The organism is Ensifer sp., assembly GCF_035999185.1.
GTDB lineage: Bacteria > Pseudomonadota > Alphaproteobacteria > Rhizobiales > Rhizobiaceae > Ensifer.
This window is the reverse complement of sequence record NZ_DASYHB010000207.1, coordinates 56,945-114,615: the sequence shown is the minus strand read 5'-3', so window position 1 is coordinate 114,615 and position 57,671 is coordinate 56,945. Positions and strand designations below refer to the sequence as shown.

Sequence of the window (57,671 nt, the reverse complement as noted above, 5' to 3'; positions counted from 1 at the left end):
GATATTCCGCCTCTTCGAAGAACCGCGCCGCGGCGATCGGGAAAACAGGGCCGCCGGAATTGGCGTCGAGGAAGCCGGTCCAGCCTGTGCCATTGAGGCCGGCGATGGTTTCGCGCGGCCAGATCGAGAGCGCTGTGCGCTTGAGAAGGACCGGCAGGGCAACGAGCGCGTGACCACGGGTCGTCGGCGTGGACAGTCCGGCCTCGATTTTCACGAGGTCGGCCAGCGCTTCGCGGCGGTAGCGGTTGGCGAGCCAGCGCCGATACCAGCGCCAGCACGCAAAGGCGATTGCCAGGAGCACGAGAGCGGCGAGCGCCCCCCAGGCCCAGGTATGCGGCATCATCGAGACGGGCTGCGGCATGGCGATGTCGGCGAGATCGCGAAGGGCGGCGTCGAGCAGTGGGTCTCTTTGGGGCGCGGCCGTTGCCATCGCTATCGCCTCCGTTGCCGGCTGGCGAGTTGGCCGAGCATTGCGCGCAGCTGTGGCGCTACTTCTTCGGCGGCCGAAATCGGCAGCATCGGCAGCCCGAGCTCTTCCTGCCAGGCCCGCAAAGCTCGGCCGCGCTTTCGCGCGAAATTGTCGATCGCCTCGCGGACATTGCCGTGGCCGAACTGCACCTCGGCCTGAAGCAGGCCGCCGCTCAAGACCATTTCGCCCTTGCGCGGCAGTTCGAGCAGGAACGGGTCGTAGATGAGGATGGCGATCACGTCGTTGTGCGCCGAGAGCTTCAAGAGCATGTCGCGGGTCTCGAGGCTGTACCCGTCGAAATCGCTGATGACGATGACGAGGTGATCGTGGCGGGCAATGTTGGCGACGGTGGAAAGCACCACATCCAGCTGTTCGGCACCATGCGGCGCCTGGGATCCCGCTTCGAGTGCGGTGTTGTAGCGCACGATGCTGTCGGCAAGCCGGATCACCGCTTCGCGGCTGCGGTAGGGGCGCACCTCCGCGACGGTCTCGTCGCCGAAAACGAAGCCGCCCACCCGGTCGCCGAGGGAGAGCACACGCCAGGCCGAAAGTGCGGCCACTTCTGCAGCGGCAACCGACTTCATCGATCGGCGGCTGCCGAAGAACATGTTGATACGCTGGTCGACGACGATCAGCGCCGGGCGGTCCTTCTCTTCGTCATAGACGCGAACCACCGGCTTGCCCGTTCGTGCGGTCACCCGCCAGTCGATCGCGCGGATGTCGTCGCCGGGCAGATAGTTGCGCAGCTCTTCGAAAGACAGGCCGCGGCCGCGCATGCGCGATTCATGGCGGCCGGCCAGCAGACGGCGCACCGGCGCCTTGCGCAGGAAGGTGAGATCCCGGGCCATGGCCTCGAGACCGACCAGCGCGTCGACCGAGGTGTAGGCGCCGGTGGTATCGGCGGTGCGGCTCCTTAAGATGCCACTGGAACGGCCAAGAGCAGAAAGAGATATGGCCATCGGCAGACCTCCATCCTCAGGCGACCGCGACGAGCTCGACGATGCGGTCGATCACCTGGTTGGCTGTAGTGCCGCCGGCATGCGCCTCATAGGAAAGCACAAGGCGGTGGCGGAAGACGTCGTGGACGCTCGCTTGCACGTCGTCGGGCGTGACGAAGTCGCGGCCGTTCAGCCACGCATGGGCGCGTGAAACCTTGTCGAGGCCGATGACGCCGCGTGGGCTGACGCCGACCTGAAGCCACTTGGCAAGATCCTTGTCGACCTTGTCGGGGTAGCGCGTCGCCATCACCAGCGCGACGATATAGTTCTCGATGGCCTCGGAAACGGTGATCGCGGATATCTCCTGGCGAGCCGTAAAGACAGAATCCTGAGCGAGTTTTTCCGTCGCGTGGTTGTTGGATTTGGTGTGGATCTCTTCCGACCGGACGAGCCGCATGATGTCTGCCTCCGACGCCGCGTCGGGATAGTCCACCTGGATGTGCATCAGGAAGCGATCAAGCTGCGCCTCCGGCAGGGGATAGGTTCCTTCCTGCTCGATGGGGTTCTGCGTCGCCATGACGAGAAACAGGTCCGGCAGCGGGTGGCTCTTGCCGGCGATCGTGACCTGACGCTCCTCCATCGCTTCGAGGAGCGCCGCCTGCACCTTTGCCGGGGCGCGGTTCACCTCGTCGGCGAGGATGAGGTTTGCGAAGATCGGGCCCTCCTGAAACTGAAACGCGCCCTTGCCGGCCTCGGAAAAATAGACCTCGGAGCCGGTGATATCGGCGGGCAGCAGGTCCGGCGTGAACTGGATGCGCGAAAGCTCCGCGTCGAGGTTTTTGGCCATGCTCTTGATCGCACGCGTCTTGGCAAGCCCGGGCAGACCCTCCACCAGCACATGGCCGTTGCTGAGCAGTCCCAGCAGCAGCCGCTCGATCATGCCTTCCTGGCCGATGATCGCCTCGCCGATACGTTTGCCAAGCTGCTGGATATCGTCGCGTGCACCCATGAGTTTTCTGCTCCCTTGCCCTGCCGGCAACATCAGTCATCATGAACCTTGGCGGAGCTTATTGTTAAATCGGCGCAAATGGAAAGAACGTAACAGTAACGAAAACCTGATCGGCTTTCCTTGGACGGAGGAGCGCTCGCGCCGATCGCGTTCGTCAGGTTCTCCGATCGCCGTAACGGTTACGTACTTTGGCTTCAGGAGGAACCGCGCTAGTTTGGATCGGCTGCACGTTCGAGCCCTTCGCCGAATATGCCAGGGAGATGAAGACCTCATGCAATTGTCGCCAAAGATGTCGCCTCTCAACGAAACGCCGGCCGCAGTCAGTGCGCGAGAGCCGATCTGGATCGAAGGCGGCACCTTTCTCATGGGATCCGACGCGCACTATCCGGAGGAGGCGCCGGCGCATCCGGTGAAGGTCGACGGTTTCTGGATCGACGTGACGCCTGTTACCAACCGGCAGTTCGCGGCCTTCGTCGAGGCAACGGGTTATGTGACGGAAGCGGAAAAGACGCCGGATCCGAAGGACTACCCCCAGGGTCTGCCGGAGATGATGCGCGCCGGCTCGGTGATCTTCGATCCGCCGAAGCGGGTCACCAGCAACAATCCATCGCAATGGTGGAACTACAAGTTCGGTGCCGATTGGCGGCGACCCTATGGGCGGCAGAGCAACATCCGCGGCAAGCTCGACCATCCGGTCATCCAGGTCTCCTATCTCGATGCCAGGGCCTATGCCGATTGGGCGGGCAAGGACCTGCCGACCGAGGCCGAGTGGGAGTTCGCGGCCAAGGGCGGCCTTGAAGGTGCGGAATTTGCCTGGGGCGATGAACTCGTGCCCGACGGCCGCTTCATGGCGAACACCTGGCACGGCATGTTTCCGACCGAAAACCTGAAGCCTGACGGCTTCGAGCGCACGTCGCCGGTCGCGAGCTTTCCGCCCAACGGCTACGGGCTCTTCGACATGATCGGCAACGTCTGGGAGTGGACGAGCGACTACTGGTCGACCCACCATCCGGCGCCAGCGCAAAAGAGCTGCTGCATTCCGTCCAATCCCAGGGGTGGCGGCAGAGAGGCGAGCCTCGACCCGCGGCAGCCGACCATCCAGATCGCGAGGCGCGTGGTCAAGGGCGGATCGCATCTCTGCGCGCCCAACTATTGCCGCCGCTACCGGCCGGCGGCGCGCCATGCCCATGAGGAAAACGCGGCGACGACCCATATCGGTTTCCGCTGCATCCGGCGAACCTGAGGCCACCCGCAGTTCTTTGTTTCCCGCAAGGAGGATCCGTGATGACGGCAAATGCGATGCATTCCAGATCGATACCGGACGAGGAGAAGCGGCGCGAGCGCAGCCGCTCGCGGCTGGCCGGGTTTCTGCTTCTGCTTGCAACCGCATTCGTTTCGTCAACGGTGCTCCTCGCTGCCGATGCGCCTGCCGACCAGCTGCCGTCGTGGAACGATGGCGAGGCGAAGTCGGCAATCGTTGATTTCGTCACGCGGGTGACCAGCGAGGGTGGAGCGGACTTCGTCGCTGAAGTGGATCGGATCGCCGTGTTTGACAATGACGGCACGCTCTGGACCGAGCAGCCGGCCTATTTCCAGGCGATGTTTGCGGCGGACCGGGTGAAGGCCATGGCGCCGGAGCACCCGGAATGGAAGGACAAGGAGCCATTCGCCTCGCTGTTGAAAGGTGACATGGCGGGCGTCGCTGCCTCGGGCGAAAAAGGCATCGTCGATATGGTCATGGCGACCCATGCCGGCATGACGACGGACGCTTTTACCAAGATCGTCACGGACTGGTTTGCCACGGCCAAGCACCCGCGCTTCAACCGGCCCTACAACGAGATAACCTTTTTGCCGATGCGCGAGCTGCTCGACTATCTGCGTGAAAATGGCTTCAAGACCTATATCGTCTCCGGTGGCGGTATCGAGTTCATGCGCCCGATGACCGAGCAGATGTATGGGATCCCGCCGGAACAGGTGGTGGGCAGCAGCATCGTGACGAAATATGCGCTCGAAGGCGATACGCCGGTGCTGACGCGCGAACCCAAGATCGACTTCATCGATGACGGCCCCGGCAAACCTGTTGGTATCAACACCTTCATTGGCCGGAGGCCGATCTTCGCTGCCGGCAATTCCGATGGCGACTACGAGATGCTGCGCTGGGTGACAGCGGGTTCCGGCCCGCACTTCGGCCTGATCGTGCACCATACGGACGCGGACCGCGAATGGGCCTATGACCGGCAATCGCATGTCGGGAAACTGGACAAGGCGATGAACGAGGCCGAACAGCGCAACTGGCTGCTGGTCGACATGAAAAACGACTGGCGCAAGATCTACGCCTTCGACAAGTAAGGCGGCTATCTCCCCGTCGGGGCCGGTCGGCCGATACCAATATTGAGCAACGGGTAAGGGCCGGCACGAAAGTGCCGGCTCCTTCTTGACGAGGGGCGTCAGGGGGTCGGCGGCGCGGCGCTTTGGCGTGGAGTTGTTCAAAAGGCCATTCCAAGGCGACGAGCGCCGAGTGGAAGCCACGAATCCAGCGGTCCATCCCGGCGTAATCCTTTGGGCGTCAATCACTCCAAGGCCAATGTTACTGTTACGTACTTCCGAAAATCAGTGTTCGTGCCACCTTGTTGGCGCAAGGGACAGGTGGGCGACGGCCAATTCGGCCGCAACGCGCCGATCGGCGGAACCGATGTCATGCCCGGTAAGGTGCCTGGTCGTCACTGGCATCTTGGATAGGTGGGCGAGGGTGTCGGGCCGATACATGCATGCATCGATTGTCGTTCAGACGGATGGGAAAACGATGCCCAACGCGGCCTTTCAGCGGGGACTTCTGAAGCTTATGCTCAAGCTTCCGGCGTTGCGCGGGCAACTGCAACTGCTCAGCGCCAAGAACCTGTCGTTGGCAAGCCTTTGCGAGGCTTACGAAGAGGCGAGTTCCATGCTCGACCGTCAACGGCGTCTCGACCCTCTGGATCATTCGATGATCCAGGAGTATGAATTAATCTGTCGCGAGATCGAAGAAGAGGTCATTTCCGTCTGTATCGCGGACAGCGGGCACGAACCTAATCCATTGTGATTAACAAAAATCACGCCTAAGCTTGTGGCGTGGATGGAAATCCCACGAAAATTCTATGGGATTTTGCTGGGTTCCTGTGCCAGATTGAAATGATTCCATTCTTTGACAAAAATATTTTGTGACGGTGCAATATTCTTCTTTGCGCAACAAAGCCTCTCGTCTAGAGTTCGTCTCGCGTTGCACTCTCTTTGGGGTTGTGGGCAGTTGGGAGCGCATCATGGAAGCCAGCAGAAATGCCGGTCAGGTGGTTTGCAGTACCGTTGCTGAATCCGAGGCGCGTATCGCTCTTGAGCGTATTCTCGCCGACGGTCAGTTTCACGCAACCGAACGGCATCGCAAACTCCTGCGATACCTGGTTGATGAGTTCTTCGCCGGCCGTTCGAGCCAGGTAAAAGCCTATACCATCGCGATCGACGTCTTCGGACGACCAACCTCCTTCGATCCTGCGACCGATCCGATCGTGCGGGTCGAGGCCTCGCGGCTGCGCGCTGCGCTCGCGCAATATTACGAGACGCTGGGTGAAAAAGCAGAACTTCGCATCGAGCTTCCGAAGGGCAACTACGTCCCGCAGTTCGTTCTCGGCGGTGGGCCCCCGAGCGGTGGGCTCCTGAGCAATGTGATCGAGACCGCAGCGCCTCCCGTAGAAGCGGCAAGCGAACCGGTCCCGGAGTTGCCGGTGGAACCGGCAGTCCCGCCAGCAACGCGGGCCGCGCTCGGAAGTTTCCTTGCCCTCGGAGCGGGTGTCGTGGTGATGGCTGCCGCCTTCTATGCGTCCGTTGTCGACCGTCTGCCCTGGCAGCCCTTGCTTTCGGCCAAGCCGACCATTGTCGTCGATGTGCCGACAGTGGGCGGCATCGACGACGATGCACAAAGAAAAGCCGGCGACTATCTGGTTCATGCGCTTTCACAGTTTTCCGCCGTTCGAACGCTTGCGCAGCCCCCGGCGGGTGTGGACGTGGCATCGGTCACCGGCTGGGTTTCGTCTTCGTCGCCGGTCAAGCTGCAAGGCAGCAAGGAGTACAGACTTTCGATTGCCTACAGCACCGACAACCGCGGCCAAGAGGTCTCGTGGCAGGTCATTGACGCAGAAAGCAACGAAGCGCTGAGGGCCGGCACATCGAAGGCGGCCACCGAAAGAGGCGATGCGCGCGAACTGCAGGAAAAACTGCTTTCGCGTCTCGCGCTTTCGCTGGCCGGCGAAGAAGGTGTCATCGTGAGCCTGGAAGCGGCCCGACAACTGACCTCGCCGTCAATCGGCTTCGGCTGCGTGCTCCTGGCCGATGTTGCCCTGGCGCGGTTCGAACCGGAGGCGTTGGCGACGGCCCGTGCCTGCCTCGAACAGTCGTTGAGCTATCAGGCCGCCGACCCTGATGTGCTGGCGAGCCTGGCCATGGTGCTGGTCGCAACCGGTGAAGCGCGCGCGACCGAACGTGCCATGAAGCTCGCCGACAAGGCTGTCGCGTTGGCGCCGCAGTCGAGCCAGAGCTACGTTTCGCAGATGCAGGCGCGCTTCGCCGCGGGCGACACGGACGCCGCGTTCATGTCCGGCCGCCGCGCCGCCGCGCTCAATCCGCTCGACGATGCCATTCCGGCCCGGCTCGGTTTGCTGCTGTTCGTCAGCGGCCAGTATTCAGACGGGCTCGGCCTGGCGCAGGCGGCGGAGGCGGGTGGCGAATACCTGCACCACGACGCGGCGCTCACCCTGGCGCTCGACGACTACAGAAATGGCCGATATCGCGACGCGCTGAGGCGGGCGCGGCAACTTGCCAACCCGGCCGATATCGCGGTCAACCTGCTGCGCATGGCGGCTGCGGGCCAGCTCGGCCTGACGCGGGAGGCGACAAGCGCATTTGACGGATTGCGCTGGAGCAAGGTGGGCGCGACGCGACCGGTTGAAAAGGAACTCGCAGCGCGCGGTTATGCGCCGGACCTCATTGCGCTTCTGAGTGACGGTCTGGGCAAGGCCGGGATAAATATGGCCGCCTTGCCCTAACCATCAGCCCTGGCGCCGGTTCAGCTTTCTGCTGCGACCCGGATCACCAGCTTGCCGAAATTGCGGCCGTCGAGCAGCCCGATGAAGGCCTCCGGTGCGTTCTCGATGCCATCGACGATGTCTTCCCGGTAGCGAACCTCACCGCCTTTGATCCAGCCGGCCATCTCCTGGTAGAACGCCGGTCGCTGATCTGCGAATTCACGCTGGATGAAGCCGCGGATCAGCAGGCTCCGGCTCAAGACCTCGCGCATGACGCCCGGCAGCCTGTCGCCGCCCTCCTGCGCGCCGGCCGCCTGATTGTAGTGCGCAATCAGACCACAGACGGGCACGCGGGCAAAGTCGTTCAACAGCGGGAAGACCGCATCCCAGACGTGCCCGCCGACATTCTCGAAATAGACGTCGATGCCGCCCGGGCAGGCCGCGGCAAGCTGATCTGCGAAATCCGGTGCCCTATGGTCGATCACCGCGTCGAAGCCGAGCACGTCGCGAACGAAGGCGCATTTGTCGGCGCCGCCCGCGATGCCGATGGCGCGCGCGCCCTTGATCCGGGCGATCTGGCCGACCGCCGAACCGACGGCGCCGCTGGCGGCGGCCACGACGACCGTCTCCCCCGGCTTCGGCCTGCCGATTGTCAGCAAGCCCGCATAGGCGGTGAAGCCGGGCATGCCGAGAATGCCGAGCGCCGTTGAGAGAGGTGCAGCCGCCGGATCGAGCTTGCGCAGGTCCTGACCGCGCGACAAGGCATAGCTTTGCCAGCCGGAGTGGGAGAGCACGAAATCGCCGTCACTGTAGTCCGGATGGCGCGAACGCAGGACACGGGCGACTGTGCCGCCCTCCATGACCGTGCCGATCTCCACCGGCTTGGCATAGGATCGGCCGGCATTCATGCGGCCGCGCATATAGGGATCGAGCGAGAGATAGAGGATCTTCAGCAGAACCTCGCCTTCGGACGGCTCGGGGATCGCGGTCTCGACGATGCGGAAATCGCTCGGCGCCGGCCGACCCGATGGCCGGGCGGCCAAGAGGACCTGGGTGTTCTGGCTCATTGTCTTTACCTCCCTGTGCGTGCCGCAACCTGTGTCGGTTTTCGGCATGGACGCGCATTGAAAACACGTTTTGGCACGAAACCGGGCAGGAGCCCACAAATCAGTTCCCGGTTTGAGGGCGGAAATAGTACGGGCTCGCCCATGACGGACGAGCCCTCGGTCTGTGCCGAACGGACTTGGTTCAGGCCGCGTCGATCGCCTGCTTGATATCGGCGATAATGTCTTCGGCATGTTCGATGCCGATCGACAGGCGCACATAGCCCGGCGTTACACCGGTCTTCAGCTGGTCGTCCTCCGACAGCTGAGAATGCGTCGTCGTTGCCGGGTGGATGGCGAGCGAGCGTGCATCACCGATATTGGCCACATGATAGAGCAGTTTCAGCCCGTCGATGAAGCGCCGGCCGGCGTCACGCCCGTCCTTGAGCTCGAAGCCGACAAGTGCGCCGTAATGTCCATTCAGCAGATACTTGTCGGCGCGGGCCTTCGCCTCGCCCTCCTGGAACTTCGGGAAGATCACCCGCGCCACCTTGGGGTGGGTGCGGAGATATTCCGCCACCTTGATGGCATTCTCGTTGTGCTGCCTGATCCGGAGCGGCAAGGTTTCCAGCCCCTGGATGAACTGGAAGGCGTTGAGCGGGCTGATGGCGGCGCCGAGATCGCGCAGGATAACCGCGCGTGCCCGCAGGATATACGGGTGGAAGGCGATCGTTGCGGCCTTCTCGAGCCAGGTCTTGCCCTGGTAGCTCGGGTCCGGTTCATGCAGGTTCGGATGGCGCGCTTCGTGCTCGTGCCAGGGGAAGCGGCCGCTGTCGATGATCGCGCCCCCTATCGAGGTGCCGTGGCCGCCGATGTATTTCGTTGTCGAATAGACGACCACTGCGGCCCCGTGGTCGAAGGGACGGATCGTCAGCGGCGCGGCCGTGTTGTCGATGATCAACGGAACGCCGAAACGCTTCCCGACATCCGCAACCTCGCCAATCGGGAAGACGTCGAGCTTCGGGTTGGGCAGGGATTCGGCATAGTAGGCACGGGTCCTGTCGTCCGTCGCGCGGGCAAAGGCTTCCGGATCGGCGGCATCGACGAAGCGAACTTCGATGCCGAAGCTTTTGAGCGTTGCGGCAAACAGCGCCCAGGTGCCGCCGTAAAGACCGGCGGCGCTGACGACGTTGTCGCCGGCGCGCGCCAGGTTCAGAAGTGCGAAGGCCGATGCCGCCTGGCCGGAACCGAGCGCGAGCGCCGCCGCTCCGCCTTCGATTTCCGCCAGCCGTTGCTCGAACGCGTCCTGGGTCGGATTGGAGACGCGGGTGTAGAGATGCCCCGGAGCCTCGAGCGCAAAGAGCTTGTCGGCGCCATCCGTACCAGGAAGCTGGTAGGAGGTGGTCTGGTAGATCGGCACAGCCACGGCGCCGCTTGCCGGGTCGAAGCGGTAGCTGCCGCCGTGGAGCGCCAGTGTCTCGGGATGCAGCCGAGGGCCGGCTTCGCGCAGCCCGGCTGGCGCCTTGACTTCGACTGCGGCGTCCTCAGGCTTTTGATGGATCGTCATCGCATTTCTCCTTGGCTCTAAGGGTTGATTGCTCAGGCGGGTACGGCTGCTTTTTGCTGCTCCAGAAGATCGGCGTGGTGGGCGGCGGCAACGTCAGGATGCGAACGCAACCGGGACTTCAGGACATTGCGGCCGACTTCGTGGAAGAGCGGGTTCAGCGGATCCTGGGTGACGCCGCGCACTTCGGCCGCAAGCGCCTGCGGCAGGTCGAGCACCGGAATGGTCGATGCGAGATTCGCGCCGAGGAAGAAGGCAACGGACAGCCGGTCGCCGCCCGCCGGCGGCGTGACAACCCGATGGATGTTGGCAAGCAGGTAGCCGTTCGAGGCGAGCTCCAGCAGTTCGCCGACATTGATGACGAAGGTGCCGCGCTTCGGCGGGGCGGCGATCCAGCCGCCCTTGCCGTCATCAACCTGCAGGCCACCGACCACGTCCTGCAGCAGGATGGTGACGAAGCCGCCATCCTTGTGTGCGCCGACGCCCTGGTCGCTCTCGGTCTTGTCGCGGCCGGGATAACGAATGATCTTCAGAAGCTGGTTCGGGCCATCGCGATAAATCGGCCCGAAGACGTCGGGCTTCTGGCCGAGCGCTTCGGCAAAGATTTCGATGAGCCGAATGCCGAGGCCGGTCACCGCCTCGATATAGGCAAGGATCGCCGGCTTGAGCTCCGGCAGGGCATCGGGAAACTGGTTGGGGCCGATGAGCCGCTTCCACGGCGCATCGTTGGCGGCGACATCGAGGCTCTTTCGTTCCGGGCCGAAGTCGACCTGTTCGCGCCAGTCCTGGGTGCCGCGGGTGTATTCAAGGCCGGCGCGGTTGTAGCCGCGAAAGTGCGGCGACTTGCGCATTTCGATCGCCAGCTTGTCGTCTTCCGGCAGTGCAAAGAAGCGGCGCGAAAGCGCAAGGATGCTGTCGATCTCTTCCTGCGGGATGCCATGGCCCTCGAGGTAGAAGAAGCCGACCGAGCGAGCGGTCGAGCGCAATTCGTCAAGTGCCGCGGTCCGCTCGGGATGGTCGGGCGCAAAGCGCGAGAGATCAAGCACGGGCAGGGTTGCGTTTGTCTGGCTCAAGATAGTCTCCTTTCATGTGTCACCGCCGATCGAAGTCGATGCCTGATCTCAAGGGTGAGACCGAGGACAAGCAGCGGTGCGGACGTCCAAAAAATTTCGGTCGAATAGCGGGTGATGCCGAGCACGTGGTCGGACTGGCAGAGCGCCTGCGCCAAGGTGCAGATGTCGGTCGTGCCGACGAGGCAACGTGCAGCCTGCGGCAGCGTCAGGTAGTCCGCGGCAATGACCTGCCGGAAGACGAGCCACCACCAGCCGATGCCGAGCAGGAACAAGATCGCCCCTATGGCGGTGACGATGTGGGGAAAGCGCAGCTCAGACCGCATCGGCGATCCCCAGCGTTGCAAGCAGGTGGCTGCGCAAGGCCACCAGGTCGGCATTGTCGCGCCGGCGTGGATGCGGCTGGCTGACCGGGACCTCGGCGACGATCCGGGCTGGACGATCGCTCAGAACAATCACCCGCTCGGCGAGCAGCAGCGCCTCTTCGACGTCGTGGGTGACGAGAAGGGCTGTGAAACCACGGTCTTTCCAGAGCGACAGCAGCTCGGTCTGCATCTTCAGTCGCGTCAGGGAATCGAGCTTGCCGAAGGGTTCGTCAAGAAGGAGAAGGCGCGGATCGTTGACGAGCGCCCGTGCAATCGCAACCCGCTGCGCCATGCCGCCGGACAGTTGATGCGGGTAGGCGCCGGCGAACTCTTCGAGCCGGACAAGTCGCAGCAATTGGTCGACCCGGTGCTTTTCGTGCGCGAGTACGCCACGGGCGTCGAGGCCTGCGGCGACGTTTTTCCAGACCGTCAGCCATGGGAACAGCGTCGCATCCTGGAAGACAAGCAGACGCGTCGGGTCTGGCTGGGCAATCGTAACGCCATCTTCCAGCAATGCGCCGGCCGACGGCTTTTCGAGGCCGGCCGCCAGGCGCAACAGCGTTGACTTGCCGCAACCGGATGGACCCAGCAGAGCAACGAACTCTCCAGGCGCAATGTTGAGATTGATATCGTCGAGCACCGGGTAGGTTTCACCACCGATTTCGAAGGAGTGTGAGACATGCTCGATTGCGAGCCCTATGGCGTTCAGGCCGCGCGCGGTGGATTGTTTCAGCGCGACCATCACAGAATGCCCTTCTGCCAGCCGAGCAGACGGTCGCGCACGATGAAGAGCAACCGGACGAGGCCGGCGCAGATCAGTGCCATGACGATCAGCGCGGCGTATACATTGGCGTAAGCCGAGTAGGCCGTATTGAACTGGAGGTACCAGCCAAGGCCAAACTTCGCGCCGAGCATTTCAGCAACCACGAGCACGGCGAAGGAGTAGTAGAGCCCCATGAAAAGGCCGACGAAGACGTTGGGCAGGGCGGCCGGGATCGCGACCTTGAGCACCAGATAGCGGGTGCCGGCACCGAGCGTGCGGGCGACATCATAGAAAGCGCGATTGACCTGGCCGACGCCGGAGGCGGTGAGGATGGCGACCGGCACACCGGAGGCCAGCGCCACCAGGAAGATGCTGGCGTGGAAGGTCGTCGGGAAGATGAAGAAGGTGCAGGGGATCCAGGCGCTGGCCGGCACGGGACCGATCAGTTTGAGGACCGGCATTCCCCAGTAGGCAAAACGTTTCGACCAGCCGAGCGCGACACCCACGGCAAAGCCGACAAGGATACCGGAGAAAAAACCGAGACCCCACAGGCGTGCCGTGTATGCGACACAGATCAGCAGCCGGTCCCAATCGGTGACGTAGACATGCAGCAAGCCCTGCGGCGGCGAAAAGAACGGCTTGGGCAACCAGCCAAATTTCGCTGTGGTCAGCTCCCACACGGCAAGCCAGAGGCCGATGACGATGAGCCAGGGACCGTAGTGCGCGAGCGCCTTGCCCGGCCGGCCGGCGAAGGCGATCAGCAAAAACGCGAGCCCGCCGGCGGCAAGCAGAAGGGCCAGCAGCGCCGTCTTGTCGCCCCACACGATGGTATCGGGCAGAAGGTAGGTGATGCCCGCGGCTGCAAACCAGCTCGCCGCGGCAAACACCCCGTCTTTCCAGATACGGGTGTGAAGGGCGGCCGTGCCGCTCTCAAGCCGGATCTCGTCTCGGACCGCGTCGCTCATCGCTTTCACTCAGGCGAGGATGTCGACGGTGATGCGGTTGGCGATCTCTTCCGGATCGGTCTGCGCGTCCACCACACCGGTCAGCTTGAGGTCCTCGTAGCCGATCTGCACTTCCTTGATCAGCTCCTTGCCGAACCAGTGCTTGTGATAGGTGAAGGAGGCGAGGACTTCCGTCAGATCATCGAGCGGAATGCCCGGCTTCAGCGTGTCGAAGTACCATTTGGCGACTTCGTCCGGGTGCTCGGCGGTATATTGGTGGATCTCCAGGTTGGCCGCGGCGACGCGCCGAATAGCGTCCTTGTTGGCCTGAAGATAGTCGCCGTTGACACCAAGAACGCAGCAGACGCGATCTTGGAAGACACCGGTCTGTGTGTCGTAGATTTTTAGAAAGCCGTGCTGCTTTTCATAGGAATAGGCCCAAGGATCCATATGCGCGACAGCGTCGGCCTCGCCCTTGAGAACACCTTGTGCGACAAGGTCAAAAGGAAACACCTTCCATGTGACGTCCCGCTCCGGATCGAGACCCGCCTTGGCGAGCGCAACGGAAAAGGCGACGCGTGACGGCGAACCGACGTCGAAGGTTCCGATCGTCTTGCCCTTGAGGTCGGCGAGCGACGTGATGCCTGCGTCCGGCTTGACCAGGAGGCGTTGGCAGCCGCCATGCGAACCGGCGAAGAGCTTGACGTCAAAACCCTGTTCGATCGGCTTTAGCCAGTCGTAGAGCAAGCCGGGGCCAGCCTCCGCCTTCTTCGTCGCCAGAGCCTGGATCAACGTCTGGCCGCTTGCACCCTGATAGAAGAGTTCGACGTCAAGGCCGTGCTTGGCGTAGATGCCCTTGTGCAGACCGAAGCCGACCGGAGAGTGGCAGGCGGCGACCTCCGTCCATTCGAGCGTGATCTTGGTCAGGTTACCGGCAACGGCATAGCGCGTCGCACGGCTTGCTGCGACGCCGAATGTGGCGGCCGCGCCCGCGACCGTGGCCGCCTTCAGGAGGGTCCGGCGCGACAGTCCGCCAGTCGTCGAAAGGATTTGGCTCATGATCATCCCCGCTCGCATATGATGACAAGAGCCTACCCGGTGCTGCAGCGATTATTCAATATTATCTATGGAAATTATGGACTAAATATCGACGGTGACACGCAGCGCCCTTTCGCAGGTCTGCCGGTTTCGAGGAAATTCCGTTCTGGACCCACAATTGGGACCGACGCAATGAGCTTTGCGTCGAAGCCACGGCCTGCGCTTGCCCGGGTTCATCAAGGAGCGGCCGGCCGAACGCGACAGTCGGTCGCTTTGCCGCAACTTGCGCTCAGTTCACGGGTTGATTGATGCGATGAACCGATCCACGTCATTTGAATTGACGCAGGGTCCGGTGGCGAGCCGCCTTCTTAGGTTTTCCTGGGATTTTTGCTGGAAGCGGTCGCGACATACGGCAAGCGCCTCGCCAGCAAAGCGGGCGAGGCCAATCTCCAACGTCGCAGATGCCGAGCCCGTCTACAGCGCCGCGTGTCTTATGGGACGCGCAAGGGGCGCTGCAGCACGTTGAATTGCTGCATGTTCTTGTCCTTCAATCGGCTACGGTTGAAGGAAACATGCAGTAGGTTCAGCAGCGGCCGAGGCTCGGGCGCGTCAGCAGTTCGTTGGTCAGGTGCGCTCTCTTGCCACCGCAATCCTCGGCTTCCTTGAGAAGCGACGCCAACGCCAGTTCGAGGCAGTATTGGACGCCTTCGACATTGAGGGTCTTGGCGGAGTCGCGCGCATAGGTGACAAGACGAGCCAGCGCCAGCAGCTCCTTTTCCTTGTCTTCCGGCTCAACCGGCACAGCAAATGAAGATAGCATGATTTTCCCCGGCTCCCTATGGATCGATGATCCAGTTCAGCGTGACCAATCATAGCGTGACTTCGCGGCAGCGCGCGTGACATGAGCGTGACACACGTTGTATGGGAAAACCGCACTTTTAAGATGAAGCGTCAGGTTGACCCGCCAACCTCTTCCACATGCTGGTAGAATTGAATTTCCAGTCCAGGGCTGCAACCGTTCGTTGGGGCGGCGCGCAGCGCACGGCGCCCAGAAGTTCCTGCGCGTCAATGCTCTTCTGGTCGACGAACCGGTCCGTCAGCAGTGCAATCAAACCGGCTGGATCGACGCCGCCAGGCAGTGTTACGCGCGCGACGATGCTGGCCCAGTTGCGTTCCTTGTAGAAGATCTCGGCTGCCGCCGCGCCGATTGCCGTGATCAGCTCCGTGGAAAGGGCCCCGTTCTCTCCGAGTCGCTTCAGGGTTGCCTCGACGTTGACGAGCGGCAAGGTCAGCGGCAGATAGCCGAGTTCTGCCGGACCGTGCATCAGCGCGACATCGGCGTCGTCCACGCGCTCGCCGGTGGCGAATTGCCGGTAGATGTCGCCAATGCCGACCATGCCAAAGGGGGCACATTCGGCCGCACGAAGCGCGCCCATGCTGGCCGCGCCGAAGACCCGCACGCCCTGTGTCAGCGCGTACAATATTTCCTTGTGCCAAACGGGGGCGACGTTCTCGAAATTGCCGTCGATGAGGCCGATCGCAGCCGCACCGCCCTCGACGGCACGCAATATGTCGCCCTGGACGGCAGGCGGCCGCAGCAGAATGCCGTTGGTTTCCAGGCGGTGTGCATCCGGCAGGCTGGGGCCGACGAAAACGACTTTCATCCGGCCACCAGCGCGCGGGCGAGCGCCCGCTCTCCGAAACGGCGCTTGCGCAATCCATCGGGGTTTTCGAGTGCCGGTACGAATACCTTGACCACGGAAAAAAGCGCATCGTCTTCAACAAGCGGCACGACGACCACCGGGTGGATGCGCGCGGTTTCAAGCCGCTGTGTCACCAGATCGAGCAGTGCGCGCGGCCCTGCGACGGTTTTCTGCGTCGCAACGGTTATGCGTCGTGGCACGGCCTCAAACAGGCGGTGCGTCTCCTGCGGCAGCGGGCGGGTGAACGTTTCGGGAAAGACGTCGTCGCGGGCGCCGCTGATATAAGTGAGCCGAGACTGCGCGGCCTCGGTCACAGCACGGATCGCGGCGCGCCGGGCCGAGGGGTGGGCGCCATGGCCGATCGTCACGTCGTGATAGCTGGGCCGCTTTGCCGCCAGAATGCCGGCCTCGGCCAACGTTGCGGCATAGCAGGGAATGCCGATGTCGCTGGTCATGTCGAACAGGCGCAATTGAAGGCCGCAGGCAGCGATCCGGCCGGTCATGTCGTCGATGACAGAATCCCCGAACGATGCGGGATCGATGCAGCCGCTGAGTTTTCGGCTTAGCGGCAACAGGCGCCAGAGCGTTTCGGCATCGCGTTCGATACGTTCGAGAAGGCCGTGGAGAATGGCCTCGGTCTGTGCATTGCCCGACGCCAGGCCATCGGAGGATTGCCAATAGCGGCAGCCGTCAACGGTTCGATCGAGGACCGCCGCCTCACGGGGCACCCAGGTTGTCGTGCCGTCCGAGAGGTCGAAGCCACGCAGCCAGTCAATGGTGTGGTCGTCATTCAGCTCGTCCTGCCCCGTGGCGACGAGACCCGGAAGCGCAAGCGCGCGATCCCCGGCCTCATGCAACTCCTTCCGTGTCGCGGTTCTTGCCGGCACACGTGGGGCACAGGCGACTGCCCGCTCGAGCGCCTCCATGGCGGCCGACACCTTGGCGTCGATATCCGAGACGCCCTTGCCCTGATTGATGACGATCGACCTGGCGTTCGGCGAGATCGCGCTCCAGACGGGAATGCCGATCCTGTCGAGCCCGGTCAGGCGGGCCAATCTGCTGACGCCAAATTTCGGCAGCAACGCTTCGATCCGCCGAAAGGTCTCTTCGGGCGGGCATATGCGGTCGCTGTAGGAAAGTCCGTCGTCCGCCGGACGGCTGCAACGCTCGTCCGACGGTCGATCAACTCCAGTGGCTTTTGCCACCCGTCGGACTAGCCGTCCATGAACCCGCCGGAGACCGAGCCGGACGAAGCGGCGAGCACGGCCAGGTTCACGCCCTTGTGCACCCTTGCGCCGCTGCTGTTGCGCAGGTCGTTGGCGGCTGCCAGCGGCCCTTGCGTCGGGGTCGGGATCAACGACACCGTGCCGGCGTCCAGATCCGCAACCCAAAGCCTGTCGTCACCCTCAACGCCGATTACCACCACTTTCGCCATTTGCCCCTCCTGGTCTGTCGTTTGATGAGAATGTCAGAACCCTGCTTTTCGCAGGCCCTCGCAGTAATGGATTCGCTGCCATTCCTCTCTAAAGGGAACGATGGCGATCCATTTGTCGAGATCAAAATCGGGGTGTACGTCAAAAGTCTTGCGCACGTATTGGCGCGCCTTCTTCCGGTTGCCGAGCATGCCCCAACTGGCCGCAGATAGCCGGTCGGCGGGGGTCGGATCGCGCATGCGCTCGATATAGGCGATCGCCTGCTCGTACTGGCCGAGCGAGTAGCTGGCGCCGGCCGCGGTCCAGAAGTATTCGTCCGGTGCAATCGGGTTGAGATCGAGCGCTGCCCGGATCTTGCGCAGCCCGCCTTCCGGCCGCGACGCCTGCACCAGCGTATCGGCGTAGCTCGCGATCACATTGGCATGCTGCGGGCTCAGCGCCTCCGCCTTGTCATGGAACTCCATGCTCTCGTCGAACTGCCTGAGATAGAGCTTGACGACGCCGAGCTCGCGGTACCCCGTCGCCAGGGTGTCGTCGGCCACCACCGCGTCGCGGGCGTGCCGCTCGGCAAGCGCCAGCAACTCGGCATCGCCGCGCGCCGTCAGCAGCCATTCGACGAAGTAGCTGCGCGCAAGACCGCTCATCGCCGGCGCAAAGTCACTGCTCTGATAGAGCGCTTCGCGGAAGCTTTTGCGCGCACGCCGCACTTCCGGAAGATTGAGCTGCTTGAGGTATCGCTGCCCGAGAAGGAAGCTGCGATAGGAGCCGACATTGGTCTCGTAGGTCTTGCGGTGCGTCTCGTTGCGCTCCACCTGGCTGGCGATGGCGAGCGCGATCTGGCGGGCGATCTCCCGTCGCGAGGTCATCAGCCCGTCGCCGTCGAGATTGAAGCGATCGGCCCAGATGACCTCGTCGTTGGCAAAGAAGATCAGCTGCGTGAAGAGGGTCAGCCGGTTGCCCTCGTCCGTCAGGCGCGTGTCGAGGATGTAGCTGATCGCGTGCTTCTGGTACGTGTTCGCCTTGTCGGCCTGGAGGCTGATCTGAGCGGCCGTGTAAGGCGCGATGACGGAAACGGAGCGCAGCGCGCAGAGACCGATCGTGACGTCCTCGATCAGGGCGCTCGCAAACTGGGTTGCAGGGCTGTCGATCGTGCCGTTGTTTGGCGGCAGCAGCACGACGCGGGGCGGGCGCATGTCGACAGCCGTCTGCGGCCCCGCAGGAGAGACCATCGAAACCGGTCGCCATTCCAGTGCGGCGGCGGTTGCCGGCACGCCTCCGTGCGAGATGGTCCGCGCCTCGAGGTGATTGCCTTCGAGCTGGAACGCCTGTGCGAGGATCTTGCGCACGTCTTCATCGAGGGGATTGCGCTCGAGCAGCCGGGTTGCTGCCGACTTGACCAGCTTGCGATGGCCGTTCGTGGCTTCGGGCGCTGCGAGCAGCAGGCTCTCGCGCAAGAATGCCATGTGCTCGCCGCGCTGCCGCTCGATCCAGCTGTGCAGCGCGTGCCCCTGGGACTTCAGATCCCTAAGGAAGTCCTCCTGGAATGTTTCGACCGCCAGCTGGAGACGAGACAGCGGCTCGCCCGTGTCATCGCCGATGGCGTCGAGGTCGCTTCGCAAACGGGTGCCGTCGAACATCACGGACGATTGCGAAAAGCTCAGGAAGTGACAGCCGAGCTCCTCCTGTCGCGCGATAATGCGGGATATCGTCTTGCGCAGGTTGACGAAGGCCTGGCTCGGAACGACCTCGTCCCACAGGAGTTTGGCGACGTCATTTCGCGATTGTTCGCTGTGCTTGCCGACGATCAGATGACAAAGGACGAGCAGACCCTTTTCAGGGAAGGCGACTTCGCGCCCGCCAGCATCGACGAGTCGCAGGCGCCCGAGGGTCTGCAGCGTAAATGTCATCCGATCGTTCCTGTCAGGCGCAGACGGCTTATCCGTGCATGTCCTGCGCGACGCCCGCCGTTACGCGGGTCGCTTCGGTCTCCGGCGTCTGGGCAACGGCCGCCACAAGCGAGATGATCTTCTTGCGCAGGACCGGGTCGGTGATCTTCAGGAAGGCGCGGTTGAGCGCGATACCTTCCTTCGACGAAACGAAGGAGGAAATCTCGCTCGGCTCGCGCGTGGTGTCGCCTGCACCGTTGCGGGCGCCGGCCGGGTCTTCACCTTCCTGGAAGAAGAAGCTCGGGTGCACGCCGAGGATATCGGCGATCGCCTGCAGGCGGCTTGCGCCGATACGGTTGGTGCCCTTTTCGTACTTCTGCACCTGCTGGAATGTGATCCCGAGGCCGTCGGCCAGCTTTTCCTGACTCAATCCGGCCATCAACCGACGCATCCTGACGCGGGAACCGACAAAGACATCGATCTGGCTGGGGGCTTTCGTGTTCACTTGCATTTCCTCCGCACTTAGGAGTGTCAAATCATGCATATGAGTTTGCTTGAATAAATGTCCCGATGCAATCACCACGGGCTAAAACACAGAGATTTGCAGTCCAATAAAAGATTTCCCCGTCGCGGCTCGGCTCTCGGTCGTCGCAAACGAGGCGGAGGCTCGGGACGGCGCCGGCGCCGTCGACACTGTGACAGACGAGGCCGCCATTTCGCGCATGCGAATCGATCGCTCCTGGACCGGCTGCATGTGCCCATGGAAATCGTCGCTTCCCCTGCTCGTGCGCTTTGTGCCGACCCGTTACGGTCACCGTTACTGTTACGTACTTGCGCTGACATGATGCGCAAAGATGCTGGTGGCTCAACCGGTTCTCGATAGGACTTATCGCGAAAGGCCAATGCAGAACCGGTTCTGATCGTCATCGCCGCCGGAGAACCGATATGCGCAGACTGACACTTGCCCTGACGCTGTTTGCAACAGTCGCAACGCCGGCTTTGGCCGGTCCGGCAACAACGAACGCATCGGTCAATTTCCGCGAAGGGCCAGGTACCGGTTTTAACAGTATGGGCACGATCGCGGAGGGTGCCGACGTCGACGTGAAGGAGTGCGACGATGCCGGGGCATGGTGCGCTGTCAGCTACAGCGGTCAGAGCGGCTTTGTCAGCGGCAAGTATCTGAATGATGCCGACCCCAAGGCGCTCGGCTGGCCGCGCGCCTACAAGACAGACAGCGAAGCAACGATCACCCTCTACCAACCCCAGGTCAGAGCCTGGAAGGATTTCACCGCGCTCGACGCCCTGATTGCGGCCGAGTACAAGAAGTCCGATGACGCCAAGCCGATCTACGGCGTCATTGCGGTCACGGGCAAGACCGATGCAGACAGCGCGTCCGACCAGGTCGTCGTTTCGGACATCAAGATGACGGAAATCAATTTCTCCGTCCTTGACCGCAAGGAACTGGCCGATCTTGCCCTCGATGTCGGCAAGTTGATGCCGGTCGGGACGATCACGATTTCGGAAAACAAGCTGACGGCGAGCCTTGCCGACTATGAGCGGCTCGGTAATGTCGAGGGGCTGAAGGCCGATCCGCCGCCGATCTTCGTCAGCAAGGCGGCGGCGATCCTGGTTCAGACCAATGGCAAGGTTGTGCTGGCGCCGGTCAAGGGCGTCGAGGGGCTCTCCTTCGCCGTCAACACCAACTGGGATCTTTTCAAGGTCGAGGCGGACGGCACCTATTATCTGCGCAACGACAAGGCGTGGCTGCAATCGAAGGACCTGGCCTCAGGCTGGCAGCCTTCGTCATCGCTTCCGGAGATATTCAGCAAGCTGCCGGACGACGACAACTGGAAGGACGCCAAGGCGGCGATCCCGACGCAGGCCGCAGATGCGGTCGTGCCGAAGGTCGTCTACTCGGACAAGCCGTCGGAGCTGCTCGTCTTCGATGGGGAGCCCAAGCTTGAGCCGGTGCCGGGCACTGGGCTCAAGGTGGCGACCAACAGCGAGAGCGACGTCTTCTACCGCGATGCGGACGCCAGCTGGTACATCCTCGTCTCCGGCCGCTGGTTTGCAAGTGCGTCGCTCGATGGTCCCTGGACGTTCGCAACGCCGAAACTTCCCGAGGACTTCCAGAACATTCCTGAAGATGCCGCTTACTACACGGTCCGTTCGTCCGTACCCGGCACGTCCGAAAACGCCGAGGCGCGGCTGAAGGCGAGCATCCCGGAAAAGGCGCGCGTGGCGCTTGACGGTTCGGTCAAGGTGGACGTCGCCTATAGCGGTGATCCGAAATTCGAGAAGATCGACGGCACGTCCTTGACCTATGCCGTCAACACCAACGAGACGGTCATCGTGGTTGGCGACAAGTATTTCGTGGTGAAGGACGGCGTCTGGTTCGTCGGCGATACCCCGACCGGGCCTTTCAGCGTCGCCAAGGCGGTACCGGACGAGATCTATACCATCCCGCCGTCGTCACCGGTCTATAACGCCACCTACGTTCGCATCTACGATACCGAACCCGACGCGGTCTGGTTCGGCTATACGATGGGCTACCTCGGCGCCTATCTTGCCTGGGACACGTTCGTCTACGGCACCGGCTGGTACTATGACGATTACTGGGACTACGGCTGGGCGGGCGGCGGCTACTGGCCCTATTATCCGACCCCGGTGACCTACGGCGTCGGCGCTTTCTACAATCCGGTCGTCGGGACCTTCGGTCGTTACGGTTATGCCTATGGACCGTACCGCGGCATCGCAGCCGGCGCTGCTTACAATCCGCGCACCGGAACCTATGTTCGCGGCGCCGTCGGCTACGGGCCGAACGGCGACCGTGGCTTTGTCGCCGCCTACAACCCGCGCACCGGCAACGCAGCGATCGCGCGTGGAGGGCACAATGTCTACGGAAGCTGGGGGTCGGCGTCGGTCAAGCATGGCTCCGACTTCGCTCGCATCAGCGGCGGCTCGACGGCAAGCGGTGGCGGTGTCCATTGGCGCACGTCTGACGGCAACCACGGTTTCGTCGCCGGCGGCAAGGGCGGTGACGTCTATGCCGGTCGTGACGGCAACGTCTATCGCCGCGACGACGGGCAATGGCAGAAGCACACGCCCGACGGCTGGCAGCCGGTTCAGAAGCCCTTGATCGAGGATCGGGCGAAGGCGGGGCAGCAGTTCGTCACCAACCACCCCGATGCCGCCCAGAACCTGAACCAGCGGATCACCACGCGCGATCGGGCCCCCGATCATCTGGCGATCGACAACATCGGACGCCAGCTCGGCAACCAGCGTTCCTTCGAGCGCCAGTCCTTCGATCAGCGGCCGTTGAACTTTCCGACGGGCAGTGCCGGCGGCTTCGACCGGCCCGGTGGTTTCGGCGGTGGCGGCTACGGCGGCGGGTTTCATGGCGGTGGCGGCTATGGCGGCGGTGGCTTCCACGGAGGGGGAGGCTTCGGCGGTGGCGGTTTCCACGGCGGCGGCGGCGGCTTCCGGCGCCGTTGAATTCCATGCGAACGAACGTTGACGGAAACGCCCAAGGGTATGCTAGCTTCGTGTAGATTTGAAATGTGCCGATCGGGGGGTCGTCACCATCGGCGGGGGTGCTGAGAATGGGCTTTATCGGGTTTTTGCGTCGCTTTCTGGAGCCGGTTCTCGGTCTCCTTGCGATTCTTCTTGTGCTCTTCGGAGCGGTGTTGCCAGCCGTTGCGCAGGATGCGGCGACTGTCGCACCGCCTGCCAAGGTACAGCAGTTGATCCAGCTGCTCGACGACCCGGAGGTAAAGCAGTGGCTGTCTGCGAAACAGGCGCCGGTTGCAACGACGACAGCAACCCCGACCGAGACCCCGGCGACAGGGGTTGTCGCGCGGTGGACGGCCGAAATCAGGCGTCATCTGACGGGCATCGGCAATGCGGTGCCGCGCGTTCTTCCGGAAATGCAGGCGGCGCGGGAGCGGCTGGCTGGCGACATGGAGAGCCACGGTACAGCCCCGATCCTCAAAGGGTTCTTTTTCATCCTGCTGATCGGCTATGGGGCCGAGTATCTGTTGCGTTGGATTTTGAGGCGCAGCCTGAAAGGCGCGGTGCTGACCGGGCCGGCCCGAACCATGCTCGTGCGGGTCCTGCCGCTGATCGTGTTCGCTGCAGCGGCCATGTCCGTGCTTGCCATTGCCGACTGGCCGATGCGACTGGAGACGACGATTGCGCCGTTGCTCGGCGCGTGGATCGGCGCCCGCCTGCTGATGATCATCGCCTCGGCGGTCCTGACCGGCGGCCCGGTCACTGAAGGGAGCGCGGACGGTCGGACCGGGTATCTGTCGCTGACGGCCGATGAAGCCCGCTTCTGGCATTGGCACAGCCTGTGGCTGATCGCCGGCGCAGCACTCGTCTGGGGTGTTGGCGATGCGATGCGCGCTCTCTCCATTTCGACCGACGTGCATGATCTCATCAGCGCGATCCTGGGGCTGGTTGTCCTGGCCGTTGGAATTCTCACCGTGGTTAAGCGGCCCGCGGGCGCCGTCATCGGTTCGCGCCGCATCGTCGGCAACGTACTTCTGATCGCCTTTTTGATCGTCCTTTGGCTGCTCTGGGTCGCGGGCATGGACGTTCTGTTCTGGATCGGTCTCTACGTGATCGGCCTGCCGCCGCTGCTGCGGTTCACCAGCGCCTTTACCAAAACTCTGCTTGACGCCTCGGCCGAAGACGAGACGCGCGTCATGCGCAACATCTTCATCGAGCGCGGAGCCAGGTTGCTGGTCATAGCGCTCGCAGCCGGCTGGCTGGCTCTCATCTTCAAGGTCAGCGCCACGGCAATGATGGAGGATGACGCGTTCAACCGGGTTGTCCGCGGCGTGCTGGCCGGCGTCGTCATCCTGCTGGCGGCAGATCTTGTCTGGCAGTTGGTGAAGGGGTTCATCAACCTGCGCGTCAAGCAGGCCAATCACGCGACCGACGACCCGGCTGAACGTGCCCGCAACACCCGTATGATGACGTTGCTACCGATCCTGCGCAATTTTCTCGCAGCGTTCATCGCCGTCGTGGCGGTGCTGATGGTGCTGTCCGGTCTCGGCGTCGAAATCGGTCCGCTGATCGCCGGCGCCGGCGTGTTCGGTGTGGCGATCGGCTTCGGTTCGCAGACCCTGGTCAAGGACGTCATCAGCGGCGTCTTCTACATGATGGACGACGCGTTCCGCATCGGCGAGTACATCCAGAGTGGCAGCTACAAGGGCACGGTCGAATCCTTCAGCATCCGCTCGGTGAAGCTCCGGCACCATCGCGGGCCGGTTTACACCGTCCCCTTCGGTTCTCTGGGTGCGGTGCAGAACATGAGCCGTGACTGGGTGATCGACAAGTTCCTGATCAACGTCTCCTTCGATGCCGATGTGGCCAAGGTGAAGAAGGTGGTGAAGGGCATCGGTGCGAAGTTGCTCGAAGACCCCGATATCGGGCCGTTGATCCTGGAAACGGTCAAGATGAAGGGCGTCGAGAATTTCGGCGACTACGGGATGACCTTGAGTTTCGCCATGAAGACCAAGCCGGGCAGCCAGACACAGGTCAGGCGGCGGGCCCAGGTCATGATCAAGGAAGCCTTCAAGGAAAACGGCATCAACTTCGCCTCGCCGACGGTGCAGGTGGCGGGCGACGAGGCGCAACAATCGGCGGCCGCGGCCGCAGCGACACGCGACGCAATCGCCAAGAAGAACGCCGCGGCAGCGCTCGGCGAGGGTGGCCCGCCGCAGGAGTAAGAAGGACTGGTCGATAACGGTGCCCTGGGCTGGGGAGGCCAAGATGAAACGCCTGTTGTTTGGAATACTGATCCTGTTGTTCGCAGGTGCCGCAAACGTGTGGGCGCAATCGAGCGAGCAGGCGAGCGAGAAGTTCCTGCGCACAATGCTCGTCCCGCACAAGGACGACTTCGACGGCATGGAAAAGCGCCGTCTCGTTCGCATCCTCGTCCCCTTCAGCAAGACGATCTACTTCATCGATCGCGGCCAACAGCTGGGAACGGCGGTCGAATTCGGCACCGCGCTTGAGAATGAACTCAACAAGGGCGTCAAGAAGCAGATCGACAAGATCCGTATCGGCTTCGTCCCCATGCCGCGTGCGAAATTGCTGTCGGCGCTCGAGGAGGGGCTCGGCGACATCGTCATGGCCAACCTGACGATTACCGAGGCGCGGCTTGCCAGGGTGGATTTCACCGATCCGCTCTTCGATGAGGCGAAGGAGGTTCTGGTCACCGGTCCCTCGTCGCCCGCGATCGCCAGCCTCGATGACTTGAGCGGCAAGGAGATCAATGTGCGCCGCTCGAGCAGCTACTATGAGCACCTGGTCGCGCTCAGCGCGAAGTTCGAGAAGGCGGGACGCGCGCCGATCGCGCTGAAGGACATGGACGAAAATCTCGAGGACGAAGACGTGCTCGAAATGATCAACGCCGGACTGCTGCCCTGGACGGTGGTCGACAAGTACAAGGCGGATATCTGGGCGACGGTCTTTACGGATCTCAAGGTGCGCGACGATATCGTGGTCTCCGACCATGGTCAGATCGCCTGGGCAATCCGCAAGGACAGCCCGAAGCTCGCGGGCGTCCTCAACGATTTCGTCAAGACCCACAGGATCGGCACGACCTTCGGCAACATCCTGAAAAACACGTACTACAAGGGCGACAAGATGCTGAAGCGCGCCTACGCGCCGGAAGATGTCGCCCGCTTCAAGCAGCTGGTGGAGATCTTCCGCAAGCACGGCAGCACCTATTCCTTCGATCACCTGATGCTGATGGCGCAGGGATACCAGGAATCGCAGCTTGATCAGTCGCGTCGCAGCCATCGCGGCGCCGTCGGCATCATGCAGCTCATGCCTGCGACGGCGGCGGACAAGTCCGTCAACATCCGCGGCATCGACAAGGACGAAGACCTCAATGTCGAGGCGGGGACGAAGTACCTTCGCTACCTCGTCGACACCTATATCAACGACCCCAAGGTTACCCCGAAAGATCAGCTGCTGTTTGCGTTCGCGGCCTATAATGCCGGTCCGGGCAACCTGCGCAAGTTCCGGGCAAAGGCCAAGGACATGGGGCTTGATCCGAACCTCTGGTTCGGCAATGTCGAGAACGCAGCCGCCGCGATCGTCGGGCGCGAAACCGTTCAATATGTGAGCAACATCTATAAGTACTATATCGCCTACAGCCTGCTAGCAGCCCATGATGCCGAGGCTGCGACGGCAAAGGGTGGAGGCGCCGAGCCGACAGTTGCGCAGTAGCCGCTGGCCCGTTGGGCCGGCCCCGATTGCAGGATGGGACGACAACGGCGGCGCGCCTTCGGTCGCGCCGGCCGGACTGGAGGAGGTGAAGACAATGATTGCTGCTCGGGCTGTCTCTGGCATCGGCCGAAACGTTGGTCTGCTCGCACTTTTCGCCTTGGTCGTCGTCGGCTGCACGACGCCGGATATCGAGCCTATTCCCGGAAGCATCACCTATGGCGGGCAACCGCGCACGAAACTGACGAAGGCACCGGTCGGCAGTATCGTCCCGCACCGCTTTACGAGCGGCAACAGTTTCGTTCAGGAAACCTACGTGATCCAGCCGGACCGCTCGTTGAAGCTGATCCGCCGGGACTACTACGATCTGCCGATCGATTGACGCGCCAATGCTGCGCATGGGTCTCAGTCGGTTGACAGTTTCTCGCTGAGGCACGATAGCTCGCTGCGGATGAAGATCGCCTTTTACGCACCGCTGAAATCTCCCGATCACCCGGTGCCGTCAGGCGACCGGCTGATGGCGCGCATGTTGGTTGCGGCGCTGCGCGCGGGCGGGCACGCGGTCGATATCGCTTCGCAGCTTCGCAGTTTTCACGCGAGCCCGTCCGCAGACGATTTCAATCGGCTCGAGCAGGCAGCGGACGCGGAAATCGCCCGTCTGCGAGGGCTCTGGCCGCGAGACGGCGTGCCGGATCTCTGGTTCTGCTACCATCCGTACTACAAGGCGCCAGACCTTCTCGGGCCGGCGCTTGCGGCAGAATTTTCGATCCCTTACCTTACCGCCGAGGCATCCTATTCGATGCGGCGAAACGAAGGCGTCCGCGCCTTCGCCCAACGGCATGTCCTGTCGGCGATCGAAAAGGCCACCGTCAATATTTGCCTCACACGGCGCGACCGTGACGGCCTCCTTGAAGCAGCACCTGCCTGCCGCCATGCGATGTTGGCGCCGTTCATCGATGCGACGCCATTCAGCGCGGCAAAGGCCGAAAGCGCCGATGCCTGCCGGATGGTCGTGGTTGCCATGATGCGCAGCGGCGACAAGATGGACAGCTACCGCATGCTGGCACAATCGCTCGCTCGTGTGACCGACGTTGCCTGGTCCCTCACGATCGTCGGTGACGGGCCGTGTCATGAGGAGGTGCGGCAAGCCTTTGCTCTGCTGCCGTCCGAAAGGCTCACTTGGCTCGGCGAAAAGACTGCGGACGAACTGCCGGAGATTCTGGCGCACAGCGACCTTTACGTATGGCCCGGCTGTGGCGAAGCCTATGGACTTGCCTATCTCGAAGCGCAGGCCGCTGGCCTGCCGGTTGTTGCCCAGCGTACGGCTGGCGTGCCGGAAGTGGTCAAGCATGGGGAGACGGGGACGCTGACGCCGGAAGGCGATGTCGTCGCCTATGCGGCGGCCATGCGTGACCTGATTGGAGATCCGCTCCGTCGCCGGCAATTGGGCGAAGCCGCCCGCCGCTTCGTCCATGACGAGCGATCGTTCCCGGCCGCGGCGCAGCGGCTGCGTGCGATTTTCGGTGAGTTTCTGGAGAAGCCGGCATGACCGACAGCCATTGGCAACAGCTTTCCGCCGCGCTTGATGCGGTGGCTGCATCCGGGCGGCAGGTGGACTTCTGGCTGCGGGACGACGACGCGGTCGAACCAACGGCGCCGCTTGATCGCCTGCTCTCGCTTGTCGAACGCTATGCGGTTCCCGTGGTCCTCGCGGTCCCGCCGGCCCCAGCGACCGAGGCCCTTGCTGCACGCACTGTCGGACGTTCGGATGTCAGCGTCGCGGTGCACGGATGGGCGCACGAAAACCACGCGCCACTTGGGGAAAAGAAGCAGGAGTTGGGCGCGCATCGCCCGCGCGAGACGGTTCTTGAGGAGTTAGGTCGCGGCCATGCGCGATTGCAGTCGCTTTTCCCGGCCCAGTTCGTGCCGATGCTTGTGCCGCCGTGGAACCGGATCGATGCCGGGCTTCTCGATGGTTTGCCAGGTCTCGGATTTCGAGTGCTATCCGTCTTCGGTCCGGAAAAACCGTCCCCGGTGACGCTCGTGAACACCCATGTCGACGTGATGGATTGGCATGGGACGCGCGGTTGCCGTGACCACGCGTCGATTGTCGCCGACATCGTGACAAGGCTCCGGCAGGTTTCCGGTGAGGCCGAAGGCAAGACAGACCAGGCGGGGCGGACCATCGGTCTGCTCACACATCACCTGGTGCACGATGACGGTGTCTGGGCGTTCCTCGACACGCTGCTTGCACTCACCGCGACGCACCCTGCGTGTCGCTGGCTCTCCGGCCGCCAGCTCACAGATCGATGATCTGTCCATCGCGGGCGGCAAAGGCACCGGCAAAGGTCGCCTGAACGTCGCGCTCCATTTCCGCCAGCGCGTCGTCGGTGCGCGACGGGTCATGGTGGAACATCGCGAGCTGCTTGACGCCGGCAGCCATCGCCAGCCGGGCACCGTGCATGCCGGTCGAATGCCCGTAGCCTTGAAAATGCGTCATCTCGCTTTCGAGATAGGTGCAGTCATAGACGAAGAGATCAGCGCCTGAGATCAGGTCGAGCACACCGGGATCGAGGATGCCGGGCTCGTGCTCGGTGTCGTAGACCAGCGCTACCGCGCGGCCGTTCCACTCGATGCGATATCCGACGCAGCCGCCTGGATGGTTGAGGCTGGTCGTGCGAACCGTTACGCCCTCACGCGGCGTCAGCACGTCACCGGGTTTGAAGTCGACGCCGTCAAGGCTCGCCTGACAGATGTCCGGATCGACCGGGAACCACGGCGGGCGCATGAAGTCACGGATCATTTCCCGTGTGGTCATCGTGCCGTGCAGATGGCCCGACCAGAACCGCACGGAATTGCGACACTTGTAGATGGGCTTGAAATAGGGGAGGCCGATGATGTGGTCGTAATGGCTATGGGTGAAGAACAGGTCGAACTCTTCGACACCTTCGGCGATCAGGGCGTAGCCTGCCTCGCGAATTCCTGATCCCGCATCAAACAGCAACACGTCCTTGCCGCATCGAATCTCGATGCAGGACGTATTCCCCCCATAGGCGACGTATTGTTGGCCGGATACCGGCAAACTTCCTCTTACGCCCCAGAACCGCACTCGAAAGTTGTCGTCACGCATTCAGTTTTGGCTTCACTACGCACGCTTGGATCATTTTGATCCTTGTGTGACTGTTAAACAAGCACATATGGCCACGCCCCTGCAATGCCATGGGTTATTATTTGGAAAGTAACCGTGGCTTCGCCAAGGGGCGGATTAGCAAGTTGCCCGGCCAAGCCCTCAATTTCTGGTGGCTTCGCGGGGTTTGGTGGCCTTTAGCAACGGCCTGTGAAACTTTTTGTTGCCCTGTTATGTAAATTATCTATCGGACCTACTGTAACTTAGGGAACAGGTCACGCATGGGCGAGGCGGCTGAAGGACGGTTTTACGACACGGTGCCTCTTTTCGATGCGTTCGAGGGGGTCGCGGACGAGGCGAACTATCGCCCGCTTCCCGATGGGTGGGTACTTGCCGTTGCCGATATCGTCAATTCAACCGGCGCGATTGCGGACGGTCGCTACAAGACGGTCAACATGGCTGGCGCCAGCGTCATATCGGCGCTGATGAACGTGCTCGAAGAAAAGACGATGCCGTTTGTCTTCGGGGGCGATGGCGCCCTGGCGGCGCTGCCGGCGTCGATGGCCGATAGGGCCCATGGTGCGCTTGCCGCCGTCAGGACCTGGGTCGCCGAGGAACTCGGGCTCGAGTTGCGGGCCGCCCTGGTGCCGGTGAGCGACATTCGCGCCCATGGCCTCGACATGCGGGTTGCCCGCTTCAAGACGAGCGACGAGGTTTCCTACGCGATGTTTGCCGGCGGTGGGGCGAGTTGGGCCGAAGCGGCGATGAAGGCCGGGCGCTACCACGTCGATGCCGCCCCGGCCGGCAGCCGGCCAGACCTCACCGGGCTATCCTGTCGTTGGAACCCGATCCAGTCGCGACATGGCACCATCGCCTCGATCATCGCCGTACCGGGGCCAAAGGGCAACGGACCGGAGTTCCAGCAACTGATCGCCGACGTTGTCGCGCTCGCCGACGAGGAAGATCGCCATGGGCATCCTGTTCCCGTGCTTGGACCCGACCCGCGGTTTTCATTCGTCGGGATTGATGCCGAGGCGCGCGCCGCCGCGCCCAAGGAAAAGCGCCTTGGCGCCCGCGTGTGGATCACACTGCAGACGCTGGTGCTATTCGTCTGTCTCAAGATGGGCTGGAACCTTGGCACGTTCGACACGACCCGATACCGCCGCGACCTCGCCGACAACACCGATTTCCGCAAATTCGACGACGGCCTGAAAATGACGGTCGATATCTCTGCCGCGCGGCTTGAACGGATCGAGGCGCGACTGCAGAGGGCGATGGCAGAAGGTGTGTGCCATTATGGCCTGCACCAGCAGGATTCGGCGCTGATGACCTGCATCGTGCCGACGCCGATGAGCCGCGATCACATGCACTTCGTCGACGGCGCTTCTGGCGGATACGCGGTCGCGGCAAGCAAGCTCAAGGCGACTTTGGCGCGCATTGGGTCCGCCGAAAAGGATGCAGGCGGTGCCGCGTAGCGCGGGTTGCACCCGGCTGCCCGCCGCCTGGCACGAGATCTTCAGGCCTTGACGATGTGGTCGCCGGCAAGCCCGTTGCGATGGAAGACGTTGCGGGTGTCGATGATGAGCGGCGCCCATCGGGACAGTGCCGAATAGTCCACGTGATCGTGGTCCGTGGCGATCAGCACGGCGTCGAACCCGGCAATCGACTTCTCGTCGAGCGGGACTGATTTGCGGCCCTTCAAGACGGCATATTCGCGCGTCGGTGGGATCTCGGCGACATAGGGATCGTGGTAAGCCGTGCGGCCGCCGCGCTCTTCGATCAACTCGATCAGACGCAGGGACGGGCTTTCGCGAATGTCTGGAACGTTCTTCTTGTAGGCAAGGCCGATGACAAGAACGTTGGAGCGGCTCAGCGCCTTGCCCGCGTGCCGGTCGAGCGCCTCGGCAAGACGGCTGACGACGTGGCGCGGCATGGCCGAGTTGATTTCGCCCGCAAGCTCGATGAACCGCGTCGGCAACTCATACTCACGCGATTTCCAGGTCAGGTAGAAGGGGTCGATCGGGATGCAATGACCGCCAAGGCCCGGACCGGGATAGAAGGGCATGTAGCCGAACGGCTTGGTCTTTGCCGCCTCGATCACTTCCCACACGTCGATGCCCATCGCCTCAAAAACGATCTTCAGTTCGTTGACGAGCGCGATGTTGACGGATCGGAAGATGTTCTCCGTGAGTTTCACGGCTTCCGCGGTGGCATTGGAGGAGACAGGCACCACGGTTTTCACCACGGAGGCGTAGAACGTCTCCATCAGTTTTGCCGCCTCGGGTCCGTCGCCGGCAACGACCTTCGGAATGCTGACGGTTTCATAAACCGGATTGCCGGGATCTTCGCGCTCCGGCGAAAAGCCGACGAAGAACTCCGTGCCGGATTTGAGCCCAGTTTCTTCGAGGATTGTGCGAACGACGCCGTCGGTCGTGCCCGGATAGGTGGTGGATTCCAAGACGACGAGCTGCGCGGGCCTGAGGGTTGCGGCAATCGCGCGAGAGGTTTTTTCGACGAAGGAAAGATCGGGATCTCGGTGCTTGGTGAGCGGCGTCGGAACGCAGATGATGATGACGTCGCAATCCGCAAGAGTCCGGAAATCCGTAGTCGAACCGAAACGCCCGGCACTGCTCTCCTTCGCAAGCGCGGCATCGGGTACTGCGGCGATATAGGACTTGCCCGCCTCGAGCGCGACGATCTTGGCGGGATCGATATCGAAACCGGTGACGCTGAAGCCTGCGCGCGCCGACGCAATCGCCAAGGGCAGGCCGACATAGCCAAGCCCGATGACGCCGATCCGGGCGCTCTTGCCAGAAATGGACGACAGAAGACTTTCGTAATGAGGTGAGGTCAAGTTTCGATTCCAGATCTCGTGGATAGACGGGCGGCGCGCCAAAATGTCGTGGTTTGTTGGAGAGAAACAAGGACCAAGTCAAGCGAGCGGTGGACGGGCGGCGACGCAGGGCCTTGACGCCACTATCAAAACTTCGTGCAGCGGTGGGCGTCACAAAATCTTTGCCGACCTCTGGAAATCGACCGGCGCCGTCAATATCTGCATAATAGAAGGGCCGCATTCCGGGTGCCTGCACGTCATTGACGCCGGAAGCGGCTGGAGCATTTTCTTAACGGGCACGGCTCATCATCATCCACCGCGAACATGGACCGGCGTCGCGCCGGGGCGTTCGCTGTCTCCGGATGCTGACACGGGGGCGGTCTGTCATGATTGGATGAGACAATGGCGACGACGACGCACGACAACGTATCCGAAATCCTCATCGACAAGGTTGCCGATTGGTTGATGCGGACTTCGCTCAGCGATGCGCCGCTGGAGACGATCGTCAAGGGCTTTTGCGAGCGGCTCGCCGCGGCCGGCTTGCCGCTGATGCGCGTCCATCTTTCTTTTTCGATGCTGCATCCGCTCTACGACGCGCTTGGATTTACCTGGGTGCGCGGCAAGGGCGTCGAAGTGAGCGGCCTTAGGCACGAGGAACTTGCGCTCAATCCCGAGCGCTTCCTGCAGAGCCCCTATTACTACCTGCTCAACAACAATCTCGAGCATGTGCGCCGCCGTATTTACATGGATACGCCGTCCGAATTCCCGATCTTCGACGATCTGAAGGACATGGGAGCTACGGACTATCTCGCCTTCATGCAGTCGCTCGGCGCGGATTCCGGCCACGGCATGGTGGGGTCCTGGACGACGGATCGTCATGGCGGCTTTACCGACGATGTGATCGGCGCCCTGCTGAAGCTGCAGCACCACCTGGCGGTCGCCGCCAAGATGGCGGTGCTTGGCAAACTCGCCGACAATATGCTGACGACCTATCTGGGCTCCAGCGCCGGCCGGCGCGTGATGAGCGGCCAGGTCCGCCGTGGCGACGGCGAAACCGTGCGCGCGATCCTCGTCATGGCCGATATGCGCCGGTCGACGATGCTTGCGGAAAAGGAAGGCCGCCAGTCCTACATCGAGACGCTGAACAGCTATTTCGACGCGATCGCAGCGCCCTTCAACCGCAACGGCGGCCATATCCTGAGCTTCGTCGGCGACGGCTTCATCGCTGTCTATCCCTGCGGGCGCCACAAGGAGCCCTCGGAGTTTGCCGCCCGCGAAGCCTTTGCGGCCGTGCGCGCGGCAACCGTGCGCATGGAGATGCTGAACGGCGAGCGGCGCAAGCAGACCCGCGACCCAATCGGCTACGGTATCGGGCTGCATGTCGGCAACGTGATGTTCGGCAATGTGGGCTTGCGCGACCGGTTGACGTTTTCGGCCTTCGGCTCGGCGGTCAATGAAGTCCAGCGGTTGCAAAACCTGACCAAGAAATACGCTCACAGCGTCGTCGCGAGCGAAGCCTTCGTCAACTATTGCGGCGGTGACTGGACGGCACTCGGCCAGGAGAAGCTCAGGGGCGTCCGGCAGAAGTTCACGATCCTCTATCCCAACGATGCTGCCTTGCTTGCAAGGGCAGACGAGCGCTTCGACGATGTGCTGCAGGATGGACTCTCCGAGGCCGAGCATGTCATGCTGCTTCATCGCAATACGCGCCCGCTCCAGCCGCCGCGCGGCCTTATCGACAAGATGCTTCAGTAAGGGGTTAGAATGTTCCGAGCCGTCCTCTTCGCCGCTTCCATCGCCTTTGCCGGGAGCGCGATGGCGCAGCCCTGGGAAACCAAGCTTGCTGACGGCTTCGAAGGAGAGAATTTTGCGCCGGAGGGCGGGCTCTACTATCGCGAGAATTTTGAACAGACCGCCGGCACGGTGGAGTTTCAAGACGCCGTCAAGCGGAGCGGCAACGGCGCGCTCAAGCTGAGCGTCGTTCCGACCTGTCCAGACTCGCTCGACGGTTGCAGCGAGCGAGCCGAGATCTGGGAGAAGACGGCGCTGCGCGTGCCCTATGATCAGGGCGTCTGGTACGGCTTCGCTGTCAAGTTTGCCGATCCGATCCCGAAAGAGGATCACCGTTACCTCATTGCCCAGTGGAAGCGCGAGATCGATCCGGGTGCGGAGGGCGATTTCAGTCCGTTTCTTGCGCTTCGCCTCGAATACGGCAAGCTCTTCGTCACGGTGGAAACCAATTACCTGATGCCGCTGTCGGTCGGTCCCGAGGGGACGGCAGCGACCTGCAAGCCCGGCCAGGTTCCCGTATGGGGGAGGCCCGGCGTCAACCAGATGCGCATGCTGGTCGCGGCTGACAGCCATTGGAAACTGGAAGACGGCAACCTGTTCAACGGCTGCACCGATGCGGTCAAGATCACCAATTACGGCAACCCTTTACCCGATCCGAATTCCGGCTGGATCGACTTCGCCATCTACACGCTGCCGGGCGCTTCCGGCACGGGGCGCATCGACCTGTACGCCAACGGCAAGCCGATCTTCACCGCTACCGGTCATATCGGCCACGCCGACAAGGGGCTCGGCAAGAACCAGTACTTCAAGTTTGGTCCCTACCGCGCAGCCGACACGACCAACTGGACACTGTTTTATGATGACTTCCGGCGCTCGCCGAATTGCGCCGACGTGTTGAGAGAAGGGACGTGCCCGTCCCTCTAACCATCTGAAGATGCACGTGGGTAGCGCCTTGGTTGAAACCGGGCGTGCTGGACAGCCCTCCGAAGCTGCGCTAGTCTTTTTTTAGAGGCGGCGGATAAAAAGCGATGAGGGAAGAGTGCTGCTATGACATCTGGGGCGGACCTGCTTCGAGTTGAAGGTCTGCGGATCACATTCTCGGTGCTCGGCGGCGAAGTTCAAGCCGTCAACAATGCGAATTTCAGAATTCTACCGGGCAAGGTCACGGCTCTCGTCGGCGAGTCGGGGTCTGGCAAATCGGCGATCAGCCAGGCGGTGATGGGCATTTTGCCGAACGTGGCCAAGGTTGGCGGCAAAATTTTGTTCAACGACCCTGCGACGTCGGAAAAGCCGATCGACCTCATCTCGCTGGAGCGGGAAGGGGAAGAGATTCGCAGTCTGCGCGGCACGCGCATCAGCAAGATCTTTCAGGAGCCGATGACGTCGCTGTCGCCGCTCCACACGATCGGCAACCAGATTTCCGAAGTGCTGAAGATCCATACGGATACGGAAAAGGCCGAACGTCGGGCCCGGACGGAAGAGCTGCTCGGCTATGTCGGGTTCGCCAATCCGAAGCGCGCCTACGACATGTATCCGTTCGAACTGTCCGGCGGCATGCGCCAGCGCGCGATGATTGCAATGGCGCTGATCTGCAAACCGGCGCTGCTGATCGCCGATGAGCCGACGACAGCCCTCGACGTGACGGTGCAGGCCCAGATCCTGAAACTGCTGCGGGAGCTTCAGTTGAAGCTCAACATGGCGATGCTGCTGATCACCCACGACCTTGGCGTCGTCGCCAACATGGCCGACGAGGTGGTGGTGATCTATCACGGCCAGATCGTCGAGGCGGGGCCGGTCGAGGCGATCTTCCGCAACCCGCAGCACCCCTATCTCAAGGGGCTGATGGCCGCTGTTCCGCATTTCGACATGAAGCCCGGGGAACGGCTGAAGGCGCTGCGCGAGGTGCCGGTCAAGGCAGGCACGTTGCTCGGGACGACGGCAGCCGAACGGCGCGCCGGCCCCGAAGTGCTCCTGTCCGTCCGCAACCTTTCCAAGACCTATGGAACGCGAAAGTCATCGTGGTTCGGTGGCGGCGAAAGTTCCTATCACCGCGCCGTCGACGATGTCAGCTTCGACATTCGCCGCGGAGAATGCCTTGGCCTCGTCGGGGAAAGCGGCTGCGGCAAGACAACTGTCAGCAAGATCCTGATGCGGGCGGTGACGCCCGACACCGGTACGGTGACCTTCGACAACGGGGAAGGGCCGGTCGATGTCCTGAAGGCGCAGGGAGACGAGCTGCAGGCGCTGCGCTCGAAGATCCAGATGGTTTTCCAGGATCCGGTGTCGTCGCTGTCTCCGCGCATGACGGTGAAGAACATTCTCAGCGAACCCTTGGAAATCCACGGGCGCGGAAACGCGAAGTCTCGCGTCGAGACCGTGCGCTCGCTGTTGCAGGCCGTCGGGCTGGACCAGCGCTTCATCAACCGCTACCCGCACAGCTTCTCCGGTGGTCAGCGCCAGCGCATCGGCATTGCCCGCGCCTTGGCGCTCGTGCCCGAACTCTTGATCTGCGACGAGCCGGTTTCGGCGCTCGACGTCTCCGTTCAGGCGCAAATTCTCAACCTTCTCAAGGATCTTCAGAAGGAATTGGGGCTGACCTGCCTGTTCATTTCCCACAACCTTGCGGTCGTGGATTACATGGCAGACCGCATTGCCGTCATGTGCGCCGGCCGCATCGTCGAGCTCGCCCCGCGCGAGGTTCTGATGCGCAAACCCGTCCATCCCTATACAAAGTCGCTGCTGGAGGCCGTGCCCTATCCGGATCTCGACCGACCGCTCGATTTCGAAAGACTGAAGGATAGCGAAGGATCGGATATGCGGCGCTGGGGACCGCAGTTCCGGGACGATGACGCTGGCGACGCGCTTATCCCCGCGGATCTCGGCAATGACCATTTCGTCTTGGCACGCCGTTCCGTGGATGCAAGGGAGTTACGGCCATGATCACGCGCCGAACTGTACTGGCATTGCTTGCAACCGTAGCTCTTCCGACGCGGCTGTTTGCTGCAGCGGGCGAGCCGGCCTTTCTGGAAAAGCTGATTGCCGACGGCAAGCTTCCGCCCGTTGCCGAGCGGTTGCCCAAGACGCCGCGCGTCATCAACGTTGCCGCTATGGGGCGTGAGCCCGGCAAGCATGGCGGCTCGGTGCAGATGATCATCGGCAGCGCCAAGGACATCCGTTTGATGACCATCTACGGCTATGCCCGGTTGGTCGGTTATGACGAGACGCTGAAGATCGAAGCGGACGTGCTTGAGAGCTATGAGGCCGTCGAGGATCGCATCTTTACCTTCCACATCAGAGAAGGGCACAAGTGGTCTGACGGGACGCCCCTGACGTCGGAAGACTTCCGCTATTGCTGGGAAGACGTCCTCAACAACGAAAAGCTCACCCCGGCGGGATTGCCGACGGCCCTCGTCATGGATGGCGAAGCCGGAAAGTTCGAGATCGTCGACGAGCGCACTGTGCGCTATTCCTGGTCGACGCCCAATCCGGACTTCCTGCAGAAGCTCGCCGGTCCCCAGCCGCTCGTGGTGGCCATGCCTTCCGCCTATCTCAAGCAGTTCCATGAGAAGTATCAGGAGGAAGACAAGCTCAAGGCCCTGATGAAGGAAGAGCGCGTCAAGAAATGGAGCCAGCTCCATATGCGCATGGCGCGTTCCTATCGTCCTGAAAACCCGGACCTGCCGACGCTTGATCCCTGGCGCAACACGACACCGCTGCCGGCCGAACAGTTCGTCTTTGAACGCAACCCTTATTATCACCGCGTCGACGAGAACGGGCTGCAGCTTCCCTATATCGACAAGTTCGTGCTCAACGTCAGTTCGTCAGCGCTGATCCCGGCAAAAACCGGAACCGGCGAAAGCGACCTGCAGGCGACCGGCGTCGATTTCATCGACTACACCTTCCTCAAGGATTCCGAGAAACGCTATCCGGTGAAGGTGCTTTTGTGGAAGAAGACGCAAGGGTCGCGGCTGGCGCTGCTGCCCAACCTCAATTGCTCGGACACCGTCTGGCGGTCGCTGCTGCAGGATGTACGGGTTCGTCGCGCGCTTTCGCTCGCCATCGACCGGACGGAGATCAACAAGGCGGTCTTCTACGGCCTGACCAAGGAGAGCGCCGACACGGTTCTGCCTGACAGTCCGCTCTTCCGACCAGAATTTGCCAACGCCTGGGTCGCGCACGATCCGGAACAGGCCAATGCGCTGCTCGATGAGGCCGGTCTCACCCAGAAGGGCAGCGACGGCATTCGCATCCTCTCCGACGGTAGAGCCGCACAGATTGTCGTGGAGACGGCGGGCGAAAGCACGCTCGAAACCGATGTGCTGCAACTCATCACCGACTATTGGCAGAAAGTCGGGATCTCGCTTTTCATCCGCACCTCGCAACGCGACACGTTCCGCAGCCGGGCCGTCGGCGGCGAAATCATCATGTCGATGTGGTTCGGTATCGACAACGGCGTGCCCAATGCCAGCATGAACCCCGGGCAGCTGGCGCCGACTGCCGACGATCAGCTGCAATGGCCGGTCTGGGGGCTCAATTATCTGTCTCATGGCGAGATGGGCCAAGCGCCCGACCTGCCGGCCGCAGTCGAGCTGACGGAATTGCTGCAGCGCTGGCGTCATTCGGCCGAGGACGCCGAACGCACCGAAATCTGGGGCCGCATGCTGTCGATCTACACAGACCAGGTTTTCTCGATCGGCATCGTCAACGCGTCGCTGCAGCCGATCCTCGTGGCCAAGAAGCTGAAGAACGTGCCGGAAACGGCGCTCTACGGCTTCGATCCCACCTGCTATTTCGGCGTCTACAAACCCGACACTTTCTGGATCGAGCAGGAAGGCTGACATGCTGCGTTATATTCTCTGGCGTATCGCGGCGATGGTTCCGACCCTCCTCATCATTTCCGCTCTTGTCTTCACCATCATCGAGCTGCCGCCCGGCGACTATTTCGAAAGCTACATCGCCGAGATCAAGGCCCAAGGCGAAGGCGTCGACATGGAGCAGATCGAAGCGCTCCGGAAGGAGTACGGCTTCGACCAGCCGGCGCCACTGCGCTACGTGCACTGGGTCGCCGGCATGCTGCAGGGCGATTTCGGCTACTCCTTCGAGTACGAGCTGCCGGTCAGCGATGTCGTCGGCGACCGCTTGTGGCTGACGATCCTCGTCTCCTTCGTCACCATCATCTTCACCTGGCTGATCGCCTTTCCGATCGGCATCTACTCCGCGACCCATCAGTACAGCTGGGGAGACTACGGCCTGTCGCTGATGGGACTGATCGGCATCGCCATTCCCAACTTCATGCTGGCGCTGATCCTGATGTACTTCGCTAACATCTGGTTCGGGATCTCGATCGGCCACCTGATGGATCAGAAGTACCTGGCCGAGCCGATGAGCTGGGCCAAGGCGAAATCGATCCTGGAGCATATCTGGATCCCGGTCATCATCGTTGGTGCGGCCGGCACCGCCGGGATGATCCGGCGGTTGCGTGCCAACCTGCTTGACGAGTTGCAGAAGCAATACGTGGTGACGGCGCGCGCCAAGGGCCTTTCGCCGATGCGCACGCTGGTGAAGTACCCGCTGCGCATGGCGCTCAACTTCTTCATCTCGGATATCGGCTCCATCCTGCCGGCGATCATCTCCGGTGCGGAAATCACCGCGATCGTGCTGTCGCTCGAGACCACCGGGCCGATGTTGATCAAGGCCCTTCAGAGCCAGGACATGTACCTTGCCGGTTCATTCCTGATGTTCCTTGCCTTCCTGACAGTGATCGGCGTGCTGATCTCCGACATCGCGCTTGCCATTCTCGATCCCCGCATTCGGCTGCAAGGCAGGAGCACCAAGTGACGTCATTTCTCCCGGCGCCCGGCGAGCCACTGCCGCACTATGTATCGACCGCCCCGTTCGATCCCTATTCCGTGGAGGCGATGTCTGACGAGCAGGTGCGCGTCAACCAGGCTTCCCAACTTCGCCTGATGTGGTGGAAGTTCCGACGACATCGGCTTGCGCTCGTGTCCGGTATCTTTCTTGCCGCGCTCTATGTGATGATCGTGATCTGCGAGTTCCTGGCGCCCTACAATCTGCACACCCGGAACATGGACTACATTTATGCACCGCCTCAGTCGGTGCATCTGTTCCATGAGGGCAAGTTCGTCGGCCCGTTCGTCTACGGCCGCACCATGACGCTCGATATGGATACGCTGAAGCGCAACTATGCCGACGACGTCAAGGACGTCGAGCCGTTGCGCTTCTTCTGCCGTGGCGACGGCTATCGTTTCTGGGGTCTGTTTGACAGCAATGTGCATTTCGTATGCCCGGCAAAGGACGGACAGTTCTTCCTGCTTGGAACGGACCGCCTCGGCCGCGACGTACTGTCACGCATTATCTACGGCGCGCGGATCTCGCTGACGATCGGCTTGCTCGGCATTACCGTCAGTTTCGTGCTGGGCATCGTCATTGGCGGGCTTGCCGGCTACCACGGCGGCGTTTTCGATCTTATCACCCAGCGCGTCATCGAAGTTCTGCAGTCGATCCCAAGCATTCCGCTCTGGCTTTCACTGGCGGCGATCATGCCGGCGACCTGGAGCCCGATCCTCATCTATCTGGCGATCACGATCATTCTCGGGCTGCTGGACTGGACGGGACTTGCGCGCGCTGTGCGCTCGAAGCTGCTGGCGTTGCGCGAAGAAGACTATGTGCTGGCCGCCCAGCTGATGGGCGCCAAGAGTAGCCGCATCATCGGCCGCCACCTGGTCCCCGGCTTCATGTCGCATCTGATCGCCACGGCGACGATCTCGATCCCTGGCATGATCCTCGGCGAGACGGCGTTGAGTTTCCTCGGTCTCGGCCTCCGGCCGCCCATCACCAGTTGGGGTATTCTGCTGACCGAGGCAAAAAGTGTCAGTGTCATTGCCTTCTACCCCTGGCTCCTATTTCCCACAGTTCCGGTCATTCTTGTGATTTTGGCGTTCAACTTCTTGGGAGATGGGTTGCGTGACGCGGCCGATCCCTACAAATGAAGCCCGATTTGCCGCCGGACAACGGTCGGCGTGAAACGGTTCATTATACCCTGAGCGAAAGGTTCCTTGCATGATGCGGCGTTTTGAAGATGCCCGGATCCTCATGTATAGCCATGACACGTTCGGGCTCGGACACCTCAGGCGCTGTCGCACGATTGCGCATTCGCTGGTGGAAGACTTCCGTGGGTTGAACATCCTGATCATTTCCGGCGCGACGATCGCCGGCGCCTTCGATTATCGTGCGCGCGTGGATTTCGTGAAGATTCCGAGCGTCATCAAGCTGCACAATGGCGACTACACGTCCCTCGACCGCCACATCGAACTCGACGAGACGTTGAAGATGCGCCAGGCGATCATTCGCCACACCGCCGAGACGTTCAAGCCCGACATCTTCATCGTCGACAAGGAGCCGATGGGCCTGCGCGGCGAGGTCGAGGAGACGCTCACCTATCTGAAAGCGCACGGCACGACGCTCGTCCTTGGCCTGCGGGAGGTCATGGATGCGCCACACCTCTTGGAGGCGGAATGGAAGCGCCGTGACACCATGCGCAAGATCGAGCAGTACTACGATACGATCTGGGTCTATGGTCCTCCGGATTTCTACGATCCCCTGACAGAACTCGAAGTGCCGCCCGCCGTGCGCGAACGGATGAACTTCGTCGGATTCTTGCAGCGCAGCGTCCCGCGCGAGGAACTGCCCGGCCACAAGCCGCAGGGGGACTACATCCTCGTCACGACAGGTGGCGGCGGTGACGGAGCGGACCTTATCCACGATGTCATCCATGCCTATCAGCAGGATCCGGAACTCACGCATAAAGCCTTGATCGTGCTCGGGCCCTATATGCCGGTCAAGAAGCGGGAAAAGCTGATCCGCAAGGGCAGCAAGATCCCCTTTATCAAGATCATCGAGTTCGACAACCGCATGGAAGAACTCATCGCCGGTGCCAAGGGCGTTGTTGCCATGGGCGGCTACAACACCTATTGCGAAATCCTTTCCTTCGACAAGCCGGCCCTCATCGTGCCGCGTATCCAGCCGCGCGAAGAGCAGCTGATCCGCGCCCGTCGCGCTGCCGAACTCGGGCTTGTCGAGATGCTGCTGCCGGACGAGGCGGAAGATCCGTTGCGTTTTGCAGCGGCGCTGAAAGCGCTGCCATATCGAGCCCCGCCATCGAAGAGCAGCGCCAACGGCCTGCGGCTGGAAGGCCTGGTGCATATCTCCGAGATCGTCGGCAAGTGGCTCGACCGGCCATCGAGCGACCATCTGAACATTGTGAAGAAATCGAGCTGAAGCATTGCCGACAGACCGCAAGATTGCAGTCGTGCTGAAGGGCTATCCGCGTCTTTCAGAAACGTTCATCGCGCAGGAATTGCTTGGCCTGGAGCGGGCCGGAATGGATCTCGTTCTCATCGCCCTTCGGCGTCCGACGGATGGCAAGCGTCATCCCGTGCACGACGAGATCCGCGCCGAGGTTCACTATCTGCCGGAGTATCTGCACGAAGAACCGCTGCGGGTGCTGCGCGGTCTCTTGCGTTCTTTGCCGAAAGCGGGATGCTGGCCGGCCCTCGGGCAGTTTCTCAGGGATTTGCGCCGCGATTTCAGTCGCAATCGTTTTCGCCGCTTCGGGCAGGCGGTGGTCCTGGCATCGGAGTGGCCGGGCGACCCGCGCTGGCTGCACGCGCATTTCATTCACACGCCCGCTTCAGTGACGGCCTATGCAAGCATGATTGCCGGCACGCCCTGGACCTGCTCGGCGCATGCCAAGGACATCTGGACTTCGCCAGACTGGGAGCTTTCCGAAAAGCTCAAACGGGCGCGCTGGACCGTGACCTGTACGCGGATGGGCTACGAACATCTGAAGAGCCTCACCAGCGAGAAGGCAAGGGTGCATCTGAGCTACCATGGCCTCGACCTCGACCGTTTTCCACACTTCGAGGGCAAGCACTCCGATCGGAACGGGTCCGATCCTTCCGATCCGGTCCGCATCGTCAGCGTCGGTCGCGCTGTCGGCAAGAAGGGCTACGACGTGCTGCTGAAGGCGCTCTCGCTGCTGCCGCCGGATCTCAACTGGCGCTTCGAGCATATCGGTGCCGGCGAGCTGACCGCAAAGCTGAAGACGCTTGCCGGTGAACTCGGCGTTGCCGAGCGGGTCACCTGGAAAGGCGCGCTCGACCAGACCGACGTGCTTGCGCACTATCGGGCCAGCGACATCTTCGCGCTTGCCTGCAGGATTACGGCCGACGGTGACCGGGACGGTTTGCCGAATGTGCTGGTCGAAGCGTCGAGCCAGCGGCTGGCCTGCGTTTCAACGGCGATTTCAGGCGTGCCGGAGCTTCTCGACGATGGCGAAAATGGCCGCGTCGTTCCCCCTGAGGACCCGCAGGCGCTGGCCGCGGCACTCGAGCAGCTTATCCGCGACCCTGTGCTTCGTTGCCGGCTCGGAGATGCGGCGGAAGAGAAGGTGCGCGCGCACTTCGACCATCATACCAGCATCGATCAACTCGCCGACCTGTTTGCCAAAGAGTGGAGAGCCGCCTGATGCGCGCGCGCCGTGTTTTCTTCTATGTCCAGCATCTGCTGGGCATCGGCCACCTGGCGCGGGCGAGCCGGATTGCAAGCGCGCTTGCCACGAATGGCTTCGATGTGACTGTCGTGACCGGCGGCAACCCGGTTCCGGGGTTCCCGGGGGGCGATGTAAAGCATGTGGCGCTGCCGCCTGTGCTTGCCGGTGACAAGGGATTTTCCGGCCTTGCCGACGCGGACGGAAATCCGGTGACCGACGCGTTCAAGCAACAGCGCCGGGACCTCTTGATCGAGGCGTACCTCACCTGCGATCCGGATATCGTCATCTTCGAAGCTTTTCCGTTTGGCCGGCGCCAGATGCGTTTCGAGCTGATGCCGCTGCTTGAAGTGATAGAAAAGGCTGAGAGGCGGCCGCTCGTTGCCGCGTCGCTGCGCGATATCCTCCAGGAACGGTTGAAGCCCGGCCGCGCGGAAGAGACCCTTGATGTAGTGAACGCGCACTTCGACCTGGTGCTCGTGCATGGCGACCCAGCCTTCGCACGGCTTGAGGAGACCTATCCCTATGCGGGCGAAATCGAAGGCAAGATCGCCTATACCGGCCTTGTCGCGGGTGCGGTGCCCGAGCCGCCGGCCGAAAGGTTCGACGTCCTTGTTTCCGCAGGCGGTGGTGCGGTCGGCAAGGAGCTGATTGGCGCTGCGCTTCAGGCGGCCGGCCTTCTGTCGAACGAGTTGCAATGGTGCCTGGTCACCGGGCCGAACCTGCCGCAGGATGATTACGACGCCTTTGCTGACACAGCGCCCGCAAACGTCCATCTGTTCCGCTTCCGCAAGGACTTTGCGAGCCTGCTTTCCGGCGCACGGCTTTCCGTTTCCCAGGCCGGCTACAACACGGTGTGCGATATCTTCCGCGCCGGATGCGCATCCCTGCTCATCCCTTTTGTCGCCGGCGGCGAGACGGAACAGTCGACCCGGGCGGCAAGGCTCGAGAAGCTCGGCCTTGCCGGGGTCTTGCCGGAGGCCGAGGTGACTCCTGAGAGGTTGGCGCGCGATGTCGAGGCGATGCTGGCGCGGCCAAAGCCGAGCATCCCGCCGCTCGATCTCAACGGTGCGACCAGGACGGCGGAGATTTTGGCGCGCTGGCCGGGCCGTTGAACATGCATCGCAACGGCGCGGCCGTAGGGTCGCTCAGTACGTCGCGATCAGACCGTGCCGATCAGCATGAAACGCGTGTATTTTTTGGTCGGTAAAGCGCCGGCGAATTCGAGCTTGGTCAGTGCAGCCTGCTCAGCAAATGCTTCAACCGAGGCCACACAATTGATGTGGGTGGGTTCGCTGAAGTAATCGTTAGATTGCAGCATCACACGCGTGCCGGCAGGGACGAGATCGAGCCACGATCTGAGGTCGGCGATATGCTCGCAGCTGGTGTTGACAACCAGGTCGGCCTGAAGCGCATCGTAGTCGATCGCGTACATATCGGCTGTCACGGCGCGGAATTTGTCCGGGAAGGCTGCGTTCAACGTCTCGGCCACGGCTTCCACATCCGGGTCGATGTCGAAGCTTTCGACCGCGGCGACATCAAAGCGCCGATCCTCCAGCAGCATCGCTCCTAGAATGCCGTACCAGCCGCCCAGTATGGCGATCTTGCCGTAGGAAGGTCCTGCGACGTCGAGAAGCGTATCACGTGCCCAAACCTTGCAGGCGACCTGCTTGTGGTTGAAGGCGTTGGTGATGTGGGCGCCGGGATGTTTCGCGATGACCCGGGCGATGCCATCGATCAGCGGGCTTCGCGTGTAGGCGGCGATACCGCGTGCCAGATCAAAGGCATGCTCGTACCAATCGCCAGTTTCGCAAGGGGTGTGGCTGGTTTGTTTCATGCGGCCGTTGTAAGCTGACGACCGAGCGAGTGCAATAACGGCGTGTGCTTTCCGGAGCGGCGCCCCCTGCAGTTGACCCCAACGCCGCCTTATGGACATGGCGTCCATTGCAGAATTTTCTCGCACCTGCATAATCGATCAACCGGATTCGGCGCCGGACGGAATATGCAGGCGTTGCCTTCGCGAGCGAGTGCTGAGTGCACCAGCGGGAGGCGCGCCGAAGAGTGATGCGTGTTGGGGACAGTTGGCAGCCCGACCCGCCAGCAGCAGTCGTGTTCAATAAGGTCCTATCGCCAGTAACATGGAACCACGCCTTTCCCGCTATATCTGGACCCACACGCGCAAAGATCAGCTTTGGATCCTGGTTGTCGTCGCGCTGTCGATGATCCCTTATTTCCTGTCCTTCGATCTGCCGAAGCAGATCGTCAACGGACCGATCCAGGGCGATGGTTTCGACAGCCCGGAAGCCACGCAGGCGTTCCTGCCGATTTCGTTCGATCTGCCGTATTTCGGCACGCTCAACATCTTTGACGGCTTCCAGCTCGGCCGCGAGGGCATGCTGCTCGCGCTCAGCCTTGTGTTTCTGCTGTTGGTGGTCATCAACGGCCTGTTCAAGTTCTACATCAACACCTTCAAGGGTCGGCTCGGCGAGCGCCTCCTGCGGCGCATCCGTTTCGAACTCGTCGACCGGGTCCTGCGCTTCCCGCCGAGCCATTTCAAACGGGTGAAGCCGGCCGAAATCGCGACGATGATCAAGGACGAGGTCGAGCCGCTCGGTGGTTTTACCGGCGACGCCTTCGTCTCACCGGCGCTGCTCGGCGGCCAGGCGCTGACCGCCCTGGTGTTCATCCTGCTGCAGAGCTTCTGGCTTGGGATTATCGCGACGCTGATCGTGGCGGTGCAGGCCGTGATCATTCCGCGCATGCGCAAGCGGCTGCTAGTGCTTGGCCGGGAGCGGCAACTGACGGCGCGCGAGCTTTCCGGTCGCGTCAGCGAAATCGTCGATGGCATCGGTGCAATCCGCGGCCATGACACCTCCAACTACGAGCGCGCCGACATTGCCGCCAGGCTCGGCCGGATCTTCAAGATCCGGTACGACCTTTATCAGTGGAAATTCCTCGTCAAGTTCATCAACAACTTCCTGGCCCAGGTCACGCCGTTCCTGTTCTACGCGATCGGTGGGTACTTCGCCCTCCAGGGCCGCCTCGACATTGGCCAGCTCGTCGCCGTCATCGGCGCCTACAAGGACCTTCCAGGCCCACTGAAGGAACTGATCGACTGGGATCAGGCCCGCCAGGACGTTCAGGTCAAATATGCCCAGGTGGTGGAGCAATTCAGCGTCGAAACGCTGCTCGACCCGAAGGTTCAGGCGGTCGCGACGAGCGCCGTCGAGCCTCTGACAGGGCCGCTTGCGGCGGTCAACCTCACGGTGATCGACGATGGCGGTTCGACGCTGCTCGACCATGTGTCACTGCAGGTGCAGCCCGGCGAGAAGGTGGCGTTGACCGGTGGCGGCGAGGTGCTCGCCGAGGCTTTCGGCCGGCTGGTCTGGCCGGCAAGCGGCAAGGTGGTCATCGGCGGACAAGACATTCTGGAAATGCCGGAATCTGTGACCGGGCGGCGCATCGCCTACGCCTCGTCCGACGTCTATGTCTTCCAGGGTAGTCTCGGTGACAACATTTTCTACGGGTTGAAACACGCGCCGCTCAAGGATCCTGTCTATGAGGGCGAGGGGGTGACGCATCGCAAGTGGGAAGTGACGGAAGCGCGACTTGCCGGCAACCCGCATCTCGATGTCAACAGCGACTGGATCGACTATGGCGCCGCCGGCGCGAGCGGCCCGGACGATCTGCTTGTTCAGATCCGGCCGGTGCTCGATGCCGTTCTGTTGACCAATGACGTCATGGCGCTCGCGGTCCGTTCAACCATCGATCCGCATCGGCATGCGGAGTTTGCAGCTCGCATTGTCGAGATGCGCAGTGCGCTCAGGCAGCGGCTTGAGCAGGAGAAGCTCAGCGACCTCGTCGTGTTCTTCGAGCCGGGGGCCTACAATGTCGAGGCCACGATCGGCGAAAACATGCTCTTCGGTACCATCACCGACCAGGCGATGTGGGCCAATGCGCTTGAGAACCATCCGTTCTTCAAGACGATCCTGCAGCGGGTCGGCCTGCGCGACACCTTCTACGAGATGGGCATCGAGATTGCCGAGAACGTCGTCGAACTGTTCCGCGACTTGCCGCCGGATCACCCGTTCTTCCAGCAGCTGACCTTCATGACCGCCGAGGAAATCCCGGTTTACGAGGCAATCCTCCAGAAGGTACGGTCAAAGGGCAAGACCGAGGTTTCAGAGGACGATCAGATCAAGGTGATCAGGCTCTGCTTCGACTACATCGAGCCGCGGCACCGCTTCGGTCTCTTGACCGACGAGGTGATGGCGAAGGTCGTTGCTGCCCGGCGTGAATTCGACGAGGGGCTTCCGGCCGACCTCGCGGGAATGATCGAGCACTATCGGCCGAACCGCTACATCGCTTCAGGCAGCATCATCGACAACGTGCTTTTCGGACGCATCGGGCACAAGCACGCCGACGGTTCGGAGAAGATCCGAGCCATCGTTCGTGATCTCTTCGAAGGGGGCGGCCTCTACAACGAAGTGCTCGCCTTCGGCTTCGACTACAATGTCGGCGCCGGTGGCAAGCGACTGACTGCGGCCCAGCGCCAGAAGCTCGATCTGGCACGCGCGCTCATCCGCGCCTGTGATTTCTACATCTTCAATCAGCCGCTGCTGGCGCTGGATCAGCGCGTGCAGGAGCAGGTTGTTCGCAACGTCTTTTCGATGCTCGATCAGAGTGGGCGCGATCCGGCAATCGTCTGGGTTGTTGCCAATCCCGCGTTGATGGAACTCTTCGATCGCGTTGCGAAGTTCGAAAACGGGCGCCTGGTGCACGACGCGAATGTGGATGAAGCGCCCGACTATAAGGAAATGGCTTCTTGATGTAATATTAATGTCAGGGCACGAGCATATGGTCCCGCCGCGATGCGGGAGACAGATTGCTCCCGACGGGAACTCGGAGACACGGATTGTGATGTTGCTCAAAGATGAAGTCGAAATGCTGCGCCGGATAACCCTGTTTTCGGGATTGCCGCCGGCAAAGCTGAAACTTCTCGCCTTCACGTCCGACCGGGTCATGTATGGCGCCGGTGAAGCTTTGTTCTATCAGGGCGATATCGGCGATGCGGCCTATGTCATCCTCTCCGGGACGGCGGAGGTCCTGATCAACGCCGCTGGCGGGCCTTTCAAGATCGCCGAGGTTGAACAGAATTCGATCGTCGGCGAAATCGCCATTCTCTGTAATACGCCGCGCACCGCGACCGTGCGCACGAGCACGCCGCTCGAGGCGCTGCGAATTCGCAAGGACGATTTCCTCAAGCTCCTCGCCGACTTCCCGGAAATGGCAGTGGAGATCATGCGCGTTCTTGCCGACCGTCTTGCCCAGACGACGGCGGAACTCAGCGAGGCCCGTGGTCGCCTGGAACCGGTGGACGCGTAAAGGCTTTGCCGCGCATCCAGTTGCTTCCATCGACAAGCAGGCACGAACGAGCGCGGCGAGGCATTCGCTCAGGGCATGCGAGCCCTTCGCAAAAACGATTCCGCAACATCGGGATATGGGTTAGAGAAACGCCATGCGTTCGATAACCTATTTCCAAAAGACCGTTCAGTTTCCGGACAAGCCTGAAAAGAAGCGCTTTTTCGCGCGGCTGCAGAATGGCGACTGGGAGCCCTGTACCTTCCAGAACATCGCGCGCCTCGTCGATGGCAAGACGACCTTCATCGATATCGGCGGATGGATCGGCGTGACACCCTATTGGGCGGCGCAGATCGCCGACAACGTCATCACCGTCGAGCCTGACCCGGTCTGCTTCGGTATCCTCAGGGAGATGCAGCCTCAAAACAGCGGCGAGGTGCGTGTGATCAACGCGGCGCTTTCCGAGGACGACGTGCTGGTTCTGCACTCGGTCGGCGGTGGCTTCGGCAGCTCGGAAACGTCGGCGCTGATCGCCGATGACGACGGCGAAGCGATCCAGGCGCAGACCGTCAAGATCTCCGAGCTTCAGGCCATGGCCCGTACCGAGCGGCTCTGTTTCAAGATCGATATCGAGGGATACGAATATCGTGCGCTCGACCAGTTCAGGGCCATCGACCGCAAGCGGACGGCCGGCGTTCTTTTGGCGGTTCATCCGCAGATCCTCTTTGCGTCCCTGAGCGGCCCCTCCGTGCTGCGGGCCGCGCGCACTGCCGCTGCGACCTTACGACTGATCCGAAGCTTCCGCGGCTTTCGCCTCGACAATCCCCAGGCGATCTGGACGGCGTTGCGCAAGTCGATCGCACGCCGGGAGTTCCGCGGCTTCGACCTGCTGTTCGTCGCCACGGACCGCGACCGCTAGGCGTCCGGCCGGCTAGAACATTTCATCATGTGAGTGAAATCGGGCGTCCTCATGCAAACGGCAGGGCGCCGACGGAGTTCACGTTCTGGCGCACGCCGATGGACGATGCGGGTTCCGTTCGTCATGCACTTAAGATCTTCGGCGCAGTTAACCACGCTCGAAGCAAAGTTAATTCTTCGTTTAAAGATGATACTTACGGTGGTATAACCCAGCTGTTGCTATTTCCTGGTTCTGGGTTTGAAGCATCGTGAGGGCGACCGCATGTCCTGGATCTATGTTGCAGGTTTCGCCTACAGCCTGCCGGCGTTGTTCCTGCTGGTGATGACCTATATCGAAGGATTGCATGCGCGAGCGCCGTGGAACATCTACCGCTTCGCCGGGCTTCTCATCTGCATCTTCTGGCCGATCCTGTTTCTCTATCTGATGGTCACGATGGCTTCGAAACGAAGAATTTCGCAGCGTTAGAGGCATGTGTTTGAACCGCTCTTCCGGATTTGGCGCATGGGCGGGAGTGTTTACCATACAACTAGAAAATGCCGGAGATTAACCCATGATTCCGTCATGCGGTCTAAGGTCTGGCGGTGATCGACCGGTGTGAAAGTATCTGAGCATGTGCGGTTACGGCGGCTATTTCGGGCAGGTCCCGGAGGCAGAGGCCCTCCTCAAGAGGATGATCGCTGCGATTGCGCATCGCGGGCCGGACGAGCATGGCATTTTCATTGCGCCCGAGGCTGGTCTCGGCCACGCGCGCCTGTCGATTGTCGGACTGGGCGATGGCCAGCAGCCGATGTCCGATGAGACTGGCGACCTGACGATCGCTTTCAACGGTGAGATCTTCAACTACGTCGAGCTGCGCGACGAACTGCGCGCCAAGGGACGACGGTTCCGCACGTCCAGCGACACAGAGGTCATTCTGCATCTCTACGACGTGATGGGAGAGGACTGCCTTTCCGCTCTCAACGGCGACTTTTCGTTTGCGATCTGGGACAAACGCCGCCAGCGCATGATGCTTGCGCGTGACCGTATGGGCGTGCGCCCGCTGTTTTACACGACCCATGGCGGAACACTCTATTTCGCCTCCGAAATCAAGGCGCTGCTTCAGGTCCCCGGTGTTTCGGCCGAGCTCGATCCCGTCGCTCTCGATCAGATTTTCACGCTCTGGGCCCCGATCGCGCCGCGAACCGGCTTTCGCGACATCAACGAGCTCGAACCGGCGCATCTCCTGATCGCCGAAAGGGGCAAAGTGTCGATCCGCCCCTATTGGCAGCTCGACTATCCCGACCGTTCGGCGCAAGCCTCATTTGTAGACGAAGGGCAGGCTGCCGAAGAACTACGCGCCCTTTTGACCGATGCAACCCGCATTCGCATGCGCGCCGACGTGCCGGTCGGCTCTTATCTGTCCGGCGGGCTCGACTCGTCCATCGTCTCGGCCCTAGCCGCCAAAATGGCGCCCAAGGGTCTGCGCACGTTTTCCGTGACGTTCGACAGTGTCGAACATGACGAAAGCGCCTTCCAGATGGAGATGGCGACCGCGCTCGGCACGCATCACACGGCTGTGGCCTGTCGTGCGGGCGATATCGCCAAGGCCTTTCCGGAGGTCGTCCGCTTCGCGGAGCGGCCCATCATACGCACAGCGCCAGCACCGCTCTACCAACTCTCGGGTCTTGTGCGGGAACAGGGGTTGAAGGTTGTGCTGACGGGCGAGGGCGCCGACGAGGTCTTTGCCGGCTATGACATCTTCAAGGAGGCGCGGGTTCGCCGCTTCTGCGGCCGGCAGCCCGGCTCCCGCATCCGCCCGCATCTGTTCCGCAAGCTCTATCCCTATCTGCCGGGGTTGCAGCAGCAATCGGCAGAGTATCTCGCCGCGTTCTTCGGCGCCGGCGATGTGCCGCTCGACGATCCGCTTTTTTCGCATCGCCCGCGGTTCAAGAGTACGGCGGCGACCAAGATCTTCTTCTCTTCCGACCTGCGCGCGACGGTGAAGGACTACGACGCGGCAGAGGATCTGGCGAGCCGGCTTCCGGCAACCTTCGGTCGCTGGCACCCCTTGCATCAGGCGCAATATCTCGAGAGCCGTTTCCTGCTGCCGGGTTACATCCTCTCCAGCCAGGGTGACCGCATGGCCATGGCGCACGGGATCGAAGGGCGTTTTCCGTTCCTCGACCACCGGCTCGTCGAGTTCGCGACGCGCCTGCCGCCGGAAATGAAGCTCAAGGGCTTGGTGGAAAAGCACATTCTGCGCGAGGCGACGAAGGACCTGCTGCCACCGTCGATCGGCCGGCGTACCAAGCAACCCTACCGCGCGCCCGACAGCCGTTCCTTTACAGGCATCGGCGAGCTCGAATACGTCCGCGATGCCATGAGCGAGACGCGTATCAGCGACAGCGGCCTCTTTAATCCCAAGGCAGTGACCAAGCTCTACGAAAAATGCCAGGCCCAGCCAGTCACCGGCTTCCGGGACAACGCAGCCTTTGTCGGTATCCTGTCGACGCAGCTTTGGCTGCAGGCTTTCACAGGCACCAGAACCCGCGCCGCCGAGGCGGCTTGAAACCCATCGGGAAAGGAAAAGAAATGACCGAAACAATCAAGGATAAGGTCAGGGCCTTTGTCATCGAAAACTTCCTGTTCGGCGACACGTCCTATGATCTGGCCGATACAGCCTCGTTGATCGAGAACGACATCATCGATTCTACCGGCGTGCTCGAACTCGTCGCTTTCATCGAAGACCAGTTCGGCATCGCCATGGCCGATTCCGACATCGTACCGGCGAACCTCGATTCACTCTCGCGCATCTCGGCCTTTATCGAGACGAAGGTCGGCGCGCCGGTCACGGCCTGAAAGACGCAAGGGGGCGTCCATGCGGTTCGAGCAGTTTCTTATCGGCAATGCCGCAAGGCATGCGGCAAAGACGGCACTGATCACCGATCGCCGGCGCCTGAGCTACGGTGAGTTCGACGATCTGTCGAATCGCCTGGCGGCCGCCTTGGTCAAGGCCGGCGTCAGGCGCAACGACCGCGTCCTCGTCTTCATGGACAATTGCTGGGAAGCGGCCGTTTCGGTCTTTGCCATTCTGAAGGCCGGCGCGACCTTCAGCCCGATCAACGCGTCGACCAAGGCGGACAAGCTCGCCTACATCATCACGGACTGCGAAGCGGCCGCGATCCTCACGCAGGCAAAGCTGATGCCGACGGTGACGGATGCGCAGACGCAAAGCGGCAAGGCGAGCATCGTCGTTGGTTCGACGGCGGCGCCCAATGGTCAGACCCCGGCGGGCGCGATCCCGTTCGACGCCTTGCTGTCGCAAGAGGCGGCGCCGGTGTCGCATGGCGGCATCGACGTTGACCTCGCGATGCTGATCTACACCTCGGGCTCGACCGGCCGGCCGAAGGGTGTGATGATGACCCACCGCAACATCGATGCGGCATCCGAGTCGATCACCACCTATCTGCGCAATCAGCCTGACGACATCATTCTCAACGTCTTGCCGCTCGCCTTCGACTACGGCCTCTACCAATTGTTGATGGTGATCAGGCTCGGCGCGACTCTTGTACTGGAAAAGTCCTTCGCGTTTCCGCATGCGATCTTCGAACGGATCCACGAAGAGCGCGTGACCGGATTTCCGCTGGTGCCGACGATGGCCGCGATGATCCTGCAGATGCGGGACCTGGAGCCGGGTTTCCTGCCGAGCCTGCGCTATCTCTCCAACACTGCCGCTGCGCTGCCGCCACCGCATATCGCGCGCCTGCGCGAGCTTTTCCCCGGCGCAAGGCTCTATTCGATGTATGGCCTGACGGAGTGCAAGCGTTGCACCTACCTGCCGCCGGAGGAGCTCGATCGCCGGCCGGGATCGGTGGGTATCGCGATACCGAACACCGAGGCCTTCGTCGTCGATGACGAGGGCAGCCGGGTGCCGCCGGGCGTTGCCGGCGAGCTCGTCATCCGCGGGCCGCACGTGATGCAGGGCTATTGGCGCAATGACGCCGCGACGGAGCGCATGCTGCGGCCGGGGCCGAACCCGTGGGAAAAAGTGCTCTACACCGGCGATCTGTTCAAGACCGACGAGGAGGGCTTCCTCTACTTCGTCGGCCGTAAGGACGACATTATCAAGACGCGCGGCGAGAAGGTCGCCCCGAAGGAAGTCGAGACCGTGCTGCATGCGCATCCGGGCATCGCGGAGGCTGTGGTCGTCGGCGTTGCCGATCCGGTGCTCGGCCATGCGATTGCAGCGCTGGTGGTGCGCTCCGATCCCGGCCTGACCGACAAGGACATCATCCGGCATTGCACTCGGCATCTCGAAGATTTCATGGTGCCGAAGATCGTCGAGTTTCGCACCGAGCTTCCGAAGACGGATACGGGAAAGGTCAGCCGCCGTCTTGCGGCCGAGACGATGGAGCCTGCACAATGAACATCCGAACGACTGACAGCACCCGCCCGTTTTCGGCGGAAACATTGACGATCGATCACGCGGCGGAGACCGACCGCATCGTTGCGGGTCTGCGCGAGCAATTGCGGGCGATGAAGAAGCGCGGTCTGGTGCTAGGGCTTTCCGGCGGCATCGATTCCAGCGTTTCGGTGGCGCTGGCCGTGCGCGCCGTCGGCGCCAAGAATGTCTTCTGCCTGTTCATGCCGGAAAACGATTCCGATCCCGAGAGCCTGCGTTTCGGCCGGCTGGTCGCCGAGACCTTCAGTGTCGAGGCGATCGTCGAGGACATTGGCCCGGCCCTGAAAGCCATGGGCTGCTATGAGCGCCGCGACACGTTCATCCGCGAACTTGTGCCGGAATACGGCGAGGGGTGGGCCTCGAAAATCGTCATTGCCAACGCGCTCGAAGGCGAGGGCTACAACATCTCGTCTCTGGTGGTTCAGGGCCCGGACGGCAGGCAGGCAAAGCATCGCATGCCGCCGGCGGTCTATCTCGGCATCGTCGCCGCCACCAACATGAAGCAGCGCACCCGCAAGCAGGTTGAATACTATCATGCCGACCGGTTGAACTTCGCCGTGCTTGGCACCCCGAACCGGCTGGAATACGACCAGGGTTTCTTCGTCAAGAACGGCGACGGTGCTGCCGACGTCAAGCCGATCGCCCATCTCTACAAGTCGCAGGTCTATGCGCTTGCCGCGCATCTCGGTGTGCCCGAAGAGATCTGCCGACGACCGCCGACGACCGACACCTATTCGCTGGAGCAGACGCAGGAGGAATTCTATTTTTCCCTGCCTTATGACCGTATGGACCTCTGCCTCTATGGTCTCAACAATGGCATCGAGATCGATGCCGTTGCGAAAGCCGCGGGTTTGACCGTTGTTGAGGTCGAAAGGGTCTGGGCCGATATCGCTGCCAAGCGCAAGGCGACGCGCTATCTCCACCTCGGGCCGCAGCTTGTGCGACCGGTGGAAGAGATTGGTGGTTGACGCTTTGAGCGGCAGCCGCCGCTTCAGTCGAAGCTTCCACCGATCAGCCGGCTCCAGTGCTCTCCGGCAATGCCGTTGAAGAAGGCCTGTCCATCGCGGCAGGCCTCAACAACCGCCTGGTCGCGTGAATGGACGACGGTTGAGGCGACGTGCACGAACGCGATGCGCCGGCCGAGCATGGCCTCCATCAGAGCCGGCTGTGTGCGCCCGCGCAAGCCCGCAAGCCCGCGCTTCGATGCCGCGTCGACCAGGCAGTCGATGACCGGCCCGGCCTGTCCCGGCAGAGCCAGGATTTGCAGCACCCGACCGATTTCCCCGACCTTGGCATAATAGGCGAATGCGCCGACGACAGCGCCAGTGCGCGCCGCAACCAGCGCATAGGCAAGCTCGCCCTGGTCAGGCTTTTGTTCCGCATCGGAAAGAATGTGGTCGAGCTGCCCCTCGCTCCAATCCGGGCGAAGTGCAAACTGCGCGGTAAACTGCGGAACGACGGCAGCAAAGCCCAAGCGGTCGGTCTCTTTCGCCGTGAAGCCCGCGGGTGCTACGCCGGCTTCGGGCAGGGCGGACCAGCGCTGTTCGCCCTGGCCCATTCGTTTGCGGTAAAAGCTGTCGAGGGCGCGTGCGAAGGGCGCGGCGATCCGCGCGGGCTTGATGCGGTTGGCGGCGACGCTCAGGCTGAAGGTCGCGGGGCGAATAACGCGTACCCAGTCGAGGCTATATTGCGGCAGCACGACGCCGCGCAGCTTCGACCACATTTGCGCCGAGACCTCGCTTGCAGTTTCGCTGAAGGAGAGATCCTGAGGGCCCGCGAGAAAGGCTTTCAGGATCCGCGCGCCGGCCAACGGATCGGCCTCGCGGTCTTCCACCATCAGAGAACCGCAGATGGCGGCGCGCAAGCGCTTGCCATTCAATGTCATTGGGAGCGCATTGACCCCGACGAAACCGGTGATGCGGCCGTGGTCGTTCACATGCACGAGAGGGCGGATCTCCGGATCGCAGCCCGGAGCATCGAGATAGAGCTGCCGCATATAGGAAACGAGTGCCGGCGGCACGGCCCGATCATCGCGGAACACCCGCTGGAACATTCCGGCGATTGTCGGAATGTCCCCGCTCTCAAGCGAACGAATTTCGCTCATCAGGAACGCTCTCCAGCGTCCGCGCCGATCTTTCTGACGATGGCAACCCGTGGCTTGCCGTCATGGTCGGTTGCAAAACTCACCGGCTCGTAGACTTTTGCCCTGGACAGAAGGGCCGCTGCCTGCCGGTCCTGGCCCTCGCCGAATTCGAACAGCAGCCAGCCACCCGGTTTGAGGAAGGCGGCGGCGTCGCGGATCAGACGTTGATGGATCGAAATGCCGTAGGGACCGCCGTCGAACGCTTCGCGCGGCTCGTTTTCAAGCAGGTGCGCGCTGTCGCTTTCAAGCCGGCCTGTCGAGATATAGGGCGGATTGCAGACCACCACGTCGACGGTGCCTTCCAGGCTGTCGCCCTCAAGTGCGGCGAAAAGGTCCCCCTGTCGGATGGAGACGCGTCCACCAAGCGCAAGCCGGTCGACGTTGCGGCGCGCAAGTGCCACCGTGCTGTCCGTCAGGTCGGCGCCCCAGATACGTGCGAACGGGACCGCTGCTGCGATACCAAGGGCCAGATTGCCGGAGCCGCAACACATGTCGATGACCCTCGCCTCAGGCGGGACCGCTTCCAGGATCGCGACCGCCTTTCGGCCGAGGAGCTCGGTTTCTTCACGGGGCACCAGGACATCGGGTGCAAGCTCGAGGTCGACCCCCATGAACCGATGCAGGTGCAACGCGTCGTTTCCAGTCGGACCGTCGTTCGGATAACTGTCGTTTTGCGGCACAGCCACTCCCTCATGTCTTCGGTCAAGTATTTCCGGATAAATTTCTAGACGCGCAACGACAGGACACTACCGTAATCGGGTAAACGGAAGCTGAAATACAATTGAGACGAGCGCGTTAACCGCGCAATCACATCTGCCTGCTACCGTGCGCCGCAATGAAGGGCGATTGCTCGCTGTCATTGCATGCGATTTTGCGCAACAATCGGCGGGTTGGTGTCAAAGGCAATCGGAATGGCTTCGGAAAGTGTGAAGGAACGCGCGCACAGACCGTTCCTGGCGATGATCCTGTC

General features: G+C 62.2%; 50 protein-coding genes (2 of these 50 running past the window's edge). 29 read left to right on the top strand and 21 right to left on the bottom strand.

Annotation, left to right across the window (positions count from 1 at the left end; translation table 11 throughout):
- The 3 genes in view from VGO04_RS30015 to VGO04_RS30005 are tightly spaced (at most 16 nt apart) and all read right to left on the bottom strand, a layout consistent with a single transcriptional unit that may run on beyond the window.
- On the bottom strand, positions 1–430 hold the 5' portion of the coding sequence (locus VGO04_RS30015) for a DUF4381 domain-containing protein (protein ID WP_327499626.1). Its footprint begins 98 nt before the window's first position; the window shows 430 of its 528 coding nt (coding positions 1–430); it begins with the start codon at positions 428–430; its stop codon lies beyond the left edge, outside the window.
- Between the two features lie 2 nt (positions 431–432).
- Complete coding sequence (locus tag VGO04_RS30010) at positions 433–1,428, bottom strand: DUF58 domain-containing protein (protein ID WP_327499625.1); 996 nt, start codon at positions 1,426–1,428, stop codon at positions 433–435.
- Positions 1,429–1,444: 16 nt separating this feature from the next.
- Complete coding sequence (locus VGO04_RS30005) at positions 1,445–2,416, bottom strand: MoxR family ATPase (protein ID WP_327499624.1); 972 nt, start codon at positions 2,414–2,416, stop codon at positions 1,445–1,447.
- Between the two features lie 289 nt (positions 2,417–2,705).
- Here VGO04_RS30005 and VGO04_RS30000 point away from each other — a divergent pair, with 289 nt between their 5' ends.
- From VGO04_RS30000 to VGO04_RS29985, 4 genes are all read left to right on the top strand, one after another.
- On the top strand, positions 2,706–3,659 hold the full coding sequence (locus VGO04_RS30000; protein ID WP_414650629.1) for a formylglycine-generating enzyme family protein: 954 nt from the start codon (positions 2,706–2,708) through the stop codon (positions 3,657–3,659).
- 56 nt (positions 3,660–3,715) lie between these two features.
- Entirely contained in the window at positions 3,716–4,765 is a 1,050-nt protein-coding gene (locus VGO04_RS29995; RefSeq protein WP_414650628.1) for an HAD family hydrolase, read from the top strand.
- 454 nt (positions 4,766–5,219) lie between these two features.
- Complete coding sequence (locus tag VGO04_RS29990; protein WP_327499621.1) at positions 5,220–5,495, top strand: hypothetical protein; 276 nt, start codon at positions 5,220–5,222, stop codon at positions 5,493–5,495.
- A gap of 217 nt (positions 5,496–5,712) precedes the next feature.
- Positions 5,713–7,488, top strand: coding sequence for a hypothetical protein (locus VGO04_RS29985; RefSeq protein ID WP_327499620.1), 1,776 nt, complete (start codon positions 5,713–5,715; stop codon positions 7,486–7,488).
- A gap of 20 nt (positions 7,489–7,508) precedes the next feature.
- On the opposite strand, the gene VGO04_RS29980 is transcribed toward VGO04_RS29985, so the two are convergent.
- From VGO04_RS29980 to VGO04_RS29920, 13 genes are all read right to left on the bottom strand, one after another.
- Positions 7,509–8,534 (bottom strand): NADP-dependent oxidoreductase, encoded by a 1,026-nt coding sequence (locus VGO04_RS29980; protein ID WP_327499619.1) that lies wholly within the window; start codon positions 8,532–8,534, stop codon positions 7,509–7,511.
- Positions 8,535–8,715: 181 nt separating this feature from the next.
- On the bottom strand, positions 8,716–10,077 hold the full coding sequence (locus tag VGO04_RS29975; RefSeq protein WP_327499618.1) for an O-acetylhomoserine aminocarboxypropyltransferase/cysteine synthase family protein: 1,362 nt from the start codon (positions 10,075–10,077) through the stop codon (positions 8,716–8,718).
- A 32-nt stretch (positions 10,078–10,109) separates the two neighbouring features.
- Positions 10,110–11,147, bottom strand: coding sequence for an isopenicillin N synthase family dioxygenase (locus VGO04_RS29970; RefSeq protein WP_327499617.1), 1,038 nt, complete (start codon positions 11,145–11,147; stop codon positions 10,110–10,112).
- On the bottom strand, positions 11,144–11,470 hold the full coding sequence (locus VGO04_RS29965) for a hypothetical protein (protein WP_327499616.1): 327 nt from the start codon (positions 11,468–11,470) through the stop codon (positions 11,144–11,146). Before VGO04_RS29965 ends, VGO04_RS29970 begins: the two co-directional genes overlap by 4 nt.
- A complete protein-coding gene (locus VGO04_RS29960) occupies positions 11,460–12,251 on the bottom strand; it encodes an ABC transporter ATP-binding protein (RefSeq protein WP_327499615.1) in 792 nt (263 codons plus the stop codon). The genes VGO04_RS29965 and VGO04_RS29960 overlap by 11 nt, the downstream gene beginning before the upstream one ends.
- Positions 12,251–13,237: an ABC transporter permease gene (locus VGO04_RS29955; protein ID WP_327499614.1), complete on the bottom strand. Its 987-nt coding sequence runs from the start codon at positions 13,235–13,237 to the stop codon at positions 12,251–12,253. Before VGO04_RS29955 ends, VGO04_RS29960 begins: the two co-directional genes overlap by 1 nt.
- Before the next feature lie 9 nt (positions 13,238–13,246).
- Positions 13,247–14,275: an ABC transporter substrate-binding protein gene (locus VGO04_RS29950; RefSeq protein ID WP_327499613.1), complete on the bottom strand. Its 1,029-nt coding sequence runs from the start codon at positions 14,273–14,275 to the stop codon at positions 13,247–13,249.
- 562 nt (positions 14,276–14,837) lie between these two features.
- Positions 14,838–15,074, bottom strand: coding sequence for a hypothetical protein (locus tag VGO04_RS29945; protein WP_327499612.1), 237 nt, complete (start codon positions 15,072–15,074; stop codon positions 14,838–14,840).
- 118 nt (positions 15,075–15,192) lie between these two features.
- Positions 15,193–15,918: a TfuA-like protein gene (locus tag VGO04_RS29940; RefSeq protein WP_327499611.1), complete on the bottom strand. Its 726-nt coding sequence runs from the start codon at positions 15,916–15,918 to the stop codon at positions 15,193–15,195.
- Positions 15,915–17,078 (bottom strand): YcaO-like family protein, encoded by a 1,164-nt coding sequence (locus tag VGO04_RS29935; protein WP_327499656.1) that lies wholly within the window; start codon positions 17,076–17,078, stop codon positions 15,915–15,917. The genes VGO04_RS29940 and VGO04_RS29935 overlap by 4 nt, the downstream gene beginning before the upstream one ends.
- 92 nt (positions 17,079–17,170) lie before the next feature.
- Positions 17,171–17,392, bottom strand: a complete 222-nt coding sequence (locus VGO04_RS29930) for a hypothetical protein (protein WP_327499610.1) — start codon at positions 17,390–17,392, stop codon at positions 17,171–17,173.
- Positions 17,393–17,425: 33 nt separating this feature from the next.
- Positions 17,426–19,297 (bottom strand): SARP family transcriptional regulator, encoded by a 1,872-nt coding sequence (locus VGO04_RS29925; protein WP_327499609.1) that lies wholly within the window; start codon positions 19,295–19,297, stop codon positions 17,426–17,428.
- Positions 19,298–19,325: 28 nt separating this feature from the next.
- Positions 19,326–19,781: a helix-turn-helix transcriptional regulator gene (locus VGO04_RS29920; RefSeq protein WP_327499608.1), complete on the bottom strand. Its 456-nt coding sequence runs from the start codon at positions 19,779–19,781 to the stop codon at positions 19,326–19,328.
- Between the two features lie 440 nt (positions 19,782–20,221).
- Between VGO04_RS29920 and VGO04_RS29915 the strand changes: the two genes are divergently transcribed.
- From VGO04_RS29915 to VGO04_RS29890, 6 genes are all read left to right on the top strand, one after another.
- Positions 20,222–22,771 (top strand): SH3 domain-containing protein, encoded by a 2,550-nt coding sequence (locus VGO04_RS29915; protein WP_327499607.1) that lies wholly within the window; start codon positions 20,222–20,224, stop codon positions 22,769–22,771.
- Between the two features lie 107 nt (positions 22,772–22,878).
- Complete coding sequence (locus VGO04_RS29910; protein ID WP_327499606.1) at positions 22,879–25,011, top strand: mechanosensitive ion channel domain-containing protein; 2,133 nt, start codon at positions 22,879–22,881, stop codon at positions 25,009–25,011.
- Positions 25,012–25,054: 43 nt separating this feature from the next.
- A complete protein-coding gene (locus tag VGO04_RS29905; protein WP_327499605.1) occupies positions 25,055–26,521 on the top strand; it encodes a lytic transglycosylase F in 1,467 nt (488 codons plus the stop codon).
- A gap of 94 nt (positions 26,522–26,615) precedes the next feature.
- Positions 26,616–26,900: a hypothetical protein gene (locus tag VGO04_RS29900; RefSeq protein WP_327499604.1), complete on the top strand. Its 285-nt coding sequence runs from the start codon at positions 26,616–26,618 to the stop codon at positions 26,898–26,900.
- A gap of 69 nt (positions 26,901–26,969) precedes the next feature.
- The gene (locus VGO04_RS29895) at positions 26,970–28,067 is read left to right on the top strand and encodes a glycosyltransferase family 4 protein (protein ID WP_327499603.1); all 1,098 of its coding nucleotides are present in this window, start codon (positions 26,970–26,972) and stop codon (positions 28,065–28,067) included.
- Complete coding sequence (locus VGO04_RS29890) at positions 28,064–28,831, top strand: polysaccharide deacetylase family protein (protein WP_327499602.1); 768 nt, start codon at positions 28,064–28,066, stop codon at positions 28,829–28,831. Before VGO04_RS29895 ends, VGO04_RS29890 begins: the two co-directional genes overlap by 4 nt.
- On the opposite strand, the gene VGO04_RS29885 is transcribed toward VGO04_RS29890, so the two are convergent.
- Positions 28,818–29,648 (bottom strand): MBL fold metallo-hydrolase, encoded by an 831-nt coding sequence (locus VGO04_RS29885; protein WP_327499601.1) that lies wholly within the window; start codon positions 29,646–29,648, stop codon positions 28,818–28,820. The genes VGO04_RS29890 and VGO04_RS29885 overlap by 14 nt on opposite strands.
- 278 nt (positions 29,649–29,926) lie before the next feature.
- Here VGO04_RS29885 and VGO04_RS29880 point away from each other — a divergent pair, with 278 nt between their 5' ends.
- On the top strand, positions 29,927–31,120 hold the full coding sequence (locus VGO04_RS29880) for a DUF3095 domain-containing protein (protein WP_327499600.1): 1,194 nt from the start codon (positions 29,927–29,929) through the stop codon (positions 31,118–31,120).
- 41 nt (positions 31,121–31,161) lie between these two features.
- On the opposite strand, the gene VGO04_RS29875 is transcribed toward VGO04_RS29880, so the two are convergent.
- Positions 31,162–32,499: a nucleotide sugar dehydrogenase gene (locus VGO04_RS29875; protein ID WP_327499599.1), complete on the bottom strand. Its 1,338-nt coding sequence runs from the start codon at positions 32,497–32,499 to the stop codon at positions 31,162–31,164.
- A gap of 381 nt (positions 32,500–32,880) precedes the next feature.
- Between VGO04_RS29875 and VGO04_RS29870 the strand changes: the two genes are divergently transcribed.
- The 9 genes from VGO04_RS29870 to VGO04_RS29830 all read left to right on the top strand — a co-directional run bounded on the left by VGO04_RS29870 (position 32,881) and on the right by VGO04_RS29830 (position 44,952).
- The gene (locus VGO04_RS29870) at positions 32,881–34,233 is read left to right on the top strand and encodes an adenylate/guanylate cyclase domain-containing protein (RefSeq protein ID WP_327499598.1); all 1,353 of its coding nucleotides are present in this window, start codon (positions 32,881–32,883) and stop codon (positions 34,231–34,233) included.
- Positions 34,234–34,242: 9 nt separating this feature from the next.
- Entirely contained in the window at positions 34,243–35,193 is a 951-nt protein-coding gene (locus VGO04_RS29865) for a polysaccharide lyase (protein ID WP_327499597.1), read from the top strand.
- A 123-nt stretch (positions 35,194–35,316) separates the two neighbouring features.
- Complete coding sequence (locus tag VGO04_RS29860; RefSeq protein WP_327499596.1) at positions 35,317–37,209, top strand: ABC transporter ATP-binding protein; 1,893 nt, start codon at positions 35,317–35,319, stop codon at positions 37,207–37,209.
- Positions 37,206–39,107 carry an ABC transporter substrate-binding protein gene (locus VGO04_RS29855; RefSeq protein WP_327499595.1) on the top strand — a complete coding sequence of 634 codons (1,902 nt, stop codon included), beginning with the start codon at positions 37,206–37,208 and terminating at the stop codon, positions 39,105–39,107. The genes VGO04_RS29860 and VGO04_RS29855 overlap by 4 nt, the downstream gene beginning before the upstream one ends.
- Before the next feature lies 1 nt (position 39,108).
- A complete protein-coding gene (locus VGO04_RS29850) occupies positions 39,109–40,107 on the top strand; it encodes an ABC transporter permease (RefSeq protein WP_327499594.1) in 999 nt (332 codons plus the stop codon).
- On the top strand, positions 40,104–41,279 hold the full coding sequence (locus VGO04_RS29845; RefSeq protein WP_327499593.1) for an ABC transporter permease: 1,176 nt from the start codon (positions 40,104–40,106) through the stop codon (positions 41,277–41,279). The genes VGO04_RS29850 and VGO04_RS29845 overlap by 4 nt, the downstream gene beginning before the upstream one ends.
- A gap of 70 nt (positions 41,280–41,349) precedes the next feature.
- Positions 41,350–42,567, top strand: a complete 1,218-nt coding sequence (locus tag VGO04_RS29840) for a glycosyltransferase family protein (protein WP_327499592.1) — start codon at positions 41,350–41,352, stop codon at positions 42,565–42,567.
- A gap of 4 nt (positions 42,568–42,571) precedes the next feature.
- A complete protein-coding gene (locus VGO04_RS29835) occupies positions 42,572–43,816 on the top strand; it encodes a glycosyltransferase family 4 protein (protein ID WP_327499591.1) in 1,245 nt (414 codons plus the stop codon).
- On the top strand, positions 43,816–44,952 hold the full coding sequence (locus VGO04_RS29830; RefSeq protein ID WP_327499590.1) for a glycosyltransferase family protein: 1,137 nt from the start codon (positions 43,816–43,818) through the stop codon (positions 44,950–44,952). The genes VGO04_RS29835 and VGO04_RS29830 overlap by 1 nt, the downstream gene beginning before the upstream one ends.
- 47 nt (positions 44,953–44,999) lie before the next feature.
- On the opposite strand, the gene VGO04_RS29825 is transcribed toward VGO04_RS29830, so the two are convergent.
- Positions 45,000–45,674 (bottom strand): class I SAM-dependent methyltransferase, encoded by a 675-nt coding sequence (locus VGO04_RS29825; protein WP_327499589.1) that lies wholly within the window; start codon positions 45,672–45,674, stop codon positions 45,000–45,002.
- A 301-nt stretch (positions 45,675–45,975) separates the two neighbouring features.
- Between VGO04_RS29825 and VGO04_RS29820 the strand changes: the two genes are divergently transcribed.
- From VGO04_RS29820 to nadE, 8 genes are all read left to right on the top strand, one after another.
- Positions 45,976–48,666: an ABC transporter transmembrane domain-containing protein gene (locus VGO04_RS29820; RefSeq protein WP_327499588.1), complete on the top strand. Its 2,691-nt coding sequence runs from the start codon at positions 45,976–45,978 to the stop codon at positions 48,664–48,666.
- Positions 48,667–48,757: 91 nt separating this feature from the next.
- On the top strand, positions 48,758–49,222 hold the full coding sequence (locus VGO04_RS29815; protein WP_327499587.1) for a Crp/Fnr family transcriptional regulator: 465 nt from the start codon (positions 48,758–48,760) through the stop codon (positions 49,220–49,222).
- A 133-nt stretch (positions 49,223–49,355) separates the two neighbouring features.
- Positions 49,356–50,117: an FkbM family methyltransferase gene (locus tag VGO04_RS29810; RefSeq protein WP_327499586.1), complete on the top strand. Its 762-nt coding sequence runs from the start codon at positions 49,356–49,358 to the stop codon at positions 50,115–50,117.
- 261 nt (positions 50,118–50,378) lie between these two features.
- Positions 50,379–50,582, top strand: coding sequence for a hypothetical protein (locus VGO04_RS29805; protein WP_327499585.1), 204 nt, complete (start codon positions 50,379–50,381; stop codon positions 50,580–50,582).
- Between the two features lie 145 nt (positions 50,583–50,727).
- Positions 50,728–52,665, top strand: coding sequence for an asparagine synthase (glutamine-hydrolyzing) (asnB, locus tag VGO04_RS29800; RefSeq protein ID WP_327499584.1), 1,938 nt, complete (start codon positions 50,728–50,730; stop codon positions 52,663–52,665).
- A gap of 23 nt (positions 52,666–52,688) precedes the next feature.
- Positions 52,689–52,955, top strand: a complete 267-nt coding sequence (locus VGO04_RS29795; RefSeq protein WP_327499583.1) for an acyl carrier protein — start codon at positions 52,689–52,691, stop codon at positions 52,953–52,955.
- Positions 52,956–52,974: 19 nt separating this feature from the next.
- Positions 52,975–54,522 (top strand): class I adenylate-forming enzyme family protein, encoded by a 1,548-nt coding sequence (locus tag VGO04_RS29790; RefSeq protein ID WP_327499582.1) that lies wholly within the window; start codon positions 52,975–52,977, stop codon positions 54,520–54,522.
- Positions 54,519–55,526, top strand: a complete 1,008-nt coding sequence (nadE, locus tag VGO04_RS29785; protein WP_327499581.1) for an NAD(+) synthase — start codon at positions 54,519–54,521, stop codon at positions 55,524–55,526. The genes VGO04_RS29790 and nadE overlap by 4 nt, the downstream gene beginning before the upstream one ends.
- Before the next feature lie 23 nt (positions 55,527–55,549).
- On the opposite strand, the gene VGO04_RS29780 is transcribed toward nadE, so the two are convergent.
- Both VGO04_RS29780 and VGO04_RS29775 read right to left on the bottom strand, forming a co-directional pair.
- Positions 55,550–56,662: a hypothetical protein gene (locus VGO04_RS29780; RefSeq protein WP_327499580.1), complete on the bottom strand. Its 1,113-nt coding sequence runs from the start codon at positions 56,660–56,662 to the stop codon at positions 55,550–55,552.
- The gene (locus VGO04_RS29775) at positions 56,662–57,312 is read right to left on the bottom strand and encodes a HemK/PrmC family methyltransferase (RefSeq protein WP_327499655.1); all 651 of its coding nucleotides are present in this window, start codon (positions 57,310–57,312) and stop codon (positions 56,662–56,664) included. The genes VGO04_RS29780 and VGO04_RS29775 overlap by 1 nt, the downstream gene beginning before the upstream one ends.
- 300 nt (positions 57,313–57,612) lie before the next feature.
- On the opposite strand from VGO04_RS29775, the gene VGO04_RS29770 reads away from it, so the two are divergent.
- A protein-coding gene (locus VGO04_RS29770; protein WP_327499579.1) for a lipopolysaccharide biosynthesis protein crosses the window boundary here: on the top strand, positions 57,613–57,671 show its 5' end (the start). Its footprint extends 1,261 nt past the window's final position; the window shows 59 of its 1,320 coding nt (coding positions 1–59); it begins with the start codon at positions 57,613–57,615; the stop codon falls past the right edge of the window.

Coding starts and splice junctions, on each gene's coding strand:
- VGO04_RS30010 (WP_327499625.1), bottom strand. CDS start 1,428: ATGGCCATATCTCTTTCTGCTCTTGGCCGTTCCAGTGGCATCTTAAGG.
- VGO04_RS30005 (WP_327499624.1), bottom strand. CDS start 2,416: ATGGGTGCACGCGACGATATCCAGCAGCTTGGCAAACGTATCGGCGAG.
- VGO04_RS30000 (WP_414650629.1), top strand. CDS start 2,706: ATGTCGCCTCTCAACGAAACGCCGGCCGCAGTCAGTGCGCGAGAGCCG.
- VGO04_RS29995 (WP_414650628.1), top strand. CDS start 3,716: ATGCATTCCAGATCGATACCGGACGAGGAGAAGCGGCGCGAGCGCAGC.
- VGO04_RS29990 (WP_327499621.1), top strand. CDS start 5,220: ATGCCCAACGCGGCCTTTCAGCGGGGACTTCTGAAGCTTATGCTCAAG.
- VGO04_RS29985 (WP_327499620.1), top strand. CDS start 5,713: ATGGAAGCCAGCAGAAATGCCGGTCAGGTGGTTTGCAGTACCGTTGCT.
- VGO04_RS29980 (WP_327499619.1), bottom strand. CDS start 8,534: ATGAGCCAGAACACCCAGGTCCTCTTGGCCGCCCGGCCATCGGGTCGG.
- VGO04_RS29975 (WP_327499618.1), bottom strand. CDS start 10,077: ATGACGATCCATCAAAAGCCTGAGGACGCCGCAGTCGAAGTCAAGGCG.
- VGO04_RS29965 (WP_327499616.1), bottom strand. CDS start 11,470: ATGCGGTCTGAGCTGCGCTTTCCCCACATCGTCACCGCCATAGGGGCG.
- VGO04_RS29960 (WP_327499615.1), bottom strand. CDS start 12,251: ATGGTCGCGCTGAAACAATCCACCGCGCGCGGCCTGAACGCCATAGGG.
- VGO04_RS29955 (WP_327499614.1), bottom strand. CDS start 13,237: ATGAGCGACGCGGTCCGAGACGAGATCCGGCTTGAGAGCGGCACGGCC.
- VGO04_RS29950 (WP_327499613.1), bottom strand. CDS start 14,275: ATGAGCCAAATCCTTTCGACGACTGGCGGACTGTCGCGCCGGACCCTC.
- VGO04_RS29945 (WP_327499612.1), bottom strand. CDS start 15,074: ATGCTATCTTCATTTGCTGTGCCGGTTGAGCCGGAAGACAAGGAAAAG.
- VGO04_RS29940 (WP_327499611.1), bottom strand. CDS start 15,918: ATGAAAGTCGTTTTCGTCGGCCCCAGCCTGCCGGATGCACACCGCCTG.
- VGO04_RS29930 (WP_327499610.1), bottom strand. CDS start 17,392: ATGGCGAAAGTGGTGGTAATCGGCGTTGAGGGTGACGACAGGCTTTGG.
- VGO04_RS29925 (WP_327499609.1), bottom strand. CDS start 19,297: ATGACATTTACGCTGCAGACCCTCGGGCGCCTGCGACTCGTCGATGCT.
- VGO04_RS29915 (WP_327499607.1), top strand. CDS start 20,222: ATGCGCAGACTGACACTTGCCCTGACGCTGTTTGCAACAGTCGCAACG.
- VGO04_RS29910 (WP_327499606.1), top strand. CDS start 22,879: ATGGGCTTTATCGGGTTTTTGCGTCGCTTTCTGGAGCCGGTTCTCGGT.
- VGO04_RS29905 (WP_327499605.1), top strand. CDS start 25,055: ATGAAACGCCTGTTGTTTGGAATACTGATCCTGTTGTTCGCAGGTGCC.
- VGO04_RS29900 (WP_327499604.1), top strand. CDS start 26,616: ATGATTGCTGCTCGGGCTGTCTCTGGCATCGGCCGAAACGTTGGTCTG.
- VGO04_RS29895 (WP_327499603.1), top strand. CDS start 26,970: ATGAAGATCGCCTTTTACGCACCGCTGAAATCTCCCGATCACCCGGTG.
- VGO04_RS29890 (WP_327499602.1), top strand. CDS start 28,064: ATGACCGACAGCCATTGGCAACAGCTTTCCGCCGCGCTTGATGCGGTG.
- VGO04_RS29885 (WP_327499601.1), bottom strand. CDS start 29,648: ATGCGTGACGACAACTTTCGAGTGCGGTTCTGGGGCGTAAGAGGAAGT.
- VGO04_RS29880 (WP_327499600.1), top strand. CDS start 29,927: ATGGGCGAGGCGGCTGAAGGACGGTTTTACGACACGGTGCCTCTTTTC.
- VGO04_RS29870 (WP_327499598.1), top strand. CDS start 32,881: ATGGCGACGACGACGCACGACAACGTATCCGAAATCCTCATCGACAAG.
- VGO04_RS29865 (WP_327499597.1), top strand. CDS start 34,243: ATGTTCCGAGCCGTCCTCTTCGCCGCTTCCATCGCCTTTGCCGGGAGC.
- VGO04_RS29860 (WP_327499596.1), top strand. CDS start 35,317: ATGACATCTGGGGCGGACCTGCTTCGAGTTGAAGGTCTGCGGATCACA.
- VGO04_RS29855 (WP_327499595.1), top strand. CDS start 37,206: ATGATCACGCGCCGAACTGTACTGGCATTGCTTGCAACCGTAGCTCTT.
- VGO04_RS29850 (WP_327499594.1), top strand. CDS start 39,109: ATGCTGCGTTATATTCTCTGGCGTATCGCGGCGATGGTTCCGACCCTC.
- VGO04_RS29840 (WP_327499592.1), top strand. CDS start 41,350: ATGATGCGGCGTTTTGAAGATGCCCGGATCCTCATGTATAGCCATGAC.
- VGO04_RS29830 (WP_327499590.1), top strand. CDS start 43,816: ATGCGCGCGCGCCGTGTTTTCTTCTATGTCCAGCATCTGCTGGGCATC.
- VGO04_RS29825 (WP_327499589.1), bottom strand. CDS start 45,674: ATGAAACAAACCAGCCACACCCCTTGCGAAACTGGCGATTGGTACGAG.
- VGO04_RS29820 (WP_327499588.1), top strand. CDS start 45,976: ATGGAACCACGCCTTTCCCGCTATATCTGGACCCACACGCGCAAAGAT.
- VGO04_RS29815 (WP_327499587.1), top strand. CDS start 48,758: ATGTTGCTCAAAGATGAAGTCGAAATGCTGCGCCGGATAACCCTGTTT.
- VGO04_RS29810 (WP_327499586.1), top strand. CDS start 49,356: ATGCGTTCGATAACCTATTTCCAAAAGACCGTTCAGTTTCCGGACAAG.
- VGO04_RS29805 (WP_327499585.1), top strand. CDS start 50,379: ATGTCCTGGATCTATGTTGCAGGTTTCGCCTACAGCCTGCCGGCGTTG.
- asnB (WP_327499584.1), top strand. CDS start 50,728: ATGTGCGGTTACGGCGGCTATTTCGGGCAGGTCCCGGAGGCAGAGGCC.
- VGO04_RS29795 (WP_327499583.1), top strand. CDS start 52,689: ATGACCGAAACAATCAAGGATAAGGTCAGGGCCTTTGTCATCGAAAAC.
- VGO04_RS29790 (WP_327499582.1), top strand. CDS start 52,975: ATGCGGTTCGAGCAGTTTCTTATCGGCAATGCCGCAAGGCATGCGGCA.
- nadE (WP_327499581.1), top strand. CDS start 54,519: ATGAACATCCGAACGACTGACAGCACCCGCCCGTTTTCGGCGGAAACA.
- VGO04_RS29780 (WP_327499580.1), bottom strand. CDS start 56,662: ATGAGCGAAATTCGTTCGCTTGAGAGCGGGGACATTCCGACAATCGCC.
- VGO04_RS29775 (WP_327499655.1), bottom strand. CDS start 57,312: ATGGGGGTCGACCTCGAGCTTGCACCCGATGTCCTGGTGCCCCGTGAA.